A 57,186-nucleotide genomic window follows, 5' to 3' on the forward strand; every position below is an offset into this window, starting at 1 on the left:
GTCCTTGCCGTACTTCTCGCCGATATCGAAGGCGGTACGGTGGATATATTCGCCGGCGATCGGCAGGCGCGGCAGGTGGGTGAGCAGGTGGCGGCGCACCTCGGTGAGGTCGTGCGGGTCGTTGCTGCCGATATAGAACACCGTGCTCGGCTCCTTGGGGAAGGTGTCCAGGCGCACGGCGAACAGGCAAAGCTTGCCGGCCGAGCCGGAGGCCTCGAACAGCCGCGAGGGGTCGGCGTTGAAGCGCGCCGGGGTGTCGGCATCGACGTCGCGCACGTGTTCGCCGTAGCGCGCGTCGGAAGCCTTGGCGGTCGCCTCGTTGCGGATCTGCTGCGGACCGTAGTCGGCGTTCTGCAGGCGAGTGAGGATTTCCTCGGGGTTGTCGCCCAGCTCGATGCCCAGGTGATTGACCAGCTGCAGCGTGCCGTCGTCCCGCACCTGGGCGTACAGCGCCAGCTCGGTGTAGGCCGGGCCGCGGCGCACCAGGGCGCCGCCGGAGTTGTTGCAGATGCCGCCGAGCACCGAGGCGCCGATGCAGGACGAGCCGATCACCGAATGCGGCTCGCGGTTCAGCGGCGCCAGCGCCTGCTCTAGGCGGTCGAGGGTGGCGCCGGGCAGGCACACCACCTGCTCGCCGTCGTTGATCAGCTGCACGCCGGCGATGCGCAGGGTGCTGATCAGCACGATCTCGCGGTCGTAGTCGTCGCCGTCCGGGGTCGAGCCGCCGGTCAGGCCGGTGTTGGCCGCCTGCATGATGACGATGCGGTCGGCCGCCACCGCCGCCTGCAGCACCCGCCATTGCTCCAGCAGCGAGCCGGGGCGCACCACCGCCAGGACGCTGCCCTGGCCGCTGCGGTGGCCCTTGCGAAAGCGCCGGGTGGCCTGCTCGTCGGTCAGCACATGGGCGTCGCCCACCACCTGGCGCAGCTGCGCCAGCAGGGTGGCCGAGGCGACGCTTGCGATCTCCTGTGCGGCGCCCATGGCCTAGCGCTCCCTGACCAGCGAGTCGCGGTTGATCTCGGCGATCGACTTGGCGCCGGTGAGCACCATGGCCACGCGCATTTCCTTCTCGATCAGCTCCAGCAGGTTGCTCACCCCGGCGCCGCCGGCGGTGGCCAGGGCGTAGACGAAGGCGCGGCCGAGCAGCACGCTGTCGGCGCCGAGGGCGAGCATGCGCACCACGTCCAGACCGGTGCGGATGCCGGAGTCGGCGAGGATCTTCAGCTCGCCCTTGACCGCATCGGCGATGGCCGGCAGGGCGCGGGCGCTGGACAGCACACCGTCGAGCTGGCGACCGCCGTGGTTGGACACCACTATGCCGTCGGCGCCGAACTTGACTGCGTCGCGGGCGTCGTCGGCGTCGAGGATGCCCTTGATCACCATCGGCCCTTCCCAGAAGTCGCGGATCCACTGCAGATCCTTCCAGGAAATCGACGGGTCGAAGTTGGCACCCAGCCAGCCGATGTAGTCGGCCAGGCCGGTGGGGTTGCCGCGGTAGGCGGAGATATTGCCCAGGTCGTGCGGCTTGCCCAGCAGGCCGACGTCGAGCGCCCAGCTCGGGTGGGTCATGGCCTGCAGCATGCGCCGCAGCGGCGCGTTGGGGCCGCTCATGCCGGAGTGGGCGTCGCGGTAGCGCGCCCCGGGCACCGGCATGTCGACGGTGAACACCAGGGTGCTGACGCCGGCGGCCTTGGCCCGCTCCAGCACGTTCTTCATGAAGCCGCGGTCCTTCAGCACGTAGAGCTGGAACCACATGGGCCGGTCGATGGCCGGCGCCACCTCCTCGATCGGGCACACCGACACGGTGGACATCGTGAAGGGGATGCCCTTGGCCGCCGCCGCCTTGGCCGCCTGCACCTCGCCGCGCCGCGCGTACATGCCGGTCAGGCCGACCGGGGCCAGCGCCACCGGCATTGCCAGCTGCTCGCCGAACAGCTCGGTGGACAGATCCAGCGCCGACATGTCCTTGAGCACCCGCTGGCGCAGGGCGATGTCGGCCAGGTCGGCGACGTTGCGCCGCAGGGTGTGCTCGGCGTAGGCGCCGCCGTCGAGGTAGTGGAACAGGAAGGGCGGCAGCTTGCGCTGCGCGGCGGCGCGGTAGTCGGTGGAGGCAGAAATGATCATGAACTCATCCTGTGCTGAAAAGGGGGGCGTGGGGCCGTAATACGCGCGCCCCGACGGGTCGGGGCGCGCGGGGCGGCGGCGGTCAGTGGGCGATCAGCGGGTCGCTGACGCCCAGGGCATAGATCGCCACCATCGCGATGACTCCAGTAAAGAACACGTAGTACAGGGTCGGCCAGATGGTCTTGCGCAGGGTGCTGCCCTCGCGGCCGAGCAGGCCGACCGTGGCCGAGGCCGCCACCACGTTGTGGATCGCCACCATGTTGCCGGCGGCGGCGCCGATGGCCTGCACGGCGACGATCAGCGCGCCGGAGATGCCCAGGCTGCTGGCTACGCCGAACTGGAACTGGCTGAACATCATGTTGCTCACCGTGTTGGAACCGGCGATGAAGGCGCCCAGGGCACCGATGCTCGGCGCCAGCAGCGGGTAGATGCCGCCGACGCTGTCGGCCACCCAGCGCGCCATAAGGATCGGCATGCTGGCCAGCTCGGCGCCATTGACCCCGGAGTTGATCAGGATGCGCACCATCGGCACGGTGAACAGCAGCACGAAGCCGGCGCTGAGCAACACGCTGGACGACTCCTTCACCGCGGCGGTGAGTTCGCGCAGCTTCATGCCGTGCAGGAAGAAGGTGGCCAGCACCACGGCGACCAGGATGCCGCCCGGCAGGTACAGCGGCTGGAAGTTGGCGCCGATGCCGGCCTCGCCGAGCAGGTCGGGGAAGTTCACCACCACCGCCTTGAGCGCGTTGCCGACCTCGGGGAACACCCGGCTGATCACCAGCAGCACGCCGACCAGCACGTAGGGCAGCCAGGCGCGCAGGGCGCTCATCGGCTTGGCGGTGAGCTCGTCCAGCTTCATCTCGACGCTGCCCAGCCATTCGCTCGGCCACTTGTCGGCCGGGGCGAAATCCCAGGTGGTCTTAGGTACCAGGAAGCCGAAACGGGCGGCGCTGGTAACGATGGCCAGGCCGATCAGGCCGCCGAGCAGCGAGGGGAATTCCGGGCCGAGGAACACGCCGGTGGCGGCGTAGGGCAGGACGAAGGCGAGGCCGGCGAAGATGGCGAACGGCAGCACTTCCAGGCCGGCCTTCCAGCTTTTCTCCTGACCGAAGAAGCGGGTCAACATCATCGCCATCACCAGCGGCATGACCACGCCGACGGTGGCATGGATGATCGCCACCTGGCTGGTGATCAGCTGCAGGAACTGCGCCCAGCTCGAGCCCTGCTCGAGCAGCTGCGCGCCGATGCTGGCGGTGTCCAGGCCGGTGTTGACGCCGACGATGATCGGCGTGCCGACCGCGCCGAAGGACACCGGCGTACTCTGCACCAGCATACCCATCAGCACCGCGGCCATGGCCGGGAAGCCGATGGCCACCAGCAGCGGCGCGGCGATGGCGGCCGGGGTGCCGAAGCCGGAGGCGCCCTCGATGAAGCAGCCGAACAGCCAGGCGATGATGATCGCCTGGATGCGCCGGTCGGGGCTGATGGTGGCGAAACCGGCGCGGATCGCGGTGATGCCGCCAGAATGCTTGAGGGTGTTGAGCAGCAGGATGGCGCCGAAGATGATCCACAGCAGGCCGAGGGTGATCAGCAGGCCCTGCAGGGTCGAGGCCAGCACGCGGTTGAAGCTCATGTCCCAGGCGAACAGGCCGACCGCGGCAGTGATCAGGTAGACCAGCGGCATGGCGTGCTTGGCCGGCCAGCGCAGGCCGATCAGCAGCACGGCGGCCAGCAGGATGGGGGAGAACGCCAGCAGGGCGAGAATTCCGTTGGACATGGGGCTCACTCCGCGGCGAGGCGCACGCGGCGCAGTGGGGACGAAGCGGTGGCGGGCAGACGTGCGGCGCTATGGGGGTTCATGGCGTGACCTCGACGACTCGTTCTTGTTATCGGCATGGATTAATTGGTAAGACCAATTTACAAAGTTGCCGGCTCAGGTTAAAAGTCGATCAATGACCTGTCAAATCGTCGGGCTAAGACTTTGGTCGTAGAGGCTCGTCTTGTCCGCGTTCGGCCTGGGCGATAGGCTTGCGCCTCAGGGCCAGGCCTGCTGGTGGCCTGGTCAAACCAATGGAGAAGTTCGGGATGGAAGTAGGGCAGGTGCGGCAGCGCCGTTTATCGGACGATATCGTCGCGCAACTGGAAACCATGATTCTCGAAGGCACCCTGCGTGCCGGCGAGCGCCTGCCTGCCGAGCGCACCCTGGCCGAACAGTTCGGCGTGTCGCGCCCGTCGCTGCGCGAGGCGATCCAGAAGCTGGTGGCCAAGGGCCTGCTGGTCAGCCGCCAGGGCGGCGGCAACTACGTCGCCGAATCGCTCGGCTCCACCTTCAGCGACCCGCTGATGCAGCTGCTGGAAAACAAGGAGGACGCCCAGCGCGACCTGCTGGAGTTCCGCCACACCCTGGAAGGCTCCTGCGCCTACTACGCCGCCAAGCGCGCCACCGATATCGACCGCCAGCGCCTGACCGAGGCGTTCCAGGCGCTGCAGGACTGCTATACGCGGGTCGGCAAGGTCACCCGTGCCGAGGAGGGCGCCGCCGATGCGCGCTTCCACCTGGCCATCGCCGAGGCCAGCCACAACGCCGTGCTGCTGCACACCATCCGCGGTCTGTTCGACCTGCTCAAACGCAACGTGGTGACCAATATCGGCGGCATGTACGCCCAGCGCGAGGAGACCCGCGACATGCTGATCAGCCAGCACCGCGCGCTGTACGAGGCGATAGTCGAGGGCCGCGCCGAGGACGCCCGGGCGCTGTCGGATCGGCATATCGACTACGTGCAGGAAGTGCTGGCGGAAGTGCGGCTGGAGGCACGCCGGGTGGAGCGGGCGCAGCGGCGCGGCGCGGTCAGGCCCTAGGGCGCCAGCGCACCGCCCTGGCGCTGCGGGTGTTCAGGGGCGCGCGGCCTGGGCGGCGCCGCGACACCCTACCGAGTGCTCAGTCGTCCTTGCCCTTGCTGCGCATGGCGCGCTGCACTTCGCGGTCGGCGTCGCGTTCCTTCTCGACATGGCGCTTGTCGAAGTCCTTCTTGCCCTTGGCCAGGGCGATCTCGCATTTGACCAGGTGCTGCTTCCAGTACAGCGACAGCGCCACGCAGGTGTAGCCCTTCTGCTGCACCGAGCCGAACAGCTTGTCCAGCTCGCGCTTGTTCAGCAGCAGCTTGCGGGTACGGGTCGGGTCGGCGATGACGTGGGTGCTGGCGGTCTGCAGCGGGGTGATGTGCGCCCCCATCAGCCAGGCCTCGTCGTCCTTGAGCAGCACGTAGCTGTCCACCAGCTGCGCCTTGCCGGCGCGCAGACTCTTCACTTCCCAACCGGACAGCACCAGGCCGGCCTCGAACTTGTGTTCGATGAAGTAGTCGTGCAGCGCCTTCTTGTTCAGCGCGATAGTGCCTTGGGGATGTTTCTTTTGCTTAGCCATAGGGCGCGCATTATAGGGAGTCACCAACGCCTGCGCTATGGGCGGAGCCGGCGCCGAACTTGAGCCCGTGCGGCGAATCTCCGACAATGCGCGATCTTTTTTCCCGCAGCATGGGTTTGGCCGCATATGGCGAACGACAAAGTCTCGATTCACGGTGCCTGGGCCAGTCGCTGGGTGTTCATCCTGGCGGCCACCGGCTCGGCGGTCGGCCTCGGCAATATCTGGAAGTTTCCCTACATGACCGGGGTCTACGGCGGCGGGGCCTTCGTCGTCATGTACCTGTTCTGCATCGCCCTGGTCGGCGTGCCGATCATGCTGGCCGAGACCCTGATCGGCCGCCGTGGCCGGCAGAGCCCGGTCAACGCCATGAAGAGCCTGGCCGTCGAGGCCGGCGCCTCGAAGCACTGGTCACTGGCGGCGCTGGTGGGCATGGTCGCCGCGTTGCTGATCCTGTCGTTCTACAGCGTGGTGGCCGGCTGGTCGCTGGACTACATCCTGGGCATGGGCCGCGGCGATTTTACCGGGGTCACTGCCGACGGCGCCGGCGCCGCCTTCGGTGGCCTGACCGGCGATCCCTGGCGCCTGACCCTGTGGCACAGCCTGTTCATGCTGCTCACCGCCGTGGTCATCGCCAAGGGCGTGGTCGCCGGCCTGGAGCGCAGCCTGCGCATCATGATGCCGCTGCTGTTCGTCCTGCTGCTGGTGCTGCTGGGTTACAGCTTCACCACTGGACACTTCTGGCAGGGCTTCGACTTCCTCTTCCATTTCGATCCGAGCAAGGTGCAGGACGGCATCCTCGCCGCCATGGGCCATGCCTTCTTCACCCTCAGCGTCGGCGTCGGTTCGATCATGGTCTACGGCGCCTACATGCCGAAGCGGGCCTCGATCGGTGCCACGGTGCTCACCGTCGGCCTGCTCGATACCCTGGTGGCGCTGACCGCCGGGCTGGCGCTGTTTCCCATCGTCTTCGCCGCCGGCCTGGAGCCGGGCGGCGGTCCGGGCCTGATGTTCGTCACCCTGCCCATTGCCTTCGGCAATATCGCCTTCGGCCAGGTCATGGGGCTGATCTTCTTCGTGCTGGTGGCGGTGGCGGCCTGGAGTTCGTCGATCTCCATGCTCGAGCCGGCGGTGGCCTATTTCGTCGAGAAGACCGCGCGCAGCCGCGCGCAGGTGACCGCCGTGCTGGCGCTGCTGTGCTGGCTGGTGGGCATGGGCACCGTGCTGTCGTTCAACCTCTGGGCCGAGGCCAAGTTCTTCGTCTTCGCCGATGACGGTTTCCACCTGCTGCGGTGGGGCGCCGAGGGCGGCAAGACCTTCTTCGACAGCATCGACTACCTCACCAGCCGCATCCTGCTGCCGCTGGGCGGGCTGTCCTTCGCCCTGTTCGCCGGCTGGGTGCTGAGCCGTGATGCGGTGCGTGAAGAGTTGGCGATCAGCAGCCCGCTGCTGTTCAATCTGGCCCTCTGGCTGATTCGCGTGGTGGCGCCGATCGGCGTGCTGATCGTCTTTGTCGCGGAGCTGAGCAAATAAATGACCACGCGCATCCAACGCTCGGCGCTGCTGCCCTATCCGGCGCAGGCACTGTTCGACCTGGTCAACGACGTGGCCAGCTATCCCGAGTTCCTGCCCTGGTGCCGCGCCAGCCAGGTGCTGGAGGTCAGCGAGCTCCATATGCTGGCCAGCCTGGAGGTGGCCAAGGGCAGCCTCAGCCAGCGCTTCGTCACCCGCAACACGCTGCAGCCCGGGCAGCGCATCGAGATGAACCTGCAGGAGGGCCCGTTCACCCGCCTGCACGGCGTGTGGGAGTTCAAGGCGCTCGGCGACAAGGCCTGCAAGATCAGCCTGGACCTCTCCTTCGACTATGCCGGCCCGCTGGTGCGGGCTACCCTGGGGCCTCTGTTCAACCAGGCGACCAACACCCTGGTCGACGCCTTCTGCCAAAGGGCCAAGCAGCTGTATGGATAAGCGCAACATCGCCATCGAAGTGGTCTACGCCCTGGCCGACAAGCAGAAGCTGTTGCGCCTGTCGGTACCGGCCGGCACCACGGTGCGCGAGGCGGCGCTGCTCTCGGGTATGCAGCAGCATTTTCCCGGCCTGGACCTGCAGCAGGCGCCGCTGGGCATCTTCGGCAAGGCGGTGGCCAAGCCCGAGGAGCGGGTGCTGGAGGAGGGCGAACGGGTGGAAATCTACCGGCCGCTGATCGCCGACCCCAAGGAAGTGCGCAAACAGCGTGCGGCCAAGGCCAAGGCGAAAGAAGAAGGCGGAGAGCAGGTCTGAGAGGCGCCCGCCAGACATAAAAAAGCCCGGATCGCTCCGGGCTTTTTCATGTCTGGGTGTTACTGCGGATCGGTATCCAGTGGCTCCGGTACCGGTACCGGTACGGTCTCCACCTGGTCCACTTCGCGCTGGATCTGCTCCAGCAGCGAGCCCGGTGCGGGCGGGGTGTCGTCCTGCTGCTGCGGCTGGGCTTGCGGGGTGGTCACGCCGCTGTCCTCGCCGAGAATCGCCTGGTCGCGGCTGACGCCGGGCATGAAGTCGCCGGCCAGACCGACCAGTTGATCGTTGCCGTCGAACACCAGGCTGACGCGCTCCTGCAGGCGCTGAGTGCCACCCGGCTGGATGCTGTAGAGGTAGTCCCAGCGGTCGGCGTGGAAGGTGTCGGTGATTAGCGGATTGCCCATGATAAACCGCACTTGGCGTCGGGTCATTCCCGGGCGCAGCTGGTCTATCATGTCCTGTGTCACGACATTGCCCTGTTGGATGTCGATCTTGTAAACCCCGGGGAATGAACAACCGGCGAGTGCGAAGAGCCCGGTCAGCGACAGGCTGGTCAGCAAGAGCTTGGTTTTTTGCATCGGAGGGTGACTTCCACTATCTTGGGCAACTTGAACCCCGGATCATACCCGTATTGAAGGGTGCTGCGAAGCAGCATCCATGAGAAAGCAGACCATGGTTGAAAATAGCGAACTGCGCAAAGCTGGACTGAAAGTGACTCTGCCACGGGTGAAAATCCTGCAGATGCTCGACAACGCCGAGCACCGTCACATGAGTGCGGAAGACGTCTACAAGGCGCTGATGGAAGCCGGCGAAGACGTCGGCCTGGCCACCGTGTACCGCGTGCTGACCCAGTTCGAAGCGGCCGGCCTGGTGGTGCGCCACAACTTCGACGGCGGTCACGCTGTGTTCGAGCTGGCCGACAGCGGCCACCACGACCATATGGTCTGCGTGGATTCCGGCGAGGTGATCGAGTTCTTCGATGCGGAGATCGAGAAGCGCCAGAAGGAGATCGTCAAGGAGCACGGTTTCGAACTGGTGGATCACAATCTGGTGCTGTACGTGCGCAAGAAGAGCTGATGCTTCTGCTGCAATGAAAAAGGCGACCCGCGGGTCGCCTTTTCGTTTTTCGGTTTTCCGTCGCCCGGATGAAGGCCGGCGGGGCATGCCGAGCATTGCCGGATCGCATCCGGGCCAGGCTCCGCTTAGGCGGCCTGGGCCTTGCTCACCATCTTGCGCGCGTGGGCCAGGGATTCCTTGGTCAGATCGACGCCGCCGAGCATGCGCGCGATTTCCTCGATACGGCCGTCGTTGTCCAGCTTGCTCACCGCCGTGGCGGTGGCGTCCTCGTCGCGGCGCTTGTGCACGAACAGGTGCTGATGGCCCTGCGCGGCCACCTGCGGCAGGTGGGTGACGCACAGTACCTGGCCGCGTTCGCCGAGGCGACGCAGCAGCTGGCCGACCACTTCTGCGGTGGGGCCGCCGATACCGACGTCCACTTCGTCGAACACTAGGGTCGGCACGCGCGAGGTCTGCGCGGTGATCACCTGGATTGCCAGGCTGATGCGCGACAGTTCGCCGCCCGAGGCCACCTTGGCCAGCGCACGCAGCGGCTGGCCGGGGTTGGCGCTGACCAGGAACTCCACGCTCTCCAGGCCGCCGGCCTGCGGCTCGTCGCTGTCCAGCGGTTGCAGCTGGATGCTGAAACGCCCGCCGGGCATGCCCAGCGCCTGCATCTCCTGCTCCACCGCGGCGCTCAGGCGCGCGGCGGCCTGGGCGCGCAGGGCGCTGAGTTCTTCGGCCTTTTCCCGGTAGTGGCGGGCGTAGGCGGCCAGCTCCTCGGCCAGGCGCTCGCCGGCCTGGTCGTCGGCGTTCAGCCCTTCCAGCTCCTCGAACAGTTGCTGCTGCAGGGCGGCCAGTTCGCCGGGCTGGATGCGGTGCTTGCGCGCCAGGGTGTAGATGCTGTCCAGGCGTTCTTCCAGGTATTGCTGGCGCTCGGGGTCGGCGTCGAAGTGATCGAGGAAGCGGTTCAGCTCGCCGACCGCTTCTTCCACCTGGATCTGTGCGCTGGCCAGCAGGTTGCTGGCTTCGCCGAGGGCGCCGCCCTGGCCGGCGAAGCCGCCGAGACGATTGAGGCTGGCGGTCAGTGCCGACAGCACGTTGCCGGCATCGCTCTCGCTGCACAGCTCCAGCACCTGACGGCAGGCGCCGAGCAGGGCTTCGGCGTTGCTCAGGGCCTTGTGCTCCTGTTCCAACTGTTCCAGTTCGTGCTCGCCCAGGGCCAGGTTGTCCAGTTCTTCCAGCTGGTAGCTGAGCAATTGATGGCGAGCGCGCTGCTCGTCGCCCTGGCTGGAAACGCGCTGCAGCTCGTTGCGCGTCTGCTTCCAGCGCTGCGCGGCCAGTTGTACCTGGCGCGCCAGCTCCTGGCTGGCGGCGTATTCGTCGAGCAGGCGGCGATGGGTGTCGGTCTTCAGCAGCGACTGGTGCTCGTGCTGGCTGTGGATATCGATCAGCAGCTCGCCCAGGGCCTTGAGGTCGCCCAGTGGGCAGGGCGTGCCGTTGATATAGCCGCGTGAGCGTCCCTCGGCGGTGATCACTCGGCGCAGGATGCACGGGCCGTCGTGGTCCAGGTCGCGTTCGGCGAGCCAGGCGCGGGCTTCGGCGATGTCGCTCAGGTCGAAGCTGGCGAGGATGTCCGCCTTGTCGCTGCCGGGGCGCACCACGCCGCTGTCGGCGCGGTCGCCCAGGCACAGGCCGAGGGCGTCGAGCATGATCGACTTGCCGGCGCCGGTCTCGCCGCTGATGGCGCTCATGCCGCGGTCCAGTTCGAGATCGAGGTGGTCGACGATGGCGTAGTTGTGAATGGACAGGTGCACCAGCATGGCGAACGCTCCCGAATTGAAGTCTGGTTATTTATACAGTGTTTTTTCTTTTCCTGACAATCCTCCCTGTCGCCCCTTGAAAGCTGGGGATTTGGCTCCATATAGGCGGGCAGGTGCGCGAGTCGAGTTCGCGCCGGTTTATTCGAGAGGAGAGAGGCATGGCTGACGAACAGACCCTGGATACGCAGAACCCCGAGGCGCAGGCGGCTGAGGCCGCGGCGGCGGGCGACGACCTGGCTGCTCGCGTGCAAACGCTGGAAGAGCAACTGGCCGCTGCGCAGGATCAGTCGCTGCGCATGGCTGCCGACCTGCAGAACGTGCGCCGCCGCGCCGAGCAGGACGTGGAGAAGGCGCACAAGTTCGCCCTGGAAAAATTCGCCAACGACCTGCTGCCGGTGGTCGACAGCCTGGAGCGCGGCCTGGAACTGTCCAGCCCGGACGACGAGGCAATCAAGGCGGTGCGCGAAGGCATGCAGCTGACCCTCAAGCTGTTCCACGACACCCTGGCGCGCTACCAGCTGGAAGCCATCGATCCGCACGGCGCGCCGTTCAACCCGGAACACCACCAGGCCATGGCCATGGAGGAGAGCATCCACGCCGAGCCCAACTCGGTGCTCAAGGTGTTCCAGAAGGGCTATCTGCTCAACGGTCGCCTGCTGCGTCCGGCCATGGTCGTGGTCAGCAAGGCGCCGCTGACGCCGCCGCCGTCCATCGACGAGCAGGCTTGAAATCCGCCGCGCCGTCCCCATTTCTAAGTCAAGCGTTTTAGTGCTACCGCCGCCGGCGAAACCAGGCGACGGAAAAATCAAAGTTTCGGGAGAACACTCATGGGCAAAATCATCGGTATCGACCTGGGGACCACCAACTCCTGCGTCTCCATTCTGGAAAACGGCAACGTCAAGGTGATCGAGAACGCCGAAGGCGCGCGCACCACGCCGTCGATCATCGCTTACGCCAACGATGGCGAAATCCTCGTCGGCCAGTCGGCCAAGCGCCAGGCGGTGACCAACCCGCACAACACCCTGTACGCGGTGAAGCGTCTGATCGGCCGCCGCTTCGACGAAGAAGTGGTGCAGAAAGACATCCAGATGGTGCCGTACAAGATCGTCAAGGCCGACAACAACGATGCCTGGGTCGAGGTCAACGGCCAGAAGATGGCACCGCCGCAGATCAGCGCCGAAGTGCTGAAGAAGATGAAGAAGACCGCCGAGGACTACCTGGGCGAGCCGGTCACCGAGGCTGTCATCACCGTTCCGGCCTACTTCAACGACAGCCAGCGCCAGGCCACCAAGGACGCCGGCCGCATTGCCGGTCTCGACGTCAAGCGCATCATCAACGAGCCGACCGCAGCGGCGCTGGCCTATGGCATGGACAAGGCCAAGGGCGACCACACCGTGATCGTCTATGACCTGGGCGGCGGTACCTTCGACGTGTCGGTGATCGAGATCGCCGAAGTCGACGGCGAGCACCAGTTCGAGGTGCTGGCTACCAACGGCGACACCTTCCTCGGTGGCGAGGACTTCGACATTCGCCTGATCGACTACCTGGTCGACGAGTTCAAGAAAGAAACCGGCATGAACCTCAAGGGTGACCCGCTGGCCATGCAGCGCCTGAAGGAAGCCGCGGAGAAGGCCAAGATCGAGCTCTCCTCCAGTCAGTCGACCGACGTCAACCTGCCGTACATCACCGCCGATGCCACAGGGCCCAAGCACCTCAACGTGAAGATCTCCCGCGCCAAGCTGGAGTCGCTGGTCGAGGACCTGGTGCAGCGCACCATCGAGCCGTGCCGCATCGCGCTGAAGGACGCCGGTATCGACGTGGCCAAGATCGACGACGTGATCCTGGTCGGCGGTCAGACCCGCATGCCGCTGGTGCAGAAGACCGTCGCCGAATTCTTTGGCAAGGAAGCGCGCAAGGACGTCAACCCGGACGAAGCCGTGGCCATGGGCGCCGCCATTCAGGGCGCGGTACTGGCCGGCGACGTCAAGGACGTGCTGCTGCTCGACGTCAGCCCGCTGACCCTGGGTATCGAGACCATGGGCGGGGTGATGACCGCGCTGATCGAGAAGAACACCACCATCCCGACCAAGAAGTCGCAGGTGTTCTCCACCGCCGACGACAACCAGAGCGCCGTGACCATTCACGTGCTGCAGGGCGAGCGCAAGCAGGCCGCGCAGAACAAGTCGCTGGGCAAGTTCGACCTGGCCGAGATTCCGCCGGCTCCGCGTGGCGTGCCGCAGATCGAAGTGACCTTCGATATCGACGCCAACGGCATCCTCCACGTGTCCGCCAAGGACAAGGCCACCGGCAAGCAGCAGTCCATCGTGATCAAGGCCAACTCCGGCCTGTCCGAGGACGAGATCGAGCAGATGATCCGCGACGCCGAGGCCAACGCCGAGGAAGACCGCAAGTTCGAGGAGCTGGCCACCGCGCGCAACCAGGGCGATCAGCTGGTGCACGCCACCCGCAAGATGCTCACCGAGGCCGGTGACAAGGCTGACGCCTCCGAGAAGGCGGCCATCGAGAAAGCCATCGGCGATCTGGAAGTCGCGCTCAAGGGCGACGACAAGGCCGCCATCGAGGCCAAGATGAACGCCCTGTCCGAGGCCACCACGCCGCTGGCGCAGAAGATGTACGCTGAGCAGCCTCAGGCCGGCGCCGCCCAGCCGGGTGACGGCGATGCCAAAGGCGCCGCCGACGACGTGGTCGACGCCGAGTTCGAAGAGGTCAAGGAGAACAAGTAAGGGCTGCGGTTCGTACGCGAACCGCCCCTGCTTTCGCTCCACCGTCGCCTGGCGACGGGCAGGATTCGCCGCGCGGGAGCCCTCTCCCGCGTCGGCGTATCTGGAGCTCACGAATCTGAGAGTGCAGCACGACTATGGCAAAACGAGACTATTACGAAGTCCTGGGTGTGGAGCGCGGCGCCAGCGAGGCCGAGCTGAAGAAGGCCTACCGGCGCCTGGCGATGAAGTACCACCCGGACCGCAACCCGGACGACAAGGGCGCCGAGGAGAAATTCAAGGAGGCCAACGAGGCCTACGAAGTGCTCTCCGACGCCGGCAAGCGTTCGGCCTATGACCAGTACGGTCATGCCGGCGTCGACCCGCAGATGGGCGGCGGCGGTGGCGCCGGTTTCGGCGGCGCCAACTTCTCCGACATCTTCGGCGACGTGTTCAGCGACTTCTTCGGCGGCGCCCGCGGCGGTTCGCGCGGTGGCGCCCAGCGCGGCTCGGATCTGCGCTACACCCTGGAGCTGGACCTGGAAGAGGCGGTGCGCGGCACCACCGTGACCATCCGCGTGCCGACCCTGGTCGGCTGCAAGACCTGCGATGGTTCGGGTGCGAAGAAGGGCACCAGTCCGGTGACCTGTACCACCTGCGGCGGTATCGGCCAGGTGCGCATGCAGCAGGGCTTCTTCTCGGTGCAGCAGACCTGCCCGCGCTGCCACGGTAGCGGCAAGATGATCACCGACCCCTGCGGCAGCTGCCACGGCCAGGGTCGGGTGGAAGAGAGCAAGACCCTGTCGGTCAAGGTGCCGCCGGGCGTCGACACCGGCGACCGCATCCGCCTGTCCGGCGAGGGCGAGGCGGGCTCCCATGGTGGGCCGGCCGGCGATCTCTACGTGGTGGTCAACGTGCGCGAGCACGCGATCTTCCAGCGCGACGGCAAGCACCTGTACTGCGAGGTGCCGATCAGCTTCGCCGACGCGGCGCTGGGCGGCGAGCTGGAAGTGCCGACCCTCGATGGCCGGGTCAAGCTGAAGATCCCCGAAGGTACCCAGACCGGCAAGCTGTTCCGTCTGCGCGGCAAGGGCGTGGCGCCGGTACGCGGCGGTGCGGCGGGCGACCTGATGTGCCGGGTGGCGGTGGAAACCCCGGTCAACCTGAACAAGCGCCAGCGCGAGCTGCTCGACGAGTTCCGCAAGTCGCTGCAGGGCGACGACTCCCACTCGCCCAAGGCCAGTGGCTGGTTCGAAGGCGTCAAGCGCTTCTTCGGCGACGTATAAAACCCTGGCCTCAGGCTGCAGGCATGGCTTGCAGCTTGAGGTTTGCAGCTTGGAGCTGATGCTATGCAACGTATTGCAGTGATGGGCGCCGCCGGGCGCATGGGCAAGACCCTGATCGAAGCCGTGCGCCAGGCCGAGGGTGCGCAGCTGACTGCCGCCATCGACCGCCCGGACAGCAGCCTGATCGGCGTCGATGCCGGCGAACTGGTCGGCCTGGGCAAGATCGGCGTGGCGCTGGTCGACGATCTCGCCGCCGCGACCGCCGAGTTCGACGTGCTGATCGACTTCACCCACCCCTCGGTGACCCTGAAGAACCTGGAAATCTGCCGCGCCGCCGGCAAGGCCATGGTGATCGGCACCACCGGCTTCACCGCGGAAGAGAAGCAGCTGCTGAGCGAGGCGGCCAAGCAGATTCCCATCGTCTTCGCCGCCAACTTCAGCGTCGGCGTCAACCTCTGCCTGAAGCTGCTGGACACCGCCGCTCGCGTGCTGGGAAACGATGTCGATATCGAGATCATCGAGGCCCACCACCGGCACAAGGTCGACGCGCCGTCCGGCACCGCGCTGCGCATGGGTGAAGTGGTGGCCGATGCCCTCGGCCGCGACCTGCAGAAGGTCGCGGTGTACGGTCGTGAAGGCCAGACCGGCGCCCGCGCGCGCGAGACCATCGGCTTCGCCACCGTGCGTGCCGGCGACGTGGTCGGCGACCACACCGTGCTGTTCGCCGCCGACGGCGAGCGGGTGGAGATCACCCACAAGGCCTCCAGCCGCATGACCTTCGCCAAGGGGGCGGTGCGTTCGGCGCTGTGGCTGCAAAAGCGCCAGCCAGGGCTGTATGACATGCAGGATGTGCTGGAGCTGCGCTGAGGCAGGATGTCGCATGGCAGTGGATTTATGTCCGCTCGCCATCTTGCGGTGGACCGAAAAGGCCTTTTCCTGTAAGCTTCCCGCTTTAGTGTGTCCACTAAAAGTTACGCAGAAATGGCTCTGATAAAAAAGCGGGATGACCTTCACACGTCATCCCGCTTTTTTACAATCTGCGTTTGCTTCAAGCCTTGATCGAGACGGAGGTCTTCTTGACTAAGCCAGCCCCTAAACCCGCCATTCTGGCCCTCGCTGACGGCAGCATCTTTCGCGGCGAATCCATCGGGGCCGATGGCCAGACCATCGGAGAGGTGGTGTTCAACACCGCCATGACCGGCTATCAGGAAATCCTCACCGATCCTTCCTATGCCCAGCAGATCGTCACCCTGACCTACCCGCATATCGGCAACACCGGCACCACGCCGGAGGACGCCGAGTCCAACCGCGTCTGGGCCGCCGGCCTGATCATCCGCGATCTGCCGCTGATCTCCAGCAACTGGCGCGACAAGCAGCCGCTGGACGAATACCTCAAGGAAAACGGCACCGTCGCCATCGCCGGCATCGACACCCGCCGCCTGACTCGCATCCTGCGTGAGAAGGGCTCGCAGAACGGCTGCATCCTGGTGGGCGAAGGCGCCACCGAGGAAAAGGCGCTGGAGCTGGCGCGCAGCTTCCCGGGCCTCAAGGGCATGGACCTGGCCAAGGTGGTCAGCTGCGAGCAGCCCTACGAGTGGCGCTCCAGCGTGTGGAACCTGGACAGCGACAGCCACCCGGAAATCGCCGCGGCCGAACTGCCTTACCACGTGGTCGCCTACGACTACGGCGTCAAGCTGAACATCCTGCGCATGCTGGTCGCCCGCGGCTGCCGCCTGACCGTGGTGCCGGCGCAGACGCCGGCCAAGGACGTGCTGGCGCTGAATCCGGACGGCGTGTTCCTCTCCAACGGCCCCGGCGACCCCGAGCCCTGCGACTACGCCATTGCCGCGATCAAGGAAATCCTCGAGACCGAGATTCCGGTGTTCGGCATCTGCCTCGGCCACCAGCTGCTGGCCCTGGCCTCCGGCGCCAAGACCCTGAAGATGGGCCACGGCCACCACGGCGCCAACCACCCGGTGCAGGATCTGGATTCCGGCGTGGTGATGATCACCAGCCAGAACCACGGTTTCGCCGTGGACGAGAACAGCCTGCCGAGCAACCTGCGGCCGATCCACAAGTCGCTGTTCGACGGCACCCTGCAGGGCATCGAGCGTACCGACAAGGTGGCGTTCAGCTTCCAGGGCCACCCGGAAGCCAGCCCCGGCCCGCACGACGTGGCCCCGCTGTTCGACCGCTTCATCTCCGCCATGGCGGCCCGTCGCTGATCGCTGAGTCCAGGAATTCGAGAGTTACCCCATGCCAAAACGTACAGATATCAAAAGCATCCTGATCCTCGGCGCCGGCCCCATCGTCATCGGCCAGGCGTGCGAGTTCGACTACTCCGGCGCCCAGGCGTGCAAGGCGCTGAAGGAAGAAGGTTTCCGCGTCATCCTGGTGAACTCCAACCCGGCCACCATCATGACCGACCCGTCGATGGCCGACGCCACCTACATCGAGCCGATCAAGTGGGCCACCGTGGCCAAGATCATCGAGAAGGAGCGCCCGGACGCCCTGCTGCCGACCATGGGCGGCCAGACCGCGCTGAACTGCGCCCTGGACCTGGAGCGCCACGGCGTGCTGGAGAAGTTCGGCGTCGAGATGATCGGCGCCAACGCCGACACCATCGACAAGGCCGAAGACCGCTCGCGCTTCGACAAGGCGATGAAATCCATCGGCCTGGCCTGCCCGCGCTCCGGTATCGCCCACAGCATGGAAGAAGCCTACGGCGTGCTGGAGATGGTGGGCTTTCCCTGCATCATCCGCCCGAGCTTCACCATGGGCGGCACCGGCGGCGGCATCGCCTACAACCGTGAGGAGTTCGAGGAAATCTGCGCCCGTGGTCTGGATCTGTCGCCGACCAACGAGCTGCTGATCGACGAATCGCTGATCGGCTGGAAGGAATACGAGATGGAGGTGGTCCGCGACAAGAAGGACAACTGCATCATCGTCTGTTCCATCGAGAACTTCGACCCGATGGGCGTGCACACCGGCGACTCGATCACCGTCGCGCCGGCGCAGACCCTGACCGACAAGGAATACCAGATCATGCGCAACGCCTCCCTGGCGGTGCTGCGTGAGATCGGTGTGGAAACCGGCGGCTCCAACGTGCAGTTCGGCATCTGCCCGAACACCGGGCGCATGGTGGTGATCGAGATGAACCCGCGCGTGTCGCGCTCCTCGGCGCTGGCCTCCAAGGCCACCGGCTTCCCGATCGCCAAGATCGCCGCCAAGCTGGCTGTCGGTTACACCCTCGACGAGCTCTCCAACGACATCACCGGCGGGCGCACCCCGGCATCCTTCGAGCCGGCCATCGACTACGTCGTGACCAAGATTCCGCGTTTCGCCTTCGAGAAGTTCCCCAAGGCCGACGCCCGCCTGACCACCCAGATGAAGTCCGTGGGTGAAGTCATGGCCATCGGCCGTACCTTCCAGGAGTCGGTGCAGAAAGCCCTGCGCGGCCTGGAAGTGGGCGTTGCCGGCTTCGATCCGAAGCTCGACCTCAATGACCCGGAAGCCGAGAGCACCCTGCGTCGCGAGCTGACCGTGCCCAGTGCCGACCGCATCTGGTACGTGGCCGATGCTTTCCGCGCCGGCAAGAGCGTCGCCGAAGTGTTCGAGCTGACCCGCATCGACGAGTGGTTCCTGGTGCAGATCGAGGACCTAGTCAGGGAAGAGGAGAGGGTCAAGACCCTCGGTCTGTCCGCCATCGATTTTGATCTGATGTTCAAGCTCAAGCGCAAGGGCTTCTCCGACGCGCGCCTGGCCAAGCTGCTCGGCGTCTCCGAGAAGAGCCTGCGCGCCCATCGCCACAAGCTTAAGGTGCTGCCGGTGTACAAGCGCGTGGACACCTGCGCCGCCGAATTCGCCACCGACACCGCCTACATGTACTCGACCTACGAGGAAGAGTGCGAGGCCGCGCCGTCCAGTCGCGACAAGATCATGATCCTCGGCGGCGGTCCCAACCGTATCGGCCAGGGCATCGAGTTCGACTACTGCTGCGTGCACGCGGCGCTGGCCATGCGTGAAGACGGTTACGAGACCATCATGGTCAACTGCAACCCGGAAACCGTTTCCACCGACTACGACACCTCCGACCGCCTGTACTTCGAGCCGGTGACCCTGGAGGACGTGCTGGAAATCGTCCGCGTCGAGCAGCCCAAGGGCGTGATCGTGCAGTACGGCGGCCAGACCCCGCTGAAGATCTGCCGCGCCCTGGAAGAGGCCGGCGTGCCGATCATCGGCACCAGCCCCGAGGCCATCGACCGCGCCGAAGACCGCGAGCGCTTCCAGCAGATGGTCCAGCGCCTCGGCCTGCGCCAGCCGGCCAACGCCACCGCGCGCAGCGAGGACGAGGCCCTGGCCCTGTCCAAGGGCATCGGTTACCCGATGGTGGTGCGTCCGTCCTACGTGCTGGGCGGCCGGGCCATGGAAATCGTCTACCAGGAAGAAGAGCTCAAGCGCTATATGCGCGAGGCCGTCAAGGTCTCCAACGACAGCCCAGTGCTGCTCGATCGCTTCCTCAACTGCGCCATCGAGGTGGACGTGGATGCGGTGTGCGACGGCGAGACCGTGGTGATCGGCGCCATCATGCAGCACATCGAACAGGCCGGCGTGCACTCCGGTGACTCCGCCTGTTCGCTGCCGCCTTACTCGCTGCCGGCACACATCCAGGACGAGATCCGCGAGCAGGTCAAGAAGATGGCCCTGGAGCTCGGCGTGGTCGGCCTGATGAACGTGCAGATGGCCGTGCAGGGCGAGGACATCTACGTCATCGAGGTCAACCCGCGGGCCTCGCGTACCGTGCCGTTCGTCTCCAAGTGCGTCGGTGAGTCCCTGGCCAAGGTGGCCGCCCGGGTCATGGCCGGCAAGAGCCTGGCCGAAGTGGGCTACACCAAGGAAATCATCCCGCCGTTCTTCAGCGTCAAGGAAGCGGTGTTCCCCTTCGCCAAGTTCCCGGGCGTCGACCCCATCCTCGGCCCGGAAATGAAGTCCACCGGTGAAGTCATGGGCGTCGGCGACAGCTTCGGCGAGGCCTTCGCCAAGGCCCAGCTGGGCGCCAGCGAGATTCTGCCGAACTCCGGCTGCGCCTTTATCAGCGTGCGCGAAGACGACAAGCCGGAAGCCGTGCAGGTCGCCCGCGACCTGGTGGCGCTGGGCTTCGAGGTGGTCGCCACCGCCGGCACCGCCAAGGTGATCGAGGCCGCCGGGCTGCCGGTGCGTCGGGTCAACAAGGTGACCGAAGGTCGTCCGCACGTGGTCGACATGATCAAGAACGACGAAGTCACCCTGATCATCAACACCACCGAGGGGCGTCAGTCCATCGCTGACTCCTACTCGATCCGTCGTAACGCTCTGCAGCACAAGATCTACTGCACCACCACCATCGCGGCGGGGCAGGCGGTCTGCGAGGCGCTCAAGTTCGGTCCCGAGAAGACCGTGCGCCGGCTGCAGGATCTGCATGCAGGAATCAAGGCATGAATAAATACCCCATGACCGTCCAGGGCGCGCGCGCCCTGGAAGAGGAGCTGGCGCACCTGACCAAGGTGCTGCGCCCACAGCTCAGCCAGGCCATCGGCGAGGCGCGCGAGCTGGGCGACCTCAAGGAAAACGCCGAATACCATGCCGCGCGCGAGCAGCAGGGCATGGTCGAGGCGCGTATCCGGGACATCGAAGGCCGCCTGCAGAATGCGGTGATCATCGACGTCACCAGCATCGCCCACACCGGCAAGGTGATCTTCGGCACCACGGTGGAAATCGCCAACGTCGAGACCGACGAAAGCGTGACCTACCAGATCGTCGGCGAGGACGAGGCCGACATCAAGCAGGGCAAGATCTCCGTCGGCTCGCCCATCGCCCGCGCCCTGGTGGGCAAGGAAGAGGGTGACGTGGTGACCGTACAGACGCCCAGCGGCCTGATCGAGTACGAGATTGTCGAAGTCCGCCACCTATAAGCTGAGCCAGCCGTCGCGGGCCGGCGCCGTCAGCTGGCAGCTGGCCCAGACGCTCTGGGTCGGTGGCCTGTGGTTGCTGCAGTTCGTCATCCTGCCGGCCATCGGCCAGCTCGGCCTGGCGCCGCTGCTGGTCGAGGAGATCGCCACGCGGCTGGTGCCGCTGCTGGTGGGGATGACTGCCGTTTGCGTCGGCGTGCAGGTGGTGGCGCTGCTGCGCGGCGAGGGGCTGGTGAGCCTCTGGCGCGACTTGCGCGGTCAGCTGCTGCTGACCGTGGCGGTCATGGCGCTGAGTTATGGCGTGGTGCTGCGCTACTGGCCGGAGGCCGGGCAGTGGCTACGCTTCAGCTACTTGGTGATGGCATTCTGCGGGCTGCTGCTGGTGCTGCAGCCCGTGCCGGGGCAAGCGCGCGGGGCTTGATGCCGCGGCTCAGCCCTGGTGGCGAATCACGTTGGACAGGTTGCGGTTCGGCTTGGGGTTCTTGCGATAGAGCAGGGCCATCTTGCCGATCACCTGCACCAGTTCGGCCCGGCCGCTCTGGCACAGCGCCTCGATGGCGGCCAGGCGGTCTTCGCGCTCGGCGACGCGCAGCTGCACCTTGATCAGTTCATGATCGTTCAGGGCGCGCTCCAATTCGGCCAGCACGCCTTCGGTCAAACCGTTGTCGGCCACGATCAATACAGGTTTCAGGTGGTGGCCGATAGATTTGAACTGTTTCTTCTGCTCTTGAGTGAGCGGCATAATCTGACCCCTAAGTTCGGTCTGGAAAAACGGCGCCTATCTTACCCGAGCCGGCGCGGTTATTCATGACCCGTTAAATCCGAGGTTTTGCGTGGCCCGTTCCAAGACCAGCCAGCGTTGGCTGAAAGAACATTTCGATGATCCCTACGTGAAGATGGCGCAGAAGGACGGCTATCGCTCGCGCGCCAGCTACAAGCTGCTGGAGATCCAGGACAAGGACCGCATCCTGCGCCCGGGCATGACCGTGGTCGACCTGGGCGCCGCACCGGGCGGCTGGTCGCAGGTGACCAGTCGGGTGATCGGCGACAAAGGTCGGCTGATCGCCTCCGATATCCTGGAGATGGACGCCATTCCCGACGTTGCCTTCATCCAGGGCGACTTCACCGACGATGCGGTGTTCGCGCGGATTCTCGAAGCCATCGGGGAAAACCCGGTGGACCTTGTGATTTCCGACATGGCCCCCAATATGAGTGGGGTGAGAACCGCCGATCAGGCGCGCGCCATGTACCTGTGCGAGCTGGCGCTGGATCTGGCTGGACGCGTGCTGCGTCCGGGCGGCGATTTTCTGATCAAGATTTTCCAGGGCGAAGGTTTCGACGCCTACCACAAGCAGGTGCGCGAGACGTTCGACAAGGTGCAGATGCGCAAGCCGCTGTCGTCGCGCGATCGCTCCCGCGAGCAGTACCTGCTGGCCCGCGGATTTCGCGGGGTCTAGGGTGAAACCGGCGCGCCCGGAGCGGGTCTCAATGTTAGAGACCTAATAAAGGGTTACAGACGGTGCCTGCCAGATGCGGGCGTTTGGTGTAAGTTAGGTCGGTATATCACTGGTCGTCATGGGAAGCCTGCTTCGCCACGAGGCCTGCTTCAGAGGGTAGCTAATTGAACGACATGGCAAAGAACCTGATCCTGTGGCTGATCATCGCGGCCGTATTGGTCACCGTGATGAACAACTTCTCCAGCCCGAGCGAGCCACAGACCCTGAGCTACTCGCAGTTCATCGAGCAGGTCAAGGAGGGGCGCGTCGAGCGCGTCACCGTCGACGGTTTCGTGATCACCGGCAAGCGCACCGACGGCGAAGGCTTCAAGACCATTCGTCCGGCGATCCAGGACGGCGGCCTGATCGGCGACCTGATCGATAACAACGTGGTCATCGAGGGCAAGCAGCCCGAGCAGCAGAGCATCTGGACCCAGTTGCTGGTGGCCAGCTTCCCGATTTTGGTGATCATCGCCGTGTTCATGTTCTTCATGCGCCAGATGCAGGGGGGCGCTGGCGGCAAGGGCGGGCCGATGAGTTTCGGCAAGTCCAAGGCGCGCCTGCTCTCCGAAGACCAGGTCAAGACCACCTTCGCCGACGTCGCCGGTTGCGACGAGGCCAAGGAAGAGGTCAGCGAGCTGGTGGAATTCCTCCGCGACCCGGGCAAGTTCCAGCGCCTGGGCGGACGTATCCCGCGTGGCGTGCTGATGGTCGGCTCGCCGGGTACCGGTAAGACGCTGCTGGCCAAGGCCGTGGCCGGCGAAGCAAAAGTGCCGTTCTTCACCATCTCCGGCTCCGATTTCGTCGAGATGTTCGTCGGCGTGGGCGCTTCCCGCGTACGCGACATGTTCGATCAGGCCAAGAAGCACGCGCCCTGCATCATCTTCATCGACGAAATCGACGCCGTCGGTCGCCATCGCGGCGCCGGCATGGGCGGCGGGCACGACGAGCGCGAGCAGACCCTCAACCAGCTGCTGGTGGAGATGGACGGCTTCGAAATGAATGACGGCATCATCGTCATCGCCGCCACCAACCGTCCCGACGTGCTCGACCCGGCACTGCTGCGCCCCGGTCGTTTCGACCGCCAGGTGGTGGTCGGCCTGCCGGACATCCGCGGCCGCGAGCAGATTCTGAAGGTGCACATGCGCAAGGTGCCGATGAGCGACGACGTGCAGCCGGCGGTGATCGCCCGCGGCACCCCGGGCTTCTCCGGCGCCGACCTGGCCAACCTGGTCAACGAGGCCTCGCTGTTCGCCGCCCGCGCCGGCAAGCGCGTGGTGGAAATGAAGGAGTTCGAGCTGGCCAAGGACAAGATCATGATGGGCGCCGAGCGCAAGACCATGGTCATGTCCGACAAGGAGAAGCTCAACACCGCGTTCCACGAGGCCGGTCACGCCATCGTCGGGCGTCTGGTGCCCGAGCACGACCCGGTCTACAAGGTGTCGATCATTCCGCGCGGTCGCGCCCTGGGCGTGACCATGTTCCTGCCGGAAGAGGATCGCTACAGCCTGTCCAAGCGCGCGCTGATCAGCCAGATCTGCTCGCTGTTCGGCGGCCGTATCGCCGAGGAAATGACCCTGGGCTTCGACGGTGTCACCACCGGCGCCTCCAACGACATCATGCGCGCCACCCAGCTGGCCAAGAACATGGTGACCAAGTGGGGCCTGTCCGAGAAACTCGGTCCGCTGATGTATGCCGAGGAAGAGGGCGAGGTGTTCCTCGGTCGCAGCATGGGCAGCCAGCACAGCAATGTGTCCGGCGAAACCGCCAAGTTGATCGACGAGGAAGTGCGGCGCATCATCGACGAGTGCTACGCCACCGCCAAGAAGCTGCTGGTGGAGAACCGCGACAAGCTCGACGCCATGGCCGAGGCGCTGATGAAGTACGAAACCATCGACGCCGATCAGATCGACGACATCATGAATGGCCGCGAGCCGCGTGAGCCGCGCGGTTGGGATGGCGGCGGCGACTCCGGTGCGCCGCAGGCCAAGGTCGACGAGGTCGATCGTCCCGAGAAGCCCATCGGCGGGCCGGCGGCAGAGCACTGATCGCCTATGTCCCTCGCGCAATACCCAAGCCGGCTGCCCTGTGGCAGCCGGCTTCTTGATTTGTCCCGTCCGCAGGTGATGGGCATCCTCAATGTCACCCCCGATTCCTTCTCCGATGGCGGCCGCTTCACTGCGCGCGACGCCGCGCTGCGCCATGCCGCGGCCATGGCTGCGGCAGGGGCGACGCTGATCGACGTCGGTGGTGAGTCGACGCGTCCTGGCGCGCGCGTGGTTTCACCGACCGAGGAGTTGGAGCGCGTGGCGCCGGTGGTCGAGGTCATCGCCCGTGAGCTGGACGTGATCATCTCGGTCGACACCTCGACCCCGGCGGTGATGCGCGAAACGGCGCGACTCGGTGCCGGGTTGATCAACGACGTGCGCTCGCTGCAGCGCGATGGCGCGCTGGATGCCGCCGCCGACAGCGGCCTGCCGGTGTGCCTGATGCATATGCGCGGCGAGCCCGGCAATATGCAGGACGACCCGCAGTACCCGGATATCCTGGTCGAGGTGCGCGACTTTCTCGAAGAGCGCATGGCAGCCTGCGCGACGGCCGGTATTCCCGCCGAGCGGATCGTGCTCGATCCGGGCTTTGGTTTCGCCAAGACCCTGGAGCACAATCTGGCCCTGTTCAAGCGAATGGGCGAGCTCTCCGTCCTCGGCCGCCCGCTGCTGGTTGGCGTGTCGCGCAAGAGCATGATCGGCAAGGTGCTCGGTCACGAGGTGGGCGAGCGCCTGTATGGCAGCCTGGCGCTGGCGGCCCTGGCGCTGACCAAGGGCGCCCATATTTTGCGTGTGCACGACGTCGCCGAAACGGTGGACGTGGTGCGGATGATCGCCGCGGTGGAAGCGGCGCACTAACAAGGAAAGCGGTATGGCTAGAAAATACTTCGGCACCGACGGCATTCGTGGCCGCGTCGGGCAATTCCCCATCACTCCGGATTTCATGCTCAAGCTCGGCTGGGCGGCGGGCATGGCCTTCCGCAAGCAGGGCAAGTGCCGCATCCTGATCGGCAAGGACACGCGAATTTCCGGCTACATGTTCGAATCCGCCCTGGAGGCCGGTCTGGCCGCTGCCGGTGCCGACGTGCAGTTGCTCGGGCCGATGCCGACGCCGGCCATCGCCTACCTGACGCGTACCTTCCAGGCCGATGCCGGCATCGTCATCAGCGCCTCGCACAATCCGCACGACGACAACGGCATCAAGTTCTTCTCCCGCGAGGGCACCAAGCTGCCCGACGATGTAGAGCTGATGATCGAGGAGCTGCTCGATCAGCCGATGACCGTGGTGGAGTCCGCCGGCATCGGCAAGGCCTCGCGGATCAACGATGCCTCGGGGCGCTACATCGAGTTCTGCAAGGGTAGCGTGCCCAGCGGCACCAGCTTCAAGGGGTTGAAGATCGTCGTCGACTGCGCCCACGGCGCCGCCTACAAGGTCGCCCCCAGCGTGTTCCGCGAACTGGGCGCCGAGGTGCGGGTGATGGCGGCGCAGCCTGACGGGCTGAACATCAACGACGCTTGCGGCTCGACCCATATCGCCGCCCTGCAGGCCGAAGTGGTCGCGCAGCAGGCCGATCTGGGCATCGCCTTCGACGGCGACGCGGACCGGGTGCTGATGGTCGATCAGCACGGCGCAGTGGTCGACGGCGACGAGCTGTTGTTCATCATCGCCCGCGATCTGCAGGAGCGCGGTCGTCTGCGCGGCGGTGTGGTCGGCACGCTGATGAGCAACCTGGGCCTGGAGCTGGCTCTGGCCGAACTGAACATCCCCTTCGTGCGGGCCAAGGTCGGCGATCGCTACGTGATCGCCGAGCTGCTGGCGCGCAACTGGCAGCTGGGGGGGGAGAATTCCGGGCACCTGGTGTGCTTCCAGCACACCACCACCGGCGACGCGATCATCGCCGCGCTGCAGGTGCTGATGGCGCTCAAGCGTCGCGAGCAGACTCTGGCCGAGGCGCGCGGCGGGCTGAAGAAGTGCCCGCAGGTGCTGGTCAATGTGCGTCTGGGCGGCGATGTCGATCCGCTCGCGCACCCGTCGGTGCAGGAAGCCTGCAACCGGGTGACCGAGCGCATGGCCGGTCGTGGTCGGGTGCTGCTGCGCAAGTCGGGAACCGAGCCGTTGGTGCGGGTGATGGTCGAGGGCGACGAGGAAAGCTTGGTGCGCGGCTATGCCGATGAATTGGCTAAGATTGTTGCCGAAGTCTGTGCTTGATTGAGCTTGCTACCGAGGGTGCTCTTGGGTAACATCTGCGCCCTCTTTGATCGACGAGGTAAAACATGCGTCGCCCCTTGGTCGCCGGTAACTGGAAAATGCACGGTACCCGCGCCAGCGTCGCAGAGCTGATCGAAGAGCTTCGCCAGCTGGAGTTTCCGGCTGAGGTCGAAGTCGCGGTATTCCCTGGCAGCTTGCATATAGCCCAGGTCGTGGCCGGTCTGGCCACTGGCGCTGTGAAAGTGGGTGCGCAGAATTGTGCGGCACAGGCGGAGCAGGGTGCCTTGACCGGTGAACTGGCGACGAGTCAGTTGGTCGATGCCGGATGCGAGCTGGTGCTGGTTGGCCACTCCGAGCGGCGCCTGATCCTGGGCGAGAGCGACGAAGCTGTGATTCGCAAGTTCGCCGCGGCGCAGGTCGCGGGGCTGGTGCCGGTGCTTTGTCTCGGCGAGACGCGCGAGCAGCGCGAGGCCGGTGCGACGCTGGATGTGGTGGGTGCTCAGTTGGCTGCCGTGATCGACGCTCTGGGTGTCGAGTCGCTGGCAAAGGCGGTGGTGGCTTACGAGCCGGTTTGGGCCATAGGTACCGGGCTGACCGCTACGCCCGAGCAGGCCCAGCAAGTGCATGCGGCGATCCGCGCCCAGGTTGCGCAGGCGGATGCCGAGGTGGCGAGCGGTCTGAGAATTCTTTATGGCGGCAGTGTGAAGGCCGCCAGTGCAGCCGAGTTGTTCGGCATGCAGGATATCGATGGGGGGCTTGTGGGTGGAGCCTCTCTGAATGCGGATGAATTCGGTGCGATCTGTCGCGCTGCAGGAAACTGAAGAATGCTGGAAACAGTCATTGTGGTTCTGCACCTGCTGGGTGCGATCGGTGTAGTGGTGCTGGTGCTATTGCAGCAGGGCAAGGGTGCCGATGCTGGTGCATCGTTCGGTTCGGGGGCTTCGGCAACCGTATTCGGAAGCCAAGGTTCCTCTACCTTTCTGAGTAAGTTTACTGCTATACTCGCCACCGGTTTTTTCATTACTAGCTTGGGCTTAGCGTTCTTTGCTAAAGAAAAAGCTGATGCAATGACCCAGGTTGGTCTGCCAGATCCAGCGGTTCTGGAAGTTCAACAAAAGCCGGCAGCAGAAGATGTGCCGGTGCTCGAAGAGCAAGCGCCCGCCACCGATTCGTCGGATGTGCCGAAGGCTCCCGAGCAGTAACAGTTTTGCCGAGGTGGTGGAATTGGTAGACACGCTACCTTGAGGTGGTAGTGGCCATAGGCTGTAGGGGTTCGAGTCCCCTCCTCGGTACCATACTCAAGAAAGCCCGCAGTTCGCGGGCTTTCTTGTTGCTGGAGTCTCGGTTGACCCTCGAGGGGGGCAGCCGTATAATTCCGGCCCAGCTTTGACGCGGGGTGGAGCAGTCTGGTAGCTCGTCGGGCTCATAACCCGAAGGTCGTTGGTTCAAATCCAGCCCCCGCAACCAGTTTCAGCAGGCCCCTTTTCAGGGGCTTTTTGTTAGCTGAAAGACAGTGTCCGCCGGCATTTCAGGCGGTTCGAAGGGATGGGCGTTTCGCCCATTTTTTATTTGCACAGCATGCGCGAGGGCCGTTAAGTGTCGAGCAAGCTAGAACAGTTGCAGGCCTTGTTGGCCCCGGTAATCGAAGCACTCGGTTACCAGTGTTGGGGCATCGAGTTCCTGTCGCAGGGGCGTCATTCGCTGCTGCGTGTCTATATCGACAAGGAAGGCGGCATCCTGATCGACGACTGCGAGATCGTCAGCCGTCAGCTCAGCGGTGTGCTGGACGTCGAGGATCCCATTACCTCGGAGTACACCCTGGAAGTGTCTTCGCCCGGCATGGACCGGCCGTTGTTCACCCTGGAGCAGTTCGCCGCTCACGCTGGCGAGCAAGTGAAGATCAAGCTGCGTTCGCCTTTCGACGGGCGGCGCAACTTTCAAGGCCTCCTCCGCGGTGTGGAGGAACAGGACGTGGTAGTGCAGGTGGATGACCACGAGTACCTGTTGCCGGTCGACCTGATCGACAAGGCCAACATTATCCCCCGGTTTGATTGAGACGCGGATCCCGCGAGAGCTCTGCGGCTAGCGCGAATGGCGCAAGTAGCGCACATGGCGCAAGTAGCGCGGATGGTGCAGATCCAATGGATTGCGAAAGGCGAGGCGTACGATGAGCAAAGAAGTACTGCTAGTTGTTGAGTCGGTATCCAACGAAAAGGGTGTGCCGGCAAGCGTAATTTTCGAGGCGCTGGAGTTGGCTCTGGCGACCGCAACCAAGAAACGTTTTGAAGACGAAGTCGATCTGCGTGTGACGATCAACCGGCAGAACGGCAGCTACGAGACCTTCCGGCGCTGGACCGTGGTCGATGAGTCCGAATTCGAAGACCCGGCCTACCAGCTGACCGAAGACATGCCGCAGGCCATGGAGGCCGGCGCCAAGATCGGCGACGTGCTGGAGGAGAAGGTCGAGTCCATCGAGTTCGGCCGCATCGCCGCGCAGACCGCCAAGCAGGTCATCGTGCAGAAGGTGCGCGAGGCCGAGCGTGCGCAGGTGGTCGACGCCTACCGCGAGCGCCTGGGCGAGATCATCTCCGGCACCGTGAAGAAGGTCACCCGCGACAACGTCATCGTCGACCTGGGCAACAATGCCGAGGCGCTGCTGGCCCGCGAAGACATCATCCCGCGCGAGACCTTCCGCGTCGGCGTGCGTCTGCGCGCCCTGCTCAAGGAAATCCGCACCGAGAACCGCGGCCCGCAACTGATCCTGTCGCGTACCGCGCCGGAAATGCTGATCGAGCTGTTCCGCATCGAAGTACCGGAAATCGCCGAAGGGCTGATCGACGTCAAGGCCGCCTCCCGCGATCCGGGTTCGCGCGCCAAGATCGCCGTGCGCTCCAAGGACAAGCGCATCGACCCGCAGGGTGCCTGCATCGGCATGCGCGGTTCGCGCGTGCAGGCGGTTTCCGGCGAGCTGGGCGGCGAGCGCGTGGACATCGTGCTGTGGGACGACAACCCCGCGCAGTTCGTGATCAACGCCATGTCGCCGGCCGAAGTGGCGGCGATCATCGTCGACGAAGATGCCCATGCCATGGACATCGCCGTCGCCGAGGACAACCTGGCTCAGGCCATCGGCCGCGGCGGCCAGAACGTGCGCCTGGCCAGCCAGCTGACCGGCTGGACGCTGAACGTGATGACCGAGGCGGACATCCAGGCCAAGCAGCAGGCGGAAACCGGCGACATCATGCAGTCCTTCATCGACGAGCTGGAAGTCGACGAAGAGCTGGCCCAAGTCCTGGTCGAAGAGGGTTTCACCAGTCTCGAAGAGATTGCCTACGTACCCATGGAAGAAATGCTCAGCATCGATGGCTTTGACGAGGACATCGTCAATGAGCTGCGTGCACGGGCCAAGGATCGTCTGCTGACCAAGGCGATCGCCAACGAGGAGAAGTTGGCCGATGCCCATCCGGCGGATGATCTGCTGGAACTGGAAGGCATGGACAAGGCGCTGGCTCTGGAGCTGGCGCTGCGCGGCGTGATTACCCGTGAAGACCTGGCCGAGCAGTCGATCGACGACCTGCTCGACATCGACGGCATCGACGAAGAACGTGCCGGCAAGCTGATCATGGCCGCTCGAGCCCACTGGTTCGAATAAGCGGTTGCGGCCTGAGGAGAAAGATGCATGACGCAAGTCACGGTGAAAGAACTGGCCCAAGTGGTCGACACACCGGTGGAGCGCCTGCTGCAGCAGATGCGTGAAGCCGGGCTGTCCCACGACAGCGCCGAACAAGTAGTGACCGATAGCGAGAAGCAGGCCCTGTTGGCCCATCTCAAGAGCAGTCACGGCGACAAGGTCGAAGAGCCGCGCAAGATCACCTTGCAGCGCAAGACCACCAGCACCCTGCGGGTGGCTGGCAGCAAGACCATCAGTGTGGAAGTGCGCAAGAAGAAGACCTTCGTCAAGCGCAGCCCGGAAGAGCTGGAAGCCGAGAAGCAGCGCGAGCTGGAAGCCCAGCGCGCCGAAGCCGAGGCCGAGCGCCTGAAGGCCGAGGAAGCAGCCAAGCGCAAGGCCGAGGAAGAGGCCAAGCGCCAGACGGCTGCCGCTCCGGCGGCGGTTGATGGCGTTGCCGCGGTTGCCGCACCGATCAGCGAGCCGGTAGTGGCTGCTCCCGTGGTCGAGGCCGAGCGCAAGAAGGATGAGGTGCGCCGTCCCGAGAAGACGCGCAGCGACGACGACGAGCGCCGTGATCGCAAGCACACCCAGCATCGCCCGACAGTCAAGGAGAAGGCGCCGGCTCCGCGCGTCGCTCCGCGCAGCGTCGACGAAGAGAGCGACGGTTTCCGTCGCGGTGGCCGTGGCAAGGCCAAGATGAAGAAGCGCAACCAGCATGGCTTCCAGAGCCCGACAGGTCCTATTGTGCGCGACGTATCGATTGGCGAGACCATTACCGTTTCCGACCTGGCCCAGCAGATGGCCATCAAAGGCGCGGAAATCGTCAAGTTCATGTTCAAGATGGGCACTCCGGTGACCATCAACCAGGTGCTGGATCAGGAAACCGCCCAGTTGATCGCCGAGGAATTCGGCCACAAGGTCAAGCTGGTCAGCGACAACGCCCTGGAAGAGCAACTGGCCGAGTCGCTGAAGTTCGAGGGCGAGGCCTTCCAGCGCGCGCCGGTGGTGACCGTCATGGGTCACGTCGACCACGGCAAGACCTCGCTGCTCGACTACATCCGTCGTGCCAAGGTGGCCTCCGGTGAGGCGGGTGGCATCACCCAGCACATCGGCGCCTACCACGTGGAAACCGACCGCGGCATGGTGACCTTCCTCGACACCCCGGGCCACGCTGCGTTTACCCAGATGCGTGCCCGCGGTGCCAAGGCCACCGACATCGTCATCCTGGTGGTGGCGGCGGACGACGGCGTGATGCCGCAGACCCAGGAAGCGGTGCAGCACGCGAAAGCGGCTGGCGTGCCGATCGTGGTCGCGGTGAACAAGATCGACAAGCCCGATGCCAACCCGGACAACATCAAGAACGGCCTGGCCGCTCTCGATGTCATCCCGGAAGAGTGGGGCGGCGACGCGCCGTTCGTACATGTTTCGGCCAAGATGGGTACCGGTATCGACGAACTGCTCGAAGCCGTATTGCTGCAGGCTGAAGTGCTCGAGCTGAAAGCCACGCCGTCGGCTCCGGGCCGTGGTGTGGTGGTCGAATCGCGCCTGGACAAGGGGCGCGGCCCGGTGGCCACCGTGCTGGTTCAGGACGGTACCCTGCGTCAGGGCGACATGGTTCTGGTCGGCGTCAACTACGGCCGCGTGCGTGCCATGCTCGACGAGAACGGCAAGTCGATCAAGGAAGCCGGTCCGTCGATTCCGGTCGAGATTCTCGGCCTGGACGGCACGCCGGATGCCGGTGACGAGATGATGGTGGTGGCCGACGAGAAGAAGGCCCGCGAAGTTGCGCTGTTCCGTCAGGGCAAGTTCCGCGAGGTCAAGCTGGCTCGTGCGCATGCCGGCAAGCTGGAAAACATCTTCGAGAACATGGGCCAGGAAGAGAAGAAGACCCTCAACATCGTGCTCAAGGCCGATGTGCGTGGCTCTCTGGAAGCCCTGCAAGGCTCGCTCAGCACCCTGGGCAACGACGAAGTGCAGGTGCGCGTGGTCGGTGGCGGCGTCGGTGGTATCACCGAGTCCGATGCCAACCTGGCGCTGGCCTCCAACGCCGTGCTGTTCGGCTTCAACGTCCGTGCCGATGCCGGTGCGCGCAAGATCGTCGAGGCCGAAGGCCTGGACATGCGCTACTACAACGTCATTTACGACATCATCGAGGACGTCAAGAAGGCGCTCACCGGTATGCTCGGCAGCGACGTGCGGGAGAACATCCTGGGCATCGCCGAGGTGCGTGACGTGTTCCGTTCGCCGAAGTTCGGCGCCGTGGCCGGCTGTATGGTCATCGAGGGTACCGTGTACCGCAACCGTCCGATCCGCGTACTGCGCGAGGACGTGGTGATCTTCGAAGGCGAACTGGAGTCCCTGCGCCGCTTCAAGGACGACATGTCCGAAGTGCGGGCCGGCATGGAATGCGGTATCGGCGTGAAGAGCTACAACGACGTCAAGGTCGGCGACAAGATCGAAGTGTTCGAGAAGGTCCAGGTGGCGCGCAGCCTGTAAGCAACCCGGCGCGATAACGCAACGCCCGGCCCCGCTCAAGCGCGGCCGGGCGTTTGCCGCTTTTGAGCCCGACGCCGAACAGGCGGCGGGCGAAGGAAAGGTAAGTAGAAATGGCCAAAGACTACAGCCGTACCCAGCGTATCGGCGATCAGATGCAGCGTGAGCTGGCCCTGATGATCCAGCGCGAGATCAAGGACCCGCGCCTGGGCCTGGTGACCATCACCGCGGTGGATGTCAGCCGCGACCTGTCCCATGCCAAGGTGTTCATCACCGTGATGGGCAAGGACGACGATGCCGAGCAGATCAAGCTCAACCTGGAGATCCTCGGCGAGGCAGCCGGTTATCTGCGCATGCTGTTGGGCAAGTCGATGAAGGTGCGCACCATCCCGCAGCTGCACTTCCAGTACGACGCCAGCATCCGCCGCGGCGCCGAGCTGTCGGCGCTGATCGAGCGTGCGGTGGCGGAAGATCGCAAGCACCAGGACGGCAGCGAGGGTTAAGCGTGGCGCAGGTCAAACGTATACGGCGCAAGGTCGACGGCATCATCCTGCTGGACAAGCCGCGCGGCTTCACCTCCAACGCCGCGCTGCAGAAGGTGCGCTGGCTGCTCAACGCGGAGAAGGCCGGCCACACCGGCAGCCTCGATCCGCTGGCTACCGGCGTGCTACCGCTGTGTTTCGGCGAGGCGACCAAGTTCTCCCAGTACCTGCTCGATGCCGACAAGGGCTACGAGACCCTGGCCCAGCTCGGTGTCACCACCACCACCGGCGATGCCGAGGGCGAGGTGCTGGAGCGGCGTCCGGTGACCGTTGGTCGTGCCGAGATCGAGGCGCTATTGCCGCGTTTTCGTGGTGAAATCAAGCAGATACCGCCGATGTACTCGGCCCTAAAGAAGGATGGCCAGCCGCTTTACAAGCTGGCCCGTGCCGGCGAGGTAGTGGAGCGCGAGGCGCGTTCTGTTACTATTGCGCGCCTGGATTTGCTGGCCTGCGAGGGCGAGCAGGCCCGCCTGGCGGTGGATTGCAGCAAGGGCACCTATATTCGGACCCTGGTCGAGGATCTCGGCCAACTGCTCGGTTGCGGCGCGCACGTCGCCGAGCTGCGCCGGACCAAGGCCGGGCCGTTCGACCTGAGCCGTACCGTGACCCTGGAAGAGCTGGAAGCGGCGCATGCCGAAGGCGGCAACGAAGCGCTCGATCGCTTCCTGCAGCCGGTCGACAGCGGCTTGCAGGACTGGCCGCTGCTGCAGTTCTCCGAGCACAGCGCGTTCTACTGGTTGCAAGGGCAGCCAGTACGCGCGCCGGAAGCACCGAAGTTCGGCATGGTGCGGGTGCAGGATCACACCGGTCGCTTCATCGGCATTGGTGAAGTGAGCGACGATGGGCGTATCGCCCCGCGTCGATTGATTTACACCGGTGCCTAGCACCAGGTGCAGACACGGGTCTTAGGGCCCGGATTGAATTGATACCGGCGCATGGCGTCGGCAGGCGTTGTCGGTGGTTGCCGGTAACGCCGAATGGTTCGGCCCCGAGGGCTGAAGCCTGAAGCTGGCGATACCAGCGGCAGGACTGCGAGGGTGGCTGTTAGTAGGCACGGTCATACCTCTTTTTAAAACACGGGAAGTGATTCCCGGCCTATTGAGACTGCTTCGGCAGTTTCCAGATGAGAGGAAGCCAACATGGCACTCAGCGTTGAAGAAAAAGCCCAGATCGTTAACGACTACAAGCAAGCTGAAGGCGACACCGGTAGCCCGGAAGTGCAGGTAGCCCTGCTGACCGCCAACATCAACAAGCTGCAAGGCCACTTCAAGGCCAACGGCAAAGATCACCACAGCCGTCGTGGTCTGATCCGTATGGTTAACCAGCGTCGTAAGCTGCTGGACTACCTGAAGGGCAAGGACACCAGTCGTTACAGCGCCCTGATCGGTCGCCTGGGCCTGCGTCGTTAATAGACGCGAGCTGCACAAGTTGGAAGCTGGGAGTTCGGCGTCGCGAGTGGGGAGTGATCCTCACCTCGTGGCGCCGGGCTTCCAGCTTTTGGCTTTTCGAGGGATGCACCGGGTCCGACTCCCGTGCTTCTTTCCAATTTCCCCCAAGGCAACAAAGAGAAGGAAAACACCGTGAACCCGGTAATCAAGAAATTCCAGTTCGGTCAGTCGACCGTTACCCTCGAGACTGGCCGTATCGCCCGTCAAGCCTCCGGCGCCGTGCTGGTCACCGTTGACGATGACGTCAGCGTGCTGGTCGCCGTAACCGGCGCCAAGACTGCCGACCCCAGCAAGGGCTTCTTCCCGCTGTCCGTGCATTATCAGGAAAAGACCTACGCTGCCGGCAAGATCCCTGGCGGTTTCTTCAAGCGTGAGGCGCGTCCCTCCGAGAAGGAAACCCTGACCTCGCGTCTGATCGACCGTCCGATCCGTCCGCTGTTCCCGGAAGGCTTCCAGAACGAAGTGCAGGTCATCTGCACCGTGGTTTCCACCAGCAAGAAGACCGATCCGGACATCGCGGCGATGATCGGTACCTCGGCTGCCCTGGCCATCTCCGGCATCCCGTTCAACGGCCCGATCGGTGCCGCGCGCGTCGCCTTCCACCCGGAAACCGGCTACCTGCTGAACCCGAATTACGAGCAGCTCAAGGCCTCGAGCCTGGACATGGTCGTGGCCGGTACCAAGGACGCCGTGCTGATGGTCGAATCGGAAGCCAAAGAGCTGACCGAAGACCAGATGCTGGGCGCCGTGCTGTTCGCCCATGAGGAGTTCCAGGTGGTCATCCAGGCTGTCGCCGAGCTGGCTGCCGAAGCCGGCAAGCCGACCTGGGACTGGCAGCCGAAGCCGGAAAACACCGCGCTGCTGAACGCCATCCGTGGCGAATTCGGCGAGGCGATTTCCCAGGCCTACACCATCACCATCAAGCAGGACCGCTACGCGCGCCTGGGCGAGCTGCGCGATCAGGTCGTCGCCAAGTTCTCCGGCGAAGAAGGTCAGCCTACTGCCGGTGAAGTCAAGGACGCCTTCGGCGAAATCGAATACCGCACCGTGCGCGAGAACATCGTCAACGGCAAGCCGCGTATCGATGGTCGTGACACCCGCACCGTGCGTGGCCTGAACATCGAAGTCGGTGTACTGGACAAGACCCACGGCTCGGCGCTGTTCACCCGTGGCGAAACCCAGGCGCTGGTCGTGGCCACCCTCGGCACCGCCCGCGACGCGCAGCTGCTCGACACCCTCGAAGGCGAGAAGAAAGACCCCTTCATGCTGCACTACAACTTCCCGCCCTACTCGGTCGGTGAGTGTGGTCGCATGGGCGCCACTGGCCGCCGCGAAATCGGCCACGGCCGTCTCGCCCGCCGTGGCGTTGCCGCCATGCTGCCGAGCGCCGACGAGTTCCCCTACACCATCCGCGTGGTGTCGGAAATTACCGAGTCCAACGGTTCTTCCTCCATGGCGTCGGTGTGCGGCGCTTCCCTGGCGCTGATGGACGCCGGTGTGCCGATGAAGGCACCGGTGGCCGGTATCGCCATGGGTCTGGTGCTGGAAGGTGAGAAATTCGCCGTGCTGACCGACATCCTCGGCGACGAAGACCACCTGGGCGACATGGACTTCAAGGTAGCTGGTACCGCCAAGGGCGTCACCGCGCTGCAGATGGACATCAAGATCCAGGGCATCACCGAAGAGATCATGGAGCAGGCGCTGGAGCAGGCGCTGGAAGCACGCCTGAACATCCTCGGCCAGATGAACCAGGTCATCGCCCAGTCGCGCAGCGAGCTGTCGGCCAACGCGCCGACCATGCTGGCGATGAAGATCGACCAGGACAAGATCCGCGACGTCATCGGCAAGGGTGGCGCCACCATCCGCGCCATCTGCGAAGAGACCAAGGCTTCGATCGATATCGAAGACGACGGCTCGATCAAGATCTTCGGCGAAACCAAGGAAGCGGCCGAGGCGGCCAAGCAGCGCGTGCTGGCCATCACTGCGGAAGCCGAGATCGGCAAGATCTACGTCGGTAAGGTCGAGCGCATCGTCGACTTCGGCGCCTTCGTCAACATCCTGCCGGGCAAGGACGGTCTGGTGCACATCTCCATGCTCAGCGATCAGCGCGTGGAGAAGGTCACCGACGTGCTGCAGGAAGGTCAGGAAGTGAAGGTACTGGTACTGGACGTGGACAACCGCGGCCGTATCAAGCTGTCGATCAAGGACGTCGCCGCCGCCGAGGCATCCGGCGTCTGACGACTGGCTCGCTGCAAGGACAAGCCCCGCCTCTGCGGGGCTTTTCTTTGCGCGCGGCAAAACCCTGGCCGCGGGGAGATCCGCGTCGTGCAATTTGCCCGAGGCTTTTGCGCGGGGTTCGGCGAAATGCAAGGTTTCGCCTATCTGGGTGTATTCATAAGCTATTGAAAAATAACAGTATTGTGAGTTCTTAAAAGCTGGCACAGGCCTTGCGACAGTCCTGTTGAGCCTGCAGCCAGGAGCTGGCCTGCAGATTGTCTGGAACGTACAGGAGTCGAACCATGAAACAGCCAATCAAGCGTATTGCTCTCGCCACCCTGACCACCACTGCCCTGGGCCTGTCGCTGGCGTCCACGGCGTTCGCCCAGCCGGCCGACGCCGTGCAGCCGACCCTGCTGGCTGCCAATACCAGCGTGGACAAGGCCGAGCAGGCGGTGTCCGACACCTGGATCACCAGCAAGGTCAAATCCAGCTTTATCGCCGACCAGAGCCTGAGCGGCCTGGACATCAAGGTCGAGACCAATCAGGGCGTGGTCGCGCTGTCCGGCGTGGTGGCCAGCGAGGCCGAGCGCGAACTGGCCATCGCCAAGGCCAAGGAAATCGAGGGCGTGCGTGACGTGTCGGCCGACGGCCTGAAAGCCGCCGACTGATAAGTGAGCGTGGCGGGTTGCGGCCCGCCGCTTCGCCAATCACAGGGAGCCATGACCATGAACAGCGACATCATCAAGGGTAAGTGGAAGCAGCTCAGCGGGCGCATCAAGGAGCGTTGGGGCAACCTCACCGACGACGACCTGGACGTCGCCGAGGGCCACAGCGAGTACCTCGTCGGCAAGCTGCAGGAACGCTATGGCTGGACCAAGGAGAAGGCCCAGCAGGAGTTGCGCGACTTCAGCGACAAGCTCTGACGCCGCGTTACAGACCGAGGCCCCGCCGGCATCGTCGGCGGGGCCTTGGCGTATGTGCGGGCATCAGATGCCGCGCTTGCTGCGAATCTCCACCAGGCGTCCGCCCTCGAAGCGCAGGAAGTGGTACATGCCGCCGCGTGGCCCGTAGATCCACTCCTCCACGGCGACCTCGTTGCGAAAGCCGTACTGGTCGAGCACTTCCTTGTAGCCGAGAAAGTCGCGGCTCAGCGGTTCGCCGCATTTGCCCTGGACTTCGCTGGTCGGCGCGCTGGTGCTGACCAGGGCGCTGCCGCAGCGATAGGTGGAGGAGGCTTCGGCCAGCGGCAGGGCCAGCAGTAACAGCAGTGGGGCGTGGTGGAGGCGGATCACTGGCGGTTCCTGGTGTGGTTTCAGTGCTGGCGACGGCGCTCGATGGCGACCAGGCGGTTGCCCTCGAAGCGCAGGATGCTGAGCATGCCGTTGCTCGGCCCGTAGACCCATTCCTCGACCAGGTATTCGCGGCGGTCGTAGGAGCCCAGGGTGTAACCGATGGGATCGCGGTGCTGCGGCTCGCCGCACTTGCGTTCGACCTCGAAGGGACGGTCGCCGAGGCTGACCAGCTGGCTGCCGCAGCGCAGGGTATCGGCCTGCAGCGGCGCGCTGGCCAGGGCGGCCAGCAGGGCGCAGAGGGCGGTGAAGGGGCGACGATGCATGGCGCTACTCGCTGTCCAGGTGGAGCGGGGTGAGCACGCGGCCATCGGCTTCGGGCTCTCCTAGATTGACATCGATCAGGTACAGGCGTTCGTCGGCCAGGCCGCCTTGGGCGACCAGGTAGTCCTTGATCGCCGCCGCGCGCTGCTGAGCCAGCAGGCGCAGCAGCAGCTTGCTCTGCGCCCAGGAGTCCAGCACGGCCTGGCGCATACGCTGATGACGCTGCTCGTCGTCGAGTTCGGCCCATTCGGCCGGCGGCTGCTGCTTGAGGCGGGCGCGGTAGATGCCTTCGAGCAGGATCGCCTGGTCGTCCTCGTCCACCACCAGCTCGTCGGCGCTGGCCGGCACCTTGTCGCCGCGGCGCTGCAGCATCTTGTACCAGGTCTCGCGGAATTCGCGTTGCAGGCGCTGCTCGGCCAGCAGCGGGCCGTCGGCGCGCTGGGCGCTCTGGCCTTCCACTTCCAGGCGCAGCGCCGGACGCTCCTGCAGGGCCTTGGCCAGGGTGTCGAGGGCCTGGCGTGCGTCGTCGCTCAGGGCGTCCGAGCCGGCGTCGAACGGCACGGTGCTGAGGTCGACGTCGCTGCCGCCGGCGACCAGGCCGGCGACGAACTTGAACGGCGCCTGCGCCGCGCGCAGCACCAGGTTGCGCAGGGTCTGCCAGACGATGGGCATGACGCTGAACTCGGGGTTGTTGAGGTCGCCCTTGACCGGCAGCTCGATGGCGATCTTGCCTTCGGTGTCCTTGAGCAGGGCCACCGCCAGGCGGATCGGCAGGTCGACGGCGTCCGGGCTGTCGACCTTCTCGCCCAGCTGCAGGTTTTCCACCAGCACCTTGTTCTCGGCGTTGAGCTGGCCCTTCTCGATGCGGTAGTGCAGGTCGAGGTTGAGCCGGCCCTTGCGGATGCGGTAGCCGGCGAACTTGCCGGAGTAGGGGGTGATGGTGGTCAGCTCGACGTTCTTGAAGCTGGTGGCGATGTCCAGGCTGTTGAGCGGGTCGAAGGGGGTGAGCTTGCCCTTGACGCTGACCGGCGCGTACTTGTCCACCTTGCCCCGGATGTCGACGCTGGCGGCCTGCGGGCTCTGGTTGTCGAGGGTGCCGATGCGGCCGTTCATCTGCTGGATGGCGGTGGCGAAGCTGGGGGTCAGGCTGAAGTCGGCGAAGTTGGCCGAACCGTCGTTGATGGTCACGCCGCCGATGCGCACGGCCAACGGCTTGCCCGCATCCGCCTGAGCCTCAGCCGGCGCGGCAGGCTGCGGCACGATCAGCTCGCTGACGTTGGTGGTCAGGTTCTCGTTGATCACGAAGCGCGCATAGGGCTGCTCCAGCTCGACCTGCTCGATGGCCAGGCTTTCGCCGTGGCGATAGTCGAGGCCGTTCACCCGCACCTGCTGCCAGCGCAGGAAGTCGCGCTCGCGCAGGGTGTCGAGGGTGTGCAGCTGGTCGATCCTGGCGCTGCCGCTCACCTGGAGCGCCAGCGGCGCGGTGCTCTTGAGTTGCACCTCGAGGTCGCTGCCGAGCAGGCCGCTACGCAGTTCCAGGCGGATAAAGGGGCTGAGATAGGCCTGGGCCAGGCGCAGGTCGATGTCCTGGGTGGCGACCTTGAGCTGGGCGCTGGTGGGCTGCAGCTGCACCTGGCCGGCTGCCTGCAGCTTGCCCTGTTTGCCCAGGCCGGTATCCAGCTTGAGGCCGAAGGGCTTGTCGCCGAGGCTGTCGAAGTCGCTCAGCTCCAGGTTCAGCGGGCCGACGTCCAGCGCCACTGCCTGCTGCGGCACGCGGTCGACCAGGTGGGCCTGGTAGTCGCGCAGCTGCACGTCGCGCAGCAGCACCTGCCAGGGTTTGCTCGCCTCCTCGGCCGGCGCCGGCTCGCTGGCTGCCGTGGGTTTGCCGGCAAACAGCTTCTGCCAGTCCAGCTCGCCGTCGGCCTCGCGCGCGGCCCAGGCTTCCAGGCCCTGGCTGCGCACCTGGCCGATGAGCACCTGCTGCTTGGCCAGGTCCAGGCTGGCGTCGGCGATGTCGAGGCGCTGCAGGCGCAGCAGCGGCTTGCCTTCGGGGCTGTCGATGGCGAGGGGGGCCAGCTGGATGGCGAGCTTGCTCAGCTGCAGCTCGGTGCCGCTGGACAGATCGAGGTGGTAGTCGCTGCTCAGATCGACCTGGCCTTCCTGCAAGACCAGCGGCAGGGCATCGCGCACGTAGGGCCAGATGGCGCGCAGGCGGCCGTCGCTGAGCTTGAGGTTGCCGCTGGAGGTCAGCGGCACCAGGCCTATGCGGCCCTGCCAGTCGATGCGACCGCCATGGGGGCCGGTGGCGGTCAGGGTCATTTCGGCGTTGTCGCCGGCCAGGGTGCTGAGGTTGTGCAGTTCCAGGTTGAGCGAGTCGTAGGCGAACTCCACCGGCTCGCTGGGGCGCAGGTCCTGGAAGTGCAGGGAGTTTTCGCGCAGACCGACCTTGTCGATGAGCAGCGGGAAAGGCTCGCTTGGTGGCGCGTCGGCCGCGTCCGCCGGGCTCTCCGGCAGTTTGAACAGCTGCGTGAGGTTGAGCGTGCCGTCCTTGGCGAACAGCACCTCGCCGTGCGCGCCGTCCAGCTCGACCTCGGCCAGGTGCAGGGCGCCGCTCCACAGGCTGTCCAGTTGCAGGTTGGCGTACAGCTGCGCCAAGCCGAGCTGTTGCCGCTGCGGCTCGCCGATGGCCAGGCCCCACAGGCGCAGCTCCAGGCTGAAGGGATTGAGCTGCAGGCGCTGCAGGCTGGCCGGCACGCTGGCGTACTGCGCCAGCTGCTGGTTGGCGATGCGCAGGGCGATGCCCGGCAGAATCAGGAAGCCGATCAGGCTGTAGAGGAAGAGGGCGATCAACAGGGCGCTCAGCGCGCGCTTCAGTCCTTTGGGCATGGCGAGGCGTCATCTATCCAGACGAAGAGATGCCTTGGAGTATGGCACGCCGGTTCGGTTCCGGGCGTGCGCCGCACCGCGCATTTTTCTCTGCCGCGGGTCGCTCAGAGCCTCAGGATCAGGGTCTTCAGCGGCGGCTTGGCGTCGTGCGAGGGAAAGTCGGCGGCCGGTGGCAGCACCTGGCAGTCGCGCAGCGGGCGGCCGAGCTTGGCGGCGCAACGCAGCACCTGATCGCGCCAGTCGGCCAGCTCCACCTTCGCCAGGTTGTTGCAGCACACCAGCGTGCCGCCCTCGGCGGTGGCCAGGATCGCCGGCTTGAGCAGGCTCTGGTAGTCGCGCAGCAGGTCGACGGTGCCGAAGGCGCTCCTGGCCCAGGCCGGCGGGTCGAGGAACACCAGGTCGAACTGGCGCGGCGCCAGACGCGGATAGGCCGGCAGTTTCTGTCCGCGGCGGCTGGCGACGGGCAGGTCGGCCAACTGGCGGATCGCCGGGAAGTAGTCGGACTGGATGAACTGCATGGCCGGCAGGGCGGGGTTCAGCGCGCCGTTCTCGCGGCCCACCGCCAGGTTGCCCTCGGCGAAGTCCAGGTTGACCACCTCGCGCGCGCCGCCGGCCGCGGCGCAGAGGCCGACGCCGCAGGTGTAGGCGAACAGGTTGAGCACGGACTGGCCGGCGCTGTTGGCCTTGATCCAGCCGCGGGCGTTGCGCAGGTCGAGAAACAGCAGCGGGTCCTGCCCGGGATGGCGGCCACGCACCCGATAATTCAGGCCCCATTCTTGGCCGAGCATATCGTCCAGTGCCTCGGGGGTGGCCTGGTACACCGCGTCGCGGCGGTCGACGCGCGAGTTGCCGCCTGCACGGTCGTTATAGACCAGGTGCAGGTCTCGGCCGAGACGCTCGTTGATGGCGCTGTGCAGCGCGAGCAGCGCCTCGCGCTGCAGCGGTTGGTGAAAACTTTGCACCAGCAGCTGCGGGCCGTAGCGATCGAGGGTGAGGCCGGGGGCGCCTTCCTGGCTGCCGTGGAACAGGCGGTAGCAGTCGGTACCCTGGGCGTGCAGTTCACCCAGCAGCGGTTGGCGGGCATTGAGGGCGGCGCGCAGCGCCAGATCAAGAGCGGGCATGCGCGGCATCTCGGAGAAAGGAAAGGCCGGCAGTTTAGCAAGAAAAACGCCGACCCTCGGTCGGCGCATTGTGGCGATTGCGGCCGGCGTAGGTTGGGTTGAGCGCGGCGAAACCCAACAGCGGTCTGCCGGGCGCGCCGGGTCGCGCCCCTGTTGGGCTTCGGGGCTGCGCCCCTCGACCCAAGCTACGGCTTTGGCTTAGCGCTCGATGGCCAGCGCCACGCCCTGGCCGCCGCCGATGCACAGGGTGGCCAGGCCCTTCTTCGCATCGCGGCGGATCATCTCGTGCAGCAGGGTCACCAGCACGCGGCAGCCCGAGGCGCCGATGGGATGGCCGAGGGCGATGGCGCCGCCGTTGACGTTGACCTTCTCCGCGTCCCAGCCCAGCTCCTGGCCGACCGCCAGGGCCTGGGCGGCGAAGGCTTCGTTGGCTTCGATCAGGTCCAGCTCGGCGAGGTTCCAGCCGGCCTTGTCCAGGCAGCGGCGGGTGGCCGAGACCGGGGCGATGCCCATGATCGCCGGATCGACACCGGCATTGGCGTAGGCCTTGATTCTGGCCAGCACCGGCAGGCCGAGGGTCTGAGCTTTTTCGGCGCTCATCAGCAGCACCGCGGCGGCGCCGTCGTTAAGGCTGGAGGCGTTGCCGGCGGTGACGCTGCCGTCCTTTTTGAATGCCGGTTTCAGCTTGGCCAGGGATTCGGCGGTGGTGCCGGCGCGCGGCTGTTCGTCGCGAGTGAAGGCGACGGGATCGCCCTTGCGCTGCGGGATCAGCACCGGGGTGATCTCGGCGTCGAAGCGACCGGTCTCGATGGCCGTGCAGGCCTTCTGCTGCGATTCGGCGGCGAAGGCGTCCTGGGCGTCGCGGGAAATCCCGTACTTGTCCACCAGGTTCTCCGCGGTGATGCCCATATGGTAGTCGTTGAAGGCGTCCCACAGGCCGTCCAGGATCATGCTGTCCTGCAGCTGGGCATGGCCCATGCGCAGGCCGGTGCGCGCCTTGGGCAGCACGTAGGGGGCCAGGCTCATGTTCTCCATGCCGCCGGCGATGATCACCTCGGCATCGCCGCAGCGAATGGCCTGGGCGGCCAGGTGCAGGGCTTTCAGGCCCGAGCCGCAGACCTTGTTCAGGGTCATGGCCGGCACGGCATGCGGCAGGCCGGCGCGGATCGCCGCCTGGCGTGCGGGGTTCTGCCCGGAGCCTGCGGTGAGCACCTGGCCGAGGATGACTTCATCGACCTGGGCCGCGTCGAGGCCGGTCTGCTCCAGCAGGCGTTTGATCACGATGGCGCCGAGCTCGGGCGCGGGAATCTCGGCCAGGCTGCCCTGGAAGCTGCCGATGGCGGTGCGGGTGGCGGCGACTATGACGACGTCTTGCATATGCTGGTCCTCGATTCGGTTCAGACAATGACCGGAAAGACGCTGATGGTCGCATGGCTGGCTGTGACCGGCCAGCCACGCCTGCTAAGGCGCCAGGCGACGGCGGGCGCGCTGTGCGGCGCTGTTGCGCACGGCCCAGCGCAGCACGTTGGCGGTGCGCTGCACGCTGGCGCGGATCAAGGGCCGGCGCCAGGCCGCCTGGCGTTCGCCGAGCAGGTCGCTGGCCCAGTCCGGCAGCAGGTCGACGCCGGCCTGCAGCATCAGGCTGCCGAAAGGCTTGGCCAGGATGCTGGGCATCGGCGCGGCGTAGAGCAGTCGCACCACTTCGCGGGTGCGCTCATCGCAGAGCAGTTGCGGGCGCATGCGCTGCAGATAGTCGGCGATGGCCCGCTGCGATTTGGGCACGTCCTGCGCACCGAGGCGCTCGGCGATCAGCGCCACTTCGCGGTAGTAGCGATCCTGCTCGGCCACCGGCAGCCGCGGGTCGACGTAACGCAAATAGCCGGCGAGAAACTGGCTGACTTCGGAGACGTGCACCCAGGTCAGCAGCTCGGGATCGCTGGCGCTGTAAGGGCGACCGTCCGGCGCGCTGCCGACCACCTGCAGATGAATAGTGCGCACCTTGTCGATCAGTTGCTCGGCATCGTGCAGGCCGCCGTAGGTGGTGCCGGCGATGAACAGGCTGGTACGGCGCAGGCGACCGAGCATGTCCTGGCGAAAGCTGGAGTGATCCCACACGCCGGCCAGCGCCAGTGGGTGGAGCATCTGCAGGAGCAGGGCGGAAATGCCGCCGACCATCATCGCGGTGAAGTCGGCGTGCACTTGCCAGACCATCGACTGCGGGCCGAACAGGCCGGCATCACCGCGCGGCTGGTCGAGGTCGAGTACACCGAGCGAGGCGCCGGTGAGGCTGTGCACCTGTTTTTCGATCTGACGACGTAGGCTTTCCATGGCGCGCAGTTTCGGCGCTTGGTCGGTGCAAGACAAGGCGGCCCTTGTCCCGCATGCGCGGGACAAGGGCCTGCTGCATCAGCGGTTGAGGCGCTGCTCGATCAGGCTGTCGACCACGCTGGGGTCGGCCAGGGTCGAGGTGTCGCCCATGTTGTCCAGCTCGTTGCAGGCGATCTTGCGCAGGATGCGCCGCATGATCTTGCCCGAGCGGGTCTTGGGCAGGCCCGGCGCCCACTGGATCAGCTCCGGCTTGGCGAAGCTGCCGATTTCCTTGCCGACCAGGCTCAGCAATTCCTTCTTCAGCGCGTCGCTGGGCTCGCTGCCCTTCATCAGGGTGACGTAGGCGTAGATGCCCTGGCCCTTGACGTCGTGCGGGTAGCCGACCACCGCCGCCTCGGCCACCGCATCGTGCAGCACCAGGGCGCTTTCCACCTCGGCGGTGCCGATGCGGTGGCCGGAGACGTTGATCACGTCGTCGACGCGGCCGGTGATCCAGTAGTAACCGTCCTCGTCGCGGCGCGCGCCGTCGCCGGTGAAGTAGTAGCCGGGGTAGGGCTTGAAGTAGGTGTCGATCATGCGCTGGTGGTCGCCGTAGACGCTGCGTATCTGGCTCGGCCAGCTGGCCTTGATCGCCAGCACGCCGGCGCCCGGGCCCTCGATCTCCTTGCCCTGCTCGTCGAGCAGCACCGGTTGCACGCCAAAGAAGGGGCGGGTGGCCGAGCCGGGCTTGAGCTCGGTGGCGCCGGGCAGCGGGGTGATCAGGATCGAGCCGGTCTCGGTCTGCCACCAGGTATCGACTATGGGGCAGCGCGTGTCGCCGACCACATGGTAGTACCACTCCCAGGCCTCGGGGTTGATCGGCTCGCCCACCGAGCCGAGCAGGCGCAGGCTCGAACGCGAGGTGGCCTTGACCGGGCCTTCGCCCTCGCGCATCAGCGCGCGCAGGGCGGTGGGGGCGGTGTAGAAGATGTTCACCCGGTGCTTGTCGATCACCTGCCAGAAGCGCGAGGCGTCCGGGTAGTTGGGCACGCCCTCGAACATCAGGGTGGTGGCGGCGTTGGCCAGCGGGCCGTAGACGATGTAGCTGTGCCCGGTGACCCAGCCGACATCGGCTGTGCACCAGTAGATGTCGCCCTCGTGGTAGTCGAACACGTACTTGTGGGTCATGGCCGCGCCGAGCAGGTAGCCGCCGGTGGTATGCAGCACGCCCTTGGGTTTGCCGGTCGAGCCCGAGGTATAGAGGATAAACAGCGGGTCCTCGGCGTCCATCGGCTCGGCCGGGCAGTCGGTATCGACCTCCTTGAGCGCCTGGTGGTACCAGAGGTCGCGGCCTTCCACCCAGGCCACGTCGCCCTGGGTGCGCTCGACCACCACCACGGTGGACACCTTCGGGCAGCTCTGCAGGGCCTGGTCGACGTTGTTCTTCAACGGAATGTACTTGCCGCCGCGCACGCCCTCGTCGGCGGTGATCACCGTGCGGCAGTCGGCATCGAGGATGCGGTCGCGCAGGGCGTCCGGGGAGAAGCCGCCGAACACTACCGAATGCACGGCGCCGATGCGTGCGCAGGCGAGCATGGCGTAGGCCGCCTCGGGGATCATCGGCATGTAGATGCACACCCGGTCACCCTTCTTCACGCCACGGCGCTTGAGCACGTTGGCCAGGCGGCTGACGTTGTGGTGCAGCTTGTTGTAGGTGATATGCGCCGACTCGGCCGGGTTGTCGCCTTCCCAGATGATGGCGATCTGTTCGCCGCGCTGTTGCAGATGGCGGTCGATGCAGTTGTAGGCGACGTTGAGCTGGCCGCCCTTGAACCATTCGGCGTGGCCCTGCTTGAGGTCGCTGGCGTGCACCCGGTCCCAGGGCTGGAACCAGTCGAGGAAGGCCTTGGCCTGCTCGGCCCAGAAGGTCTCGGGCTGCTCGACGGATTGCCGGTACAGGCGCAGGTAGGCGTCGTTGTCCAGATGTGCGCGCTGGCGCACCGCGTCGGCCACGGGGTGGCGGGTGATCTCGAACATGGCGGGGTCCTTGTTGTTGTCTGTCCGCAACGTTCCCAAGGGTGCACCCAAGCAGGCGCTCGGTTCAAGTGCGTCGATTGCCTAAGCGCCGCGAGACCGGTCATGCCCGCGTCGGGGCCTGGGTATCGCTGCGCTCAACCCAGGCCAGCAGATTATGCGATTCAGCCGCGATGGTGCTCGCGGAAGTGCTCGATCAGGCCCTGGGTCGAGGCGTCGGCGGCGGCGCTGTCGACCTGGCCGACCAGGCGCTGGTAGACCTCCTTGCCCATCTCCTTGCCCAGCTCCACGCCCCACTGGTCGAAGGCGTTGATGCCCCAAATGGCGCTCTGCACGAACACCTTGTGCTCGTACAGCGCCACCAGGGCGCCGAGGTTGAACGGCGCGATGCGGTTCATCACCAGGATATTGCTCGGCCGATTGCCGGGAATCTCCTTGTGCGGCGCCAGGCGCTGCACCTCGTCCTCGCTCAAGCCCTTGGCGCGCAGCTCGGCCTCGGCCTCGGCGCGGCTCTTGCCCTGCATCAGCGCCTGGGCCTGCGACAGGCAGTTGGCGAACAGCCACTGGTGGTGGTCGGACAGCGGGTTGTAGCTGTTGACCGGGACGATGAAATCCGCCGGCACCAGCAGGCGGCCCTGATGTAGCAACTGGTGGTAGGCGTGCTGGCCGTTGCAGCCGACGCCGCCCCAGATCACCGGGCCGGTGGCGATGTCCAGGGCGCTGCCGTCCTGGCGCACGCTCTTGCCGTTGGATTCCATGTCCAGCTGCTGCAGGTGCTTGGTGAAGTTACGCAGGTAGTGGTCGTAGGGCAGGATCGCGTGGCTCTGCGCGCCCCAGAAGTTGGTGTACCAGATGCCCAGCAGGGCCATCAGCACCGGCATGTTCTCCGCCAGGGGGGCCTGGGTGAAGTGCTGGTCCATGGCGTAGGCGCCGGCCAGCAGTTCCTTGAAGTTGGACACGCCGATGGCCAGGGCGATGGGCAGGCCGATGGCCGACCACAGCGAGTAGCGGCCGCCGACCCAGTCCCACATGGGGAAGATGTTCTGCTCGCCGATGCCGAACTCGATGGCCGCCTTGCGGTTGCTGGTCACGGCGATGAAATGGCGGTGCAGCTCCTGTTCCGGGCCGCCCATGGCCAGGTACCAGTCGCGCGCGGCCAGGGTGTTCTTCAGCGTCTCCAGGGTGCCGAAGGACTTGCTGGAGACGATGAACAGGGTGGTTTCCGGGTTGAGCCGGGCGGTCAGCTCGCGGAACTCGCTGCCGTCGATATTGGCCAGGTAGTGGCAGCGCACGCCGCGCTGGGTGAAGGGGCGCAGCGCCTCGGAGACCAGCTGCGGGCCGAGGAAGGAGCCGCCGATGCCGATATTGACCACCTCGGTGATCGGCTTTTCGCTGTAGCCGCGCCACAGGCCGCTGTGGATGCGGCTGACCAGCTCGGTCATCTGGTTCAGCACGCGGTGCACCTGGGGGATGATGTCCGCGCCGTCCACCACCAGGCGCCGGCCGATCGGGCTGCGCAGGGCGGTGTGCAGGGCCGCGCGGCCTTCCGAGGCGTTGACCTGCTCGCCGCTGTACAGGGCGTCGATGGCGCCTTGCAGGTCGGCTTGCTCGGCCAGCTGGATCAGCAGCTCGAGGCTGCGTTCGTCGATCAGGTTCTTCGAGTAGTCCAGCAGCAGGCCGCAGCTGTTCAGCGAGAAGCGCTGGAAGCGTCGGGCGTCCGTGGCGAAGGCCTCGCGCATGCTGAACCCGGCCATCTCGGCGCGGTGTTGCTGCAGGGCGTGCCAGGCGGGCAGGCGGGTGACGTCGTGCGGCTGCTGGTAGTAGGCCATCGGGGCTCCTGATGCGGAAAAGCGAAAGGCCCGGAATTATCCGGGCCTGGCGAGTGTAACCGGCGGTCTCGCGGCGCAGCTACTGGGCGGGCAGTTCCACCAGCAGATTGTCGATCAGCCGGGTGCTGCCCAGGTGGGCGGCGGTGAGCACCACCAGCTGGCGGTCGTCGAGCTGGGCCGGACGCAGGCTGAGGGCGTTACGGATTTCCAGGTAGTCCGGGACGAAGCCGGCGTCGCGCTGCTGGCGCTGGGCCGTCTCGATCAGTCGTGGATAGTCGCGGGCGCCGCGTTGCAGCTCGCTGGCGATGCCCTGCAGGCTGCGGTACAGCGCCGGGGCGGCGGCGCGCTGCGCGGCGTCGAGGTAGCCGTTGCGCGAGGACAGCGCCAGGCCGTCCTCGGCGCGCTGGGTCGGCGCGCCGATGATCTGGATCGGCATGTTGAGGTCGTGCACCAGGGCGCGAATCACCGCCAGTTGCTGGTAGTCCTTCTCGCCGAACACGGCCAGATCCGGCTGCACCATGTTGAACAGCTTGGTCACCACCGTGGCCACGCCCTCGAAGTGGCCGGGGCGGCTGGCGCCGCACAGGCCTTCGGAGACGCCGGGCACTATCACCCGGGTCTGGTCGGCCATGCCGTGCGGGTAGATTTCCGCCACGTCCGGGTGGAACAGCAGGTGGCAGCCGGCGGCCAAGAGTTTTTCCTGGTCGGCGGCGAGAGTCCGCGGGTAGCTGGCCAGATCCTCGCCGGCGCCGAACTGCAGCGGGTTGACGAAGATGCTGGCGACCACGAAGTCGGCGCGCTGGACGGCGGTCTCCACCAGGGAGACGTGGCCGGCGTGCAGGTTGCCCATGGTCGGCACGAAACCGATCTGCTTGCCCTCGGCGCGGGCCTGGGCGACGGCGGCGCGCAGTTCGCGCAGGGTCTTGACCGTGTTCATGCCGAGAACCCGTGTTCGGCGGCGGGGAAGCTGCCGTCCTTGACCGCCTGGACGTAGGCGGCGAGGGCGCCCTGGATGCTGCTCTGGCCGTCCATGAAGTTGCGCACGAACTTCGGCGCGCGGCCGGACAGCGACAGGCCGAGCATGTCGTGCTGCACCAGCACCTGGCCGTCGGTGGCAGGGCCTGCGCCAATGCCGATCACCGGAATCTTTACCGCCTGGCTGATTTCCGCGGCCAGTTCGCTGGGCACGCATTCGAGCAGCAGCATGGCGGCGCCGGCCTGTTCCAGGGCCATGGCGTCTGCGCGCATCTGCCGCGCCTGGGCCTCCTGGCGGCCCTGCACCTTGTAGCCGCCGAGGATGTTCACCGCCTGCGGGGTCAGGCCCAGGTGCGCGCACACCGGCACGCCGCGCTCGGCCAGCAGGCGGATCGGCTCGGCCAACCAGCCGGCGCCCTCCAGCTTGACCATATGGGCGCCGGCCTGCATCAGCCGGGCGCTGTTGGCCAGCGCCTGCTCGGTGGTGGCGTAGGCCATAAAGGGCAGGTCGGTGATGATCAGCGCGCCCTGGTTGCCGCGTTTGACGCAGGCGGTGTGGTAGGCCATCTCCTCGATGCTGACCGGCAGGGTGCTGTCGTGGCCCTGCAGCACCATGCCCAGGGAATCGCCAACCAGCAGCACGTCGACCCCGGCCTGGCAGGCGGCCTGGGCGAAGGTGGCGTCGTAGCAGGTCAGCATGGCGATCTTGGCACCGCTGTGCTTGAGGCTCTGCAGGGTGGTCAGGGTAACGTCAGGCATTTCAAGGGTCCTCGCTCAGGCTCGGTCGCGGCTTCTAAGCGGCGGCAATCCGGCCTGGATTGGCATAAAGGTGCGCCCGGCGGCGGGCGACGGGACGCCTATAGTCCCGATGGGGGCAGGCGAAGTCAATTGCAGGTGTTACCCGGCTGTTACTGGCGTTACCGCCAATGCGCGCGAGCGAGGCGGACGCTAGAGCGGGCGCGGGCTTGCGCCCAGGGGCAGGGGGAGTGCCTGGAGGACATCCGTGATGCATGGCTGCAGAGTCGCCGCGGATGCAATCGGGAAATCCCCGGATGTCATCCGCGCTACTCGGCCAGGCGTTCTAGGCCGGTGAAGGGGCAGGCGGCCAGCAGTTCGCTCAGGCGGCGGCCGTCGGGCAGCTGCAGCTCGGCGGCGAGTTCGGCCAGGGGGTAGAGCACGAAGGGCCGCGCGTGCATATGGTAGTGCGGCACCGTCAGGCGTTCGTCGGCGATCGAGCGTTCGCCGAACAGCAGGATATCCAGGTCCAGGGTGCGTGGCCCCCAGCGTTCGGCCTTGCGCACGCGGCCCTGTTCCTGCTCGATACGCTGCAGGGCGTCGAGCAGCGTCCAGGGTTGCAGCGCCGTGTCCAGCGCCGCCACGGCGTTGACGTAGCGCGGCTGGTCGGGCGGACCGAGCGGGTCGCTGGCATAGAAGGAGGAGTGGGCCAGCAGCCTGGTATCCGGCAGCTGGGCGAGGGCGGCGAGGGCGTCGCGCAGCTGCTGCAGCGGCTCGGCCAGGTTGCTGCCGAGGCCAATATAAACCCGCTCCATCATTCCTCGCCGACGCTGCCCGCGTCGTCGCGCTTGCGCCGACCGCTGCTGCGCCGGCGTTTGCGCGGCGCGTTGCCGGTTGCTTCGGGCTTGCCGGCGAGGTCGCGGATCATCTGCCGGCGCTGGCTGTCGCTGGCGTCCTGGTAGTCGGTCCACCAATCGCCGAGGCCGCCGGTGTCCTCGCCGGCATGCTCGCGCAGCAGCAGGAAGTCGTAGCCGGCGCGAAAGCGCGGGTTGTCCAGCAGCAGGTCGGCGCGCTTGCCGCTGCGCCGCGGCAGGCGTTCCTGCATGTCCCAGATCTCGCGGATCGGGATGGTGAAGCGTTTGGGCACGGCGATGCGCTGGCACTGCTCGGCGATCAGCTCGTGGGCGGCTTCCTGCATTGCCGGGATCGGCGGCATGCCCTTGTCCTGCAATTGCAGCACGCGGGCCGGCAGGGCCGGCCAGAGCAGCGCGGCGAAGAGGAAGGCCGGGGTCACCGACTTGCCCTGGGCGATGCGCTCGTCGGTGTTGATCAGCGCCTGGCGGATCAGCCGCTCGGTGTACTCGGGGTTGCGCTTGAGCGCCTCGCCGCTGGCCGGGAACAGCTGGGCGAACAGGTCGTGCTCGAGCAGCAGGTCGAAGGTGTACTCGGCGTAGCCGGCGAGCAGCAGCTTGAGCACCTCGTCGAACAGGCGCGCGGCGGGGATGTCGCGCAGCATCGGCGCCAGGCGGCGGATCGGCGCGGCGCTGTGCTTCTCGATGTCAAAGTCCAGCTTGGCGGCGAAGCGCACCGCGCGGAGCATGCGCACCGGGTCTTCCAGGTAGCGCTGCTCGGGGTCGCCGATCAGCCGCACCTGGTGGTTGCGCACATCGTGCATGCCGCGCGCGTAGTCGAGAATGTGTTCCTGGGAGGGGTCGTAGTACAGCGCGTTGATGGTGAAGTCGCGGCGCTGGGCGTCGTCCTCCAGGCTGCCGTAGACGTTGTCGCGCAGGATGCGCCCGCTCTCGTGGCGCGCCGCCAGGTTGCTGTTTTCTTCGTCGTCGCCCTGCGGGTGGTTGGCGCGGAAGGTGGCGACTTCGATGATCTCGCGGCCGAAATGCACGTGAACCAGCTTGAAACGGCGGCCGATCACCCGGGCGTTGCGGAACTCCGCGCGCACCTGCTCGGGGGTGGCGCTGGTGGCCACGTCGAAATCCTTGGGCTCGATGTCCAGCAGCAGGTCGCGCACGCAACCGCCGACCAGGTAGGCCTGGTAGCCGGCCTTCTGCAGGCGTTCGACCACGCTGATGGCATGGCGGCTGATTTCGTTGCGGTTGATCGGGTGTTGCCGGCTGCTCAGCACCTCGGGGGTGCTGCGCGGGCGCTGCGCGCGGCGCAGGGGCGAGCGGAAAGACTTGAACAGCTTCTTCAGCATGGGATGCACTGTGTGGAGAAATGACCGGCCAGACGAAACGATGACCGCATGATTGCTGCGGATTCTAGCATCGTGTCGGGAGAAGGTGTGTAGAGCGGCAGGCGGGGATCCGGGGAGCGGAAGCTACTGGGGGAGCCTAAGCTCCCCCCCAAGTTGGTGCGTGCTTCGTTTTTATTGTTATTGAGGGCGCGTTGTTTTTGTTGTTTCGCCCTTCCCAAACGACCGTGGTCGGTTGGGTGCTCCCTGAAAGCGGGAGCCAATAGCAAACGGATTTCTTTGGACGCTGATGCTGCCATGACACTTGCGTGATCCAACCAGTACGGGTGCTGCCTCGGGGCAGTTTTATTGTTCTCGGCCTGGTCGTGGGGCGAACCCCAAGGGCAACTCCTCTCCAAAAGAATCAGTTAGCTGCGCCTCCATCTTGTTGTTCTTGTTGTTTTGGAGTCGTTACGTCTTGTTCTTATTGTGTGGGGCTTTGCTTGTTATTGTTGTTGTGCCAGAGATAAAGCAGATGCCGTGCCAGTTTTTGCGATTCCTTGTAAATCAAGGGTTTGCGGCAGGTGGAGGGCGATCGGAAGGGAGAAAAAAGCCGGGTTTTCGTTACCATTAGACCCGGCTTTTGTTACGAGATATTGATTCGGTAACAACCCGCGGAACCTGTGCGCAGGTCGGTTGTCACCCGGCGCGCGCGGTCAAGGGCCGCTGGTCACGCCGGATTTGCGCCGGGGGATGCCCAGGCGCTGGCGGCGTTCCCACAGGCACTTGCGGCTGATGCCGAGCTTGCGCGCCAGTTCGGTCTCGGTCATGTGGTCCTGGTGCTCGAGCACGAAGTGCTGGAAATAGTCCTCCAGCGACAGGTCTTCGGTGGGCTCGTGGCTGTTGCTGCTGCTCTGCCCGGCAGCCGCTGGCAGGCCGAAGTCGTCGTCCAGGTCGTCCAGCTCGATATCGATGCCCAGCAGGTCGGCGGAAATTTCCGCGCCCTCGCAGAGGATCACCGCACGCTCGATGGCGTTCTCCAGCTCGCGCACGTTGCCCGGCCAGGGGTAGTGACGGATGGCCTGCTCGGCATCCTGGGCGAAGCGCAGCGGCTCGCGGCCCATGCGCGTGCACTGGCGTGCGAGGAAGGCCTGGGCGATTTCGCTGACGTCGCTGCCGCGCTCGCGCAGGGCGGGCAGCTTGAGGGCGATGACGTGCAGGCGGTAGTAGAGGTCTTCGCGGAACTGGCCGGTCTTGGCCAGGGTCTTGAGGTCGCGGTGGGTGGCGGCGATCAGGCGCACGTCGACCTTCTGCGACTGCACCGAGCCGACCCGGCGAATCTCGCCTTCCTGCAGCACGCGCAGCAGGCGCGCCTGAGCCTCCAGCGGCAGTTCGCCGATCTCGTCGAGGAACAGCGTGCCGCCATCGGCTGCCTCCACCAGGCCGGCGCGACCGGCGCTGGCACCGGTGAAGGCGCCCTTTTCGTGGCCGAACAGCTCGGATTCGATCAGGGTTTCCGGAATCGCCGCGCAGTTGACCGAGATCAGCGGCGCCTTGGCGCGCTTGGACAGGTTGTGCAGGGCGCGGGCGACCAGCTCCTTGCCGGTGCCGGACTCGCCCTGCACCAGCACGTTGGAGTCGGTGGGGGCGACCTTGCGGATCTTGCCGTAGAGCTCCTGCATGGCGGCGCAGGAACCGATGATGCCGATTTCGCCGTTGGCGTTGTCCACGACCTTTTCGCTGCCACCGTTACGTGGGCTGCTGGCGCTGGCCGCGGCTGGCGCGCTCTTGGCTTCCTGGCGATCGCGCAGGATGCGCGCCACGGCCTGGAGCATCTCGTCGTGGTCGAAGGGCTTGGCGATATAGTCGACCGCGCCCATCTTCATCGAGTCCACCGCCGAGCGCAGGCTGGCGTAGCTGGTCATGATCAGCACCGGGGTGCCCTCGGCCAGTTTGATCAACTCGGTGCCGGGCGCGCCGGGCAGGCGCAGGTCGCTGACGATCAGGTCGAAGCCGGGAATGCCGTAGCGTTCCTGGGCTTCCTGTACCGAGCCGGCTTCGCTGACCTGGTACTGGTTGCGCTCGAGCAGGCGGCGCAAGGCAGAGCGGATAATGGTTTCGTCTTCGACGATAAGAATATGTGGCATCAATTCGGTCTCTCGACGGTCTCTGGTCGCTAGTTACATCGCTACGGACGTCGCCTCGACATGCCTTGGCAGGGTGACCCGAATACGAGTGCCGAGTTGGCGCTCGGGGTCGGCCGGGCTGTCGATTGTTATCTGCCCATAATGCTCTTCCACGATCGAATAGACCAGCGCGAGGCCCAGCCCGGTGCCCTCGCCGGGGTCCTTGGTGGTGAAGAACGGCTCGAACAGGCGGTCGATGATCGCCTTGGGAATGCCGCTGCCTTCGTCCTCGACGATCAGGTCGACGGTGTGTTCGCTGGCCTCGCTGCGCACGCGGATGGCGCCGCCGGGCGGCGAGGCGTCGCGGGCATTGGACAGCAGGTTGATCAGCACCTGGGCCAGGCGCTGCGGATCGCCCTCGGCCCAGTGCTGCGGGTCGCAGAGGTTGTAGAACTGGATGTCGAAGTTGCGCTTGTTCAGCGACAGCAGGCCGATGGCGTCCTGCGCCACGTCGGCCAGGCACACCGGCTCCTCGCTGCGCTGGTGGCTGCCGGAGTGGGCGAAGCTCATCAGCGACTGGACGATGCGCGACACGCGCTTGGTCTGCTCGAGGATCTGCCCGCTGATCTCGATCAGCTCGGGGTCGCTTTCGCGCTCCTCGCGCAGGTTCTGCGCCAGGCAGGCGATGCCGGTGATCGGGTTGCCGATCTCGTGGGCCACCCCGGCGGCCAGGCGGCCGATGCTGGCCAGGCGCTCGGAGTGCACCAGCTTGTCTTCCAGCAGCTGGGTTTCGGTGAGGTCCTCGACCAGCAGCACCAGGCCGCTGTTGCCCGGCGCCAGCGGCTCGTCGATGGCCGCCTTGTGCAGGTTGAGCCAGCGGATCTGGCCGTCGACGGCCAGGTGCTGCTTGTGCAGGTGCTGGTCGGGCAGTTCGATGAAGGTCTGCAGCAGGCCCTGCCAGGGCTCGGCCAGCGCCGACAGGCGCGAGCCGACGATGCGCTGCGCGGGAATCTCGGTGAGCTCCTCCATGGCCCGGTTCCACATCAGGATCTCCTGATCCTTGGCCAGCGAGCAGACGCCCATCGGCAGTTCCTGCAGGGTCTGGCGGTGGTAGCGGCGCAGCGCGTCGAGCTCGGCGGCCAGGCCGGTGAGGCGCGACTGGTAGTCCTCCAGGCGGCTCTCGATGAAGTGGATATCCTCGGTGACGTAGCCCTCGCTGCCGGACTTGTAGGGCAGGAAGGTCTCGACTATGTCCTGCGCCACGCTGGGGCCCATCAGGCCGGAGAGGTTGGCCTCGATGCGGTCGCGCAGGCGGCGCAGGGCATAGGGGCGGCTCTCGTCGAACGGCAGGTGCAGGTCGCGCAGGGCCTGTTCCACCTCGCGCTGGGCGGTCTTGGCGCCGAGCGGCTTGGCCAGCTGGGCGGCGAACTCCTGCGGCGACACCGCCACCAGCTCGCGGCGTTGCGGGCGGCGCACGTTGTCCACCGCGCAGGCCTCGGCGGCGCTCTTTTCCTCGGGGCTGGCCTCGGTGAACAGCGACACCAGGGTGAACACCAGCACGTTGGCCGCCAGCGAGGCGATGGCCGCCAGGTGCCAGCTGGCATCGTCGAGCACGTAGATGACGTTGAACAGCGGCAGGTAGAAGCCTTCCAGGTTGCCCAGCAGCGGCAGCAGCATGGTCAGCGCCCAGACGCCGATGCCGGCCAGCAGCCCGGCAAGAAAGCCGCGGCGGTTGGCGGTCGGCCAGTACAGCACCGAGAGCACGCCGGGGAGGAACTGCAGGGTGGCGACGAAGGCGACTATGCCCAGGTTGGCCAGGTCCTGCTGGGCGCCGAGCAGCAGGTAGAAGCCGTAGCCGGCCATGATGATGAAGGCGATCAGCGCGCGCCGCGTCCATTTCAGCCAGCGGTAGATATTGCCCTCGGCCGGCGGCTGGTACAGCGGCAGCACCAGGTGGTTGAGCGCCATGCCCGACAGCGCCAGGGTGCTGACGATGATCAGCCCGCTGGAGGCCGACAGGCCGCCGACGTAGGCCAGCAGCGCCAGCGCCTCGCTGTTCACCGCGATGCCCAGCCCCAGGGTGAAGTATTCCGGGTTGGTGGTGGCGCCGAGCTTGAGTCCGGCCCAGAGGATCAGCGGCACCGCCAGGCTCATCAGCAGCAAAAACAGCGGCAGGCTCCAGCTGGCGCTGACCATGGCGCGCGGGTTGAGGTTTTCGGTGAAGGTCATGTGGTACATGTGCGGCATGACGATGGCCGAGGCGAAGAACACCAGCAGCAGGGTGCGCCAGGGGCCTTCCTGCAGCGGCGTGTGCAGGGTCGCCAGTGCGGCCTGGTTCTGCACCAGCCACATCTCCAGCTCGCGCGGGCCGCCGAACACCTGGTACAGCGCGTACCAGCCGATCACGCCTAGCGCCACCAGCTTGACCAGCGACTCGAAGGCGATGGCGAAGACCAGGCCTTCGTGCTTCTCGCGGGTGGCGATATGGCGGGCGCCGAACAGGATGGTGAACAGGATGATCAGCCCGCAGTAGCTCAGCGCGACCTTCTCCTGCAGCGGCTCGCGGCTGAGGATGCCGATGGAGTCGGCCACC

Annotated in this window: 49 protein-coding genes and 2 tRNA genes (2 of these 51 only partly in view); 30 read left to right on the forward strand and 21 right to left on the reverse strand. The window is 65.9% G+C overall.

The window, feature by feature from the left end:
* The 3 genes from dld to ACIGFL_RS17180 all read right to left on the reverse strand — a co-directional run.
* A protein-coding gene (gene dld / locus ACIGFL_RS17170; RefSeq protein WP_397497964.1) for a D-lactate dehydrogenase crosses the window boundary here: on the reverse strand, positions 1-981 show its 5' portion. 753 nt of this gene lie to the left of the window's left edge; 981 of the gene's 1,734 nt are visible here — the first part of the coding sequence; its start codon is at positions 979-981; the stop codon falls past the left edge of the window.
* A gap of 3 nt (positions 982-984) precedes the next feature.
* Positions 985-2,124 carry an FMN-dependent L-lactate dehydrogenase LldD gene (lldD, locus tag ACIGFL_RS17175; protein WP_021446394.1) on the reverse strand — a complete coding sequence of 380 codons (1,140 nt, stop codon included), beginning with the start codon at positions 2,122-2,124 and terminating at the stop codon, positions 985-987.
* A gap of 82 nt (positions 2,125-2,206) precedes the next feature.
* Complete coding sequence (locus ACIGFL_RS17180) at positions 2,207-3,901, reverse strand: L-lactate permease (RefSeq protein WP_021446393.1); 1,695 nt, start codon at positions 3,899-3,901, stop codon at positions 2,207-2,209.
* 308 nt (positions 3,902-4,209) lie between these two features.
* Between ACIGFL_RS17180 and ACIGFL_RS17185 the strand changes: the two genes are divergently transcribed.
* Entirely contained in the window at positions 4,210-4,983 is a 774-nt protein-coding gene (locus ACIGFL_RS17185; protein ID WP_122109077.1) for an FCD domain-containing protein, read from the forward strand.
* 79 nt (positions 4,984-5,062) lie between these two features.
* On the opposite strand, the gene smpB is transcribed toward ACIGFL_RS17185, so the two are convergent.
* Complete coding sequence (gene smpB / locus ACIGFL_RS17190; protein WP_021444625.1) at positions 5,063-5,545, reverse strand: SsrA-binding protein SmpB; 483 nt, start codon at positions 5,543-5,545, stop codon at positions 5,063-5,065.
* Positions 5,546-5,671: 126 nt separating this feature from the next.
* Here smpB and ACIGFL_RS17195 point away from each other — a divergent pair, with 126 nt between their 5' ends.
* From ACIGFL_RS17195 to ACIGFL_RS17205, 3 genes are read left to right on the forward strand one after another with little or no spacing between them, the layout of a single operon-like run.
* The gene (locus tag ACIGFL_RS17195) at positions 5,672-7,075 is read left to right on the forward strand and encodes a sodium-dependent transporter (RefSeq protein ID WP_397497965.1); all 1,404 of its coding nucleotides are present in this window, start codon (positions 5,672-5,674) and stop codon (positions 7,073-7,075) included.
* A complete protein-coding gene (locus ACIGFL_RS17200; RefSeq protein WP_397497966.1) occupies positions 7,076-7,510 on the forward strand; it encodes a type II toxin-antitoxin system RatA family toxin in 435 nt (144 codons plus the stop codon).
* Complete coding sequence (locus tag ACIGFL_RS17205; protein ID WP_021444622.1) at positions 7,503-7,823, forward strand: RnfH family protein; 321 nt, start codon at positions 7,503-7,505, stop codon at positions 7,821-7,823. The genes ACIGFL_RS17200 and ACIGFL_RS17205 overlap by 8 nt, the downstream gene beginning before the upstream one ends.
* 59 nt (positions 7,824-7,882) lie before the next feature.
* On the opposite strand, the gene ACIGFL_RS17210 is transcribed toward ACIGFL_RS17205, so the two are convergent.
* Positions 7,883-8,401 (reverse strand): outer membrane protein assembly factor BamE, encoded by a 519-nt coding sequence (locus ACIGFL_RS17210; protein WP_021444621.1) that lies wholly within the window; start codon positions 8,399-8,401, stop codon positions 7,883-7,885.
* Between the two features lie 94 nt (positions 8,402-8,495).
* On the opposite strand from ACIGFL_RS17210, the gene fur reads away from it, so the two are divergent.
* The gene (fur, locus tag ACIGFL_RS17215) at positions 8,496-8,900 is read left to right on the forward strand and encodes a ferric iron uptake transcriptional regulator (protein ID WP_031303278.1); all 405 of its coding nucleotides are present in this window, start codon (positions 8,496-8,498) and stop codon (positions 8,898-8,900) included.
* 125 nt (positions 8,901-9,025) lie between these two features.
* On the opposite strand, the gene recN is transcribed toward fur, so the two are convergent.
* Positions 9,026-10,702, reverse strand: a complete 1,677-nt coding sequence (gene recN, locus ACIGFL_RS17220) for a DNA repair protein RecN (protein WP_021444619.1) — start codon at positions 10,700-10,702, stop codon at positions 9,026-9,028.
* A 158-nt stretch (positions 10,703-10,860) separates the two neighbouring features.
* Here recN and grpE point away from each other — a divergent pair, with 158 nt between their 5' ends.
* The 8 genes from grpE to ACIGFL_RS17260 all read left to right on the forward strand — a co-directional run bounded on the left by grpE (position 10,861) and on the right by ACIGFL_RS17260 (position 21,077).
* Positions 10,861-11,430, forward strand: coding sequence for a nucleotide exchange factor GrpE (grpE, locus tag ACIGFL_RS17225; protein ID WP_021444618.1), 570 nt, complete (start codon positions 10,861-10,863; stop codon positions 11,428-11,430).
* A 99-nt stretch (positions 11,431-11,529) separates the two neighbouring features.
* Positions 11,530-13,446 (forward strand): molecular chaperone DnaK, encoded by a 1,917-nt coding sequence (dnaK, locus tag ACIGFL_RS17230; protein ID WP_021444617.1) that lies wholly within the window; start codon positions 11,530-11,532, stop codon positions 13,444-13,446.
* Between the two features lie 134 nt (positions 13,447-13,580).
* The gene (gene dnaJ, locus ACIGFL_RS17235; RefSeq protein ID WP_031303276.1) at positions 13,581-14,708 is read left to right on the forward strand and encodes a molecular chaperone DnaJ; all 1,128 of its coding nucleotides are present in this window, start codon (positions 13,581-13,583) and stop codon (positions 14,706-14,708) included.
* A 63-nt stretch (positions 14,709-14,771) separates the two neighbouring features.
* Entirely contained in the window at positions 14,772-15,575 is an 804-nt protein-coding gene (dapB, locus tag ACIGFL_RS17240; protein ID WP_397497967.1) for a 4-hydroxy-tetrahydrodipicolinate reductase, read from the forward strand.
* Positions 15,576-15,784: 209 nt separating this feature from the next.
* Positions 15,785-16,933 carry a glutamine-hydrolyzing carbamoyl-phosphate synthase small subunit gene (gene carA / locus ACIGFL_RS17245; protein WP_397497968.1) on the forward strand — a complete coding sequence of 383 codons (1,149 nt, stop codon included), beginning with the start codon at positions 15,785-15,787 and terminating at the stop codon, positions 16,931-16,933.
* A 31-nt stretch (positions 16,934-16,964) separates the two neighbouring features.
* Entirely contained in the window at positions 16,965-20,186 is a 3,222-nt protein-coding gene (gene carB / locus ACIGFL_RS17250; protein ID WP_397497969.1) for a carbamoyl-phosphate synthase large subunit, read from the forward strand.
* Positions 20,183-20,659: a transcription elongation factor GreA gene (gene greA, locus ACIGFL_RS17255; protein ID WP_021444612.1), complete on the forward strand. Its 477-nt coding sequence runs from the start codon at positions 20,183-20,185 to the stop codon at positions 20,657-20,659. Before carB ends, greA begins: the two co-directional genes overlap by 4 nt.
* Complete coding sequence (locus ACIGFL_RS17260; protein WP_397497970.1) at positions 20,637-21,077, forward strand: DUF4149 domain-containing protein; 441 nt, start codon at positions 20,637-20,639, stop codon at positions 21,075-21,077. The genes greA and ACIGFL_RS17260 overlap by 23 nt, the downstream gene beginning before the upstream one ends.
* Positions 21,078-21,086: 9 nt before the next feature.
* On the opposite strand, the gene yhbY is transcribed toward ACIGFL_RS17260, so the two are convergent.
* The gene (gene yhbY / locus ACIGFL_RS17265; RefSeq protein WP_031303274.1) at positions 21,087-21,398 is read right to left on the reverse strand and encodes a ribosome assembly RNA-binding protein YhbY; all 312 of its coding nucleotides are present in this window, start codon (positions 21,396-21,398) and stop codon (positions 21,087-21,089) included.
* A gap of 91 nt (positions 21,399-21,489) precedes the next feature.
* On the opposite strand from yhbY, the gene rlmE reads away from it, so the two are divergent.
* The 17 genes from rlmE to ACIGFL_RS17350 all read left to right on the forward strand — a co-directional run bounded on the left by rlmE (position 21,490) and on the right by ACIGFL_RS17350 (position 37,702).
* A complete protein-coding gene (gene rlmE / locus ACIGFL_RS17270) occupies positions 21,490-22,113 on the forward strand; it encodes a 23S rRNA (uridine(2552)-2'-O)-methyltransferase RlmE (RefSeq protein ID WP_021444609.1) in 624 nt (207 codons plus the stop codon).
* 173 nt (positions 22,114-22,286) lie between these two features.
* On the forward strand, positions 22,287-24,200 hold the full coding sequence (ftsH, locus tag ACIGFL_RS17275) for an ATP-dependent zinc metalloprotease FtsH (protein WP_021444608.1): 1,914 nt from the start codon (positions 22,287-22,289) through the stop codon (positions 24,198-24,200).
* Between the two features lie 6 nt (positions 24,201-24,206).
* Positions 24,207-25,058, forward strand: a complete 852-nt coding sequence (gene folP, locus ACIGFL_RS17280; RefSeq protein WP_397497971.1) for a dihydropteroate synthase — start codon at positions 24,207-24,209, stop codon at positions 25,056-25,058.
* A 13-nt stretch (positions 25,059-25,071) separates the two neighbouring features.
* A complete protein-coding gene (gene glmM, locus ACIGFL_RS17285) occupies positions 25,072-26,409 on the forward strand; it encodes a phosphoglucosamine mutase (protein ID WP_397497972.1) in 1,338 nt (445 codons plus the stop codon).
* Between the two features lie 65 nt (positions 26,410-26,474).
* Positions 26,475-27,230 (forward strand): triose-phosphate isomerase, encoded by a 756-nt coding sequence (gene tpiA / locus ACIGFL_RS17290; RefSeq protein WP_397497973.1) that lies wholly within the window; start codon positions 26,475-26,477, stop codon positions 27,228-27,230.
* A gap of 3 nt (positions 27,231-27,233) precedes the next feature.
* Positions 27,234-27,611, forward strand: a complete 378-nt coding sequence (gene secG, locus ACIGFL_RS17295) for a preprotein translocase subunit SecG (RefSeq protein ID WP_397497974.1) — start codon at positions 27,234-27,236, stop codon at positions 27,609-27,611.
* A 7-nt stretch (positions 27,612-27,618) separates the two neighbouring features.
* Positions 27,619-27,704: transfer RNA gene (locus ACIGFL_RS17300), tRNA-Leu, on the forward strand.
* A 95-nt stretch (positions 27,705-27,799) separates the two neighbouring features.
* A tRNA-Met gene (locus ACIGFL_RS17305) sits at positions 27,800-27,876 on the forward strand.
* 129 nt (positions 27,877-28,005) lie between these two features.
* A complete protein-coding gene (gene rimP, locus ACIGFL_RS17310; protein WP_122109091.1) occupies positions 28,006-28,464 on the forward strand; it encodes a ribosome maturation factor RimP in 459 nt (152 codons plus the stop codon).
* 112 nt (positions 28,465-28,576) lie between these two features.
* The gene (gene nusA / locus ACIGFL_RS17315; RefSeq protein ID WP_031303271.1) at positions 28,577-30,058 is read left to right on the forward strand and encodes a transcription termination factor NusA; all 1,482 of its coding nucleotides are present in this window, start codon (positions 28,577-28,579) and stop codon (positions 30,056-30,058) included.
* 27 nt (positions 30,059-30,085) lie between these two features.
* Positions 30,086-32,572, forward strand: coding sequence for a translation initiation factor IF-2 (infB, locus tag ACIGFL_RS17320; protein ID WP_021444601.1), 2,487 nt, complete (start codon positions 30,086-30,088; stop codon positions 32,570-32,572).
* Positions 32,573-32,682: 110 nt separating this feature from the next.
* Positions 32,683-33,072 carry a 30S ribosome-binding factor RbfA gene (rbfA, locus tag ACIGFL_RS17325; protein ID WP_021444600.1) on the forward strand — a complete coding sequence of 130 codons (390 nt, stop codon included), beginning with the start codon at positions 32,683-32,685 and terminating at the stop codon, positions 33,070-33,072.
* Positions 33,073-33,074: 2 nt separating this feature from the next.
* Positions 33,075-33,995 (forward strand): tRNA pseudouridine(55) synthase TruB, encoded by a 921-nt coding sequence (gene truB / locus ACIGFL_RS17330; protein WP_031303270.1) that lies wholly within the window; start codon positions 33,075-33,077, stop codon positions 33,993-33,995.
* A 255-nt stretch (positions 33,996-34,250) separates the two neighbouring features.
* Positions 34,251-34,520 carry a 30S ribosomal protein S15 gene (gene rpsO / locus ACIGFL_RS17335; protein WP_004424394.1) on the forward strand — a complete coding sequence of 90 codons (270 nt, stop codon included), beginning with the start codon at positions 34,251-34,253 and terminating at the stop codon, positions 34,518-34,520.
* Between the two features lie 171 nt (positions 34,521-34,691).
* Positions 34,692-36,797 carry a polyribonucleotide nucleotidyltransferase gene (gene pnp, locus ACIGFL_RS17340; protein ID WP_122109093.1) on the forward strand — a complete coding sequence of 702 codons (2,106 nt, stop codon included), beginning with the start codon at positions 34,692-34,694 and terminating at the stop codon, positions 36,795-36,797.
* A gap of 281 nt (positions 36,798-37,078) precedes the next feature.
* Complete coding sequence (locus ACIGFL_RS17345) at positions 37,079-37,447, forward strand: BON domain-containing protein (RefSeq protein WP_021444597.1); 369 nt, start codon at positions 37,079-37,081, stop codon at positions 37,445-37,447.
* Between the two features lie 57 nt (positions 37,448-37,504).
* Positions 37,505-37,702 carry a CsbD family protein gene (locus tag ACIGFL_RS17350; RefSeq protein ID WP_122109094.1) on the forward strand — a complete coding sequence of 66 codons (198 nt, stop codon included), beginning with the start codon at positions 37,505-37,507 and terminating at the stop codon, positions 37,700-37,702.
* A gap of 63 nt (positions 37,703-37,765) precedes the next feature.
* Here ACIGFL_RS17350 and ACIGFL_RS17355 read toward each other — a convergent pair whose 3' ends face one another.
* The 14 genes from ACIGFL_RS17355 to ACIGFL_RS17420 all read right to left on the reverse strand — a co-directional run.
* A complete protein-coding gene (locus ACIGFL_RS17355; RefSeq protein WP_031303269.1) occupies positions 37,766-38,068 on the reverse strand; it encodes a DUF2845 domain-containing protein in 303 nt (100 codons plus the stop codon).
* Between the two features lie 23 nt (positions 38,069-38,091).
* Positions 38,092-38,394, reverse strand: coding sequence for a DUF2845 domain-containing protein (locus ACIGFL_RS17360; RefSeq protein WP_397497975.1), 303 nt, complete (start codon positions 38,392-38,394; stop codon positions 38,092-38,094).
* Between the two features lie 4 nt (positions 38,395-38,398).
* A complete protein-coding gene (locus ACIGFL_RS17365) occupies positions 38,399-41,278 on the reverse strand; it encodes a DUF748 domain-containing protein (RefSeq protein ID WP_397497976.1) in 2,880 nt (959 codons plus the stop codon).
* Positions 41,279-41,382: 104 nt separating this feature from the next.
* Positions 41,383-42,399, reverse strand: coding sequence for a class I SAM-dependent rRNA methyltransferase (locus ACIGFL_RS17370; protein WP_397497977.1), 1,017 nt, complete (start codon positions 42,397-42,399; stop codon positions 41,383-41,385).
* Between the two features lie 198 nt (positions 42,400-42,597).
* The gene (locus ACIGFL_RS17375) at positions 42,598-43,776 is read right to left on the reverse strand and encodes an acetyl-CoA C-acetyltransferase (protein ID WP_397497978.1); all 1,179 of its coding nucleotides are present in this window, start codon (positions 43,774-43,776) and stop codon (positions 42,598-42,600) included.
* 84 nt (positions 43,777-43,860) lie between these two features.
* The gene (locus tag ACIGFL_RS17380; RefSeq protein WP_397497979.1) at positions 43,861-44,727 is read right to left on the reverse strand and encodes an oxygenase MpaB family protein; all 867 of its coding nucleotides are present in this window, start codon (positions 44,725-44,727) and stop codon (positions 43,861-43,863) included.
* Positions 44,728-44,805: 78 nt separating this feature from the next.
* Complete coding sequence (gene acs, locus ACIGFL_RS17385; RefSeq protein ID WP_397497980.1) at positions 44,806-46,743, reverse strand: acetate--CoA ligase; 1,938 nt, start codon at positions 46,741-46,743, stop codon at positions 44,806-44,808.
* 161 nt (positions 46,744-46,904) lie between these two features.
* Positions 46,905-48,569, reverse strand: coding sequence for a glucose-6-phosphate isomerase (pgi, locus tag ACIGFL_RS17390; RefSeq protein ID WP_397497981.1), 1,665 nt, complete (start codon positions 48,567-48,569; stop codon positions 46,905-46,907).
* Positions 48,570-48,648: 79 nt separating this feature from the next.
* Positions 48,649-49,506 carry a pantoate--beta-alanine ligase gene (gene panC, locus ACIGFL_RS17395; RefSeq protein WP_397497982.1) on the reverse strand — a complete coding sequence of 286 codons (858 nt, stop codon included), beginning with the start codon at positions 49,504-49,506 and terminating at the stop codon, positions 48,649-48,651.
* Positions 49,503-50,303, reverse strand: coding sequence for a 3-methyl-2-oxobutanoate hydroxymethyltransferase (gene panB / locus ACIGFL_RS17400; protein WP_122110173.1), 801 nt, complete (start codon positions 50,301-50,303; stop codon positions 49,503-49,505). The genes panC and panB overlap by 4 nt, the downstream gene beginning before the upstream one ends.
* Before the next feature lie 305 nt (positions 50,304-50,608).
* Entirely contained in the window at positions 50,609-51,097 is a 489-nt protein-coding gene (folK, locus tag ACIGFL_RS17405) for a 2-amino-4-hydroxy-6-hydroxymethyldihydropteridine diphosphokinase (protein ID WP_031302545.1), read from the reverse strand.
* Positions 51,094-52,491, reverse strand: a complete 1,398-nt coding sequence (locus ACIGFL_RS17410; protein ID WP_397497983.1) for a polynucleotide adenylyltransferase PcnB — start codon at positions 52,489-52,491, stop codon at positions 51,094-51,096. Before ACIGFL_RS17410 ends, folK begins: the two co-directional genes overlap by 4 nt.
* Positions 52,492-53,183: 692 nt before the next feature.
* Positions 53,184-54,614: a sigma-54 dependent transcriptional regulator gene (locus ACIGFL_RS17415; RefSeq protein ID WP_021441861.1), complete on the reverse strand. Its 1,431-nt coding sequence runs from the start codon at positions 54,612-54,614 to the stop codon at positions 53,184-53,186.
* A gap of 33 nt (positions 54,615-54,647) precedes the next feature.
* A protein-coding gene (locus ACIGFL_RS17420) for a sensor histidine kinase (RefSeq protein ID WP_397497984.1) crosses the window boundary here: on the reverse strand, positions 54,648-57,186 show its 3' portion. It continues 416 nt past the right edge of the window; only the last 2,539 of its 2,955 coding nucleotides appear in the window; its start codon lies off the right edge, out of view — the gene reads right to left on this strand; its stop codon occupies positions 54,648-54,650.

Source organism: Pseudomonas sp. NPDC077649 (assembly GCF_044542855.1).
In the GTDB taxonomy this organism is placed as follows: domain Bacteria; phylum Pseudomonadota; class Gammaproteobacteria; order Pseudomonadales; family Pseudomonadaceae; genus Aquipseudomonas.

Coding starts and splice junctions, on each gene's coding strand:
- lldD (WP_021446394.1), bottom strand. CDS start 2,124: ATGATCATTTCTGCCTCCACCGACTACCGCGCCGCCGCGCAGCGCAAG.
- ACIGFL_RS17180 (WP_021446393.1), bottom strand. CDS start 3,901: ATGTCCAACGGAATTCTCGCCCTGCTGGCGTTCTCCCCCATCCTGCTG.
- ACIGFL_RS17185 (WP_122109077.1), top strand. CDS start 4,210: ATGGAAGTAGGGCAGGTGCGGCAGCGCCGTTTATCGGACGATATCGTC.
- smpB (WP_021444625.1), bottom strand. CDS start 5,545: ATGGCTAAGCAAAAGAAACATCCCCAAGGCACTATCGCGCTGAACAAG.
- ACIGFL_RS17195 (WP_397497965.1), top strand. CDS start 5,672: ATGGCGAACGACAAAGTCTCGATTCACGGTGCCTGGGCCAGTCGCTGG.
- ACIGFL_RS17200 (WP_397497966.1), top strand. CDS start 7,076: ATGACCACGCGCATCCAACGCTCGGCGCTGCTGCCCTATCCGGCGCAG.
- ACIGFL_RS17205 (WP_021444622.1), top strand. CDS start 7,503: ATGGATAAGCGCAACATCGCCATCGAAGTGGTCTACGCCCTGGCCGAC.
- ACIGFL_RS17210 (WP_021444621.1), bottom strand. CDS start 8,401: ATGCAAAAAACCAAGCTCTTGCTGACCAGCCTGTCGCTGACCGGGCTC.
- fur (WP_031303278.1), top strand. CDS start 8,496: ATGGTTGAAAATAGCGAACTGCGCAAAGCTGGACTGAAAGTGACTCTG.
- recN (WP_021444619.1), bottom strand. CDS start 10,702: ATGCTGGTGCACCTGTCCATTCACAACTACGCCATCGTCGACCACCTC.
- grpE (WP_021444618.1), top strand. CDS start 10,861: ATGGCTGACGAACAGACCCTGGATACGCAGAACCCCGAGGCGCAGGCG.
- dnaK (WP_021444617.1), top strand. CDS start 11,530: ATGGGCAAAATCATCGGTATCGACCTGGGGACCACCAACTCCTGCGTC.
- dnaJ (WP_031303276.1), top strand. CDS start 13,581: ATGGCAAAACGAGACTATTACGAAGTCCTGGGTGTGGAGCGCGGCGCC.
- dapB (WP_397497967.1), top strand. CDS start 14,772: ATGCAACGTATTGCAGTGATGGGCGCCGCCGGGCGCATGGGCAAGACC.
- carB (WP_397497969.1), top strand. CDS start 16,965: ATGCCAAAACGTACAGATATCAAAAGCATCCTGATCCTCGGCGCCGGC.
- greA (WP_021444612.1), top strand. CDS start 20,183: ATGAATAAATACCCCATGACCGTCCAGGGCGCGCGCGCCCTGGAAGAG.
- yhbY (WP_031303274.1), bottom strand. CDS start 21,398: ATGCCGCTCACTCAAGAGCAGAAGAAACAGTTCAAATCTATCGGCCAC.
- ftsH (WP_021444608.1), top strand. CDS start 22,287: ATGGCAAAGAACCTGATCCTGTGGCTGATCATCGCGGCCGTATTGGTC.
- folP (WP_397497971.1), top strand. CDS start 24,207: ATGTCCCTCGCGCAATACCCAAGCCGGCTGCCCTGTGGCAGCCGGCTT.
- glmM (WP_397497972.1), top strand. CDS start 25,072: ATGGCTAGAAAATACTTCGGCACCGACGGCATTCGTGGCCGCGTCGGG.
- tpiA (WP_397497973.1), top strand. CDS start 26,475: ATGCGTCGCCCCTTGGTCGCCGGTAACTGGAAAATGCACGGTACCCGC.
- secG (WP_397497974.1), top strand. CDS start 27,234: ATGCTGGAAACAGTCATTGTGGTTCTGCACCTGCTGGGTGCGATCGGT.
- nusA (WP_031303271.1), top strand. CDS start 28,577: ATGAGCAAAGAAGTACTGCTAGTTGTTGAGTCGGTATCCAACGAAAAG.
- infB (WP_021444601.1), top strand. CDS start 30,086: ATGACGCAAGTCACGGTGAAAGAACTGGCCCAAGTGGTCGACACACCG.
- rbfA (WP_021444600.1), top strand. CDS start 32,683: ATGGCCAAAGACTACAGCCGTACCCAGCGTATCGGCGATCAGATGCAG.
- rpsO (WP_004424394.1), top strand. CDS start 34,251: ATGGCACTCAGCGTTGAAGAAAAAGCCCAGATCGTTAACGACTACAAG.
- ACIGFL_RS17345 (WP_021444597.1), top strand. CDS start 37,079: ATGAAACAGCCAATCAAGCGTATTGCTCTCGCCACCCTGACCACCACT.
- ACIGFL_RS17350 (WP_122109094.1), top strand. CDS start 37,505: ATGAACAGCGACATCATCAAGGGTAAGTGGAAGCAGCTCAGCGGGCGC.
- ACIGFL_RS17360 (WP_397497975.1), bottom strand. CDS start 38,394: ATGCATCGTCGCCCCTTCACCGCCCTCTGCGCCCTGCTGGCCGCCCTG.
- ACIGFL_RS17365 (WP_397497976.1), bottom strand. CDS start 41,278: ATGCCCAAAGGACTGAAGCGCGCGCTGAGCGCCCTGTTGATCGCCCTC.
- ACIGFL_RS17370 (WP_397497977.1), bottom strand. CDS start 42,399: ATGCCCGCTCTTGATCTGGCGCTGCGCGCCGCCCTCAATGCCCGCCAA.
- ACIGFL_RS17375 (WP_397497978.1), bottom strand. CDS start 43,776: ATGCAAGACGTCGTCATAGTCGCCGCCACCCGCACCGCCATCGGCAGC.
- ACIGFL_RS17380 (WP_397497979.1), bottom strand. CDS start 44,727: ATGGAAAGCCTACGTCGTCAGATCGAAAAACAGGTGCACAGCCTCACC.
- acs (WP_397497980.1), bottom strand. CDS start 46,743: ATGTTCGAGATCACCCGCCACCCCGTGGCCGACGCGGTGCGCCAGCGC.
- pgi (WP_397497981.1), bottom strand. CDS start 48,569: ATGGCCTACTACCAGCAGCCGCACGACGTCACCCGCCTGCCCGCCTGG.
- panC (WP_397497982.1), bottom strand. CDS start 49,506: ATGAACACGGTCAAGACCCTGCGCGAACTGCGCGCCGCCGTCGCCCAG.
- panB (WP_122110173.1), bottom strand. CDS start 50,303: ATGCCTGACGTTACCCTGACCACCCTGCAGAGCCTCAAGCACAGCGGT.
- folK (WP_031302545.1), bottom strand. CDS start 51,097: ATGATGGAGCGGGTTTATATTGGCCTCGGCAGCAACCTGGCCGAGCCG.
- ACIGFL_RS17410 (WP_397497983.1), bottom strand. CDS start 52,491: ATGCTGAAGAAGCTGTTCAAGTCTTTCCGCTCGCCCCTGCGCCGCGCG.
- ACIGFL_RS17415 (WP_021441861.1), bottom strand. CDS start 54,614: ATGCCACATATTCTTATCGTCGAAGACGAAACCATTATCCGCTCTGCC.